Origin of the sequence: Halalkalirubrum salinum, from assembly GCF_005543295.1 — an archaeon.
GTDB lineage: Archaea > Halobacteriota > Halobacteria > Halobacteriales > Haloferacaceae > Halalkalirubrum > Halalkalirubrum salinum.
In genome coordinates this window covers 171076-228261 of the sequence record NZ_SRSG01000024.1, presented here as the reverse complement: position 1 = coordinate 228261, position 57186 = coordinate 171076, and the positions used below count along the sequence as shown (strand labels likewise).

Sequence of the window (57186 nt, the reverse complement as noted above, 5' to 3'; positions counted from 1 at the left end):
GGCATTGGGGCACTGCAGTGGTACATCGAGCAGACCCCGGCGACGTTCGTCGGCGACACCGAAGTCACGGACATCGTTACCGCCGGCGGAGAAGTCCAGGCAATCGAGACAAACAAGGGACGGATCGACTGCGATCGCTGCGTGATGGCCACGAACAACTGGGGCTACCAGACCGGCCAGCTCGCGGGCGTCGATCTGCCGATCGCTCCGGTCGAACACCAGTACGTCGTGACTGAGCCGCTCGAAGAGCTGGCCGGTGCCGGCTCCTCGATGGGAAATAATACGACTGGACTCGACGTGCCGGGCAACCGCGACATCCAGGAAGCGATGAGCGAAGGCCCACACCAGCCGGTCGGCCGCGACCAGGACCACTCGCTGTACTTCCGGACCCACGGCGATCGTCTCGGGATGGGCTCGTACAACCACGAAACGCTCTCTGTCGATCCCGACGACATGGGAACCAACAGCGACGACAGACAAGCGTCTGTCCGCGGATTTACCGAAGAACACTGGACGCAACCGACACACCGTGGCCGCGACAAGTCCGCGAAACAGGCCTTCGACGAACTCCTGCCGACGACGGCAGATGTCGACTACGAGGTTACCGAAAACGGAATCTTCGTCTTCACGCCCGACGGGATGCCGGCGATCGGCGAGACCGCACAGGTTTCGGGGCTGTGGAGTGCGCTTGCGATCTGGTGGACCCATTCGGGCGGCTACGGTCGCATCCTCGCCGAGTGGATGGAAAACGGCACGCCACGACTGCCCTCCGGACCGGTCGACACCGGCGGCGTCCACGTCCGGCGGTTCGAGCCGCACGCTGGCGAGAAAGACTACTTCGTCGATCGCGGCGCAAAGCGCTACGAACAGGTATACAGTATCGTCGAACCGCGCTGGCAGGCGACCGAGCACCGCGGCCTCCGCCGGAGTCCGTTCTATTCTCACGAGGCCGACCTCGGCGCGGAGTTCTACCAGGGCGGCGGCTGGGAGACGCCACAGTGGTACGAGTCGAATGCCGACCTCGTCGACCGCTACGCCGACGAAATCCCCGAACAGGAGGGCTGGCAGGGCGTGAACCGATCGGCGATCGAGGGTGCAGAACACCTTCACACGCGCGAGCACGTGTCGATGTTCGACATGACTTCGTTCAGTTCGATCATAATTGAGGGCCCTGACAGCGCGGCGTTCCTCCAGCGAGTCTGCAGCAACGACGTGGACATTGATATCGGACAGGTCCGCTACTCGTTGCTTCTCAACGAGGGTGGCGGCATCCTTGCGGACATCACTGTCGTCCGTCTTGAGGAGAACGAGTACATGGTGACCACCGGTGGCGGTAACTCGCCGGGCATCCACGGCGAGTGGCTGAAAGAGCACGCCCCAGAGACAGTGTCAGTGACGATCGAGGAGGGCGCAAAGAGTACGATCGGGCTGTGGGGTCCGAAGTCTCGACTTCTGTTGCAGCGCTGTACTGACGCCGATCTCTCGAACAGCGGCTTCCCGTACTTCCGCGCGAAACAAATCTACGTCGGCGAGGTGCCTGTCATTGCGCTGCGGGTCTCCTACGTCGGTGAACTCGGCTGGGAGCTGTGGGCTCCTGTCGAGTACGGCGCACAACTCTGGGAGACGCTGTGGGAGGCCGGACAGGACCTCGACGTTCGGCCGATGGGCGGCGGCGCGCTCGAATCCATGCGTCTCGAAAAGGGCTATCGCCTGTGGGGAACAGACATTGACACCGACTCGAATCCATACGAGGCAGGGCTGCCGTTCGCGGTCGATCTGGACACCGACTTCATCGGCAAGGAGGCACTCGAAGCCGCCAAGGCAGCAGGAATCGACAGCCGGATCACCCCGCTCACGCTCGACGACTCGACGGATATCCTCATGAGTGGTCGGCCGGTATTGAAAGACGGCGAAGCGATCGGCTACGTCCAGGCCGCAGACTTCGGCTACTCGATCGGCGAGTCGATCGCGTACACATACGTTCCAGCGGAGTACGCGGAGGCTGGGACCGATGTGGAAGTGTTGTGTGAAGGCGAGCGCTACGACGCGACGATCCGCGACGAACCACTCTTCGACCCTGGCCGCGATAAACTGATCAGGTGATCGAGATGGCATCTGAAGACTCATCTGGGCTGCCAGTCACGTACGTGGACATCGAGCGGGCCCGCGAACGACTCGACGACGAGAGTGTCGTCAAGGAGACGCCGATCGAGCGCAGCTCCTCGCTCGATGACTTCGTTGGCGGAGAGGTGTATCTCAAGATGGAACACCTCCAGTGGACTGGCTCGTTCAAGACGCGCGGGGCGTACAACAAGATCAGTCAGGATGTCGAAAACGGCGTCACCGAGTTCATCGCTGCCAGCGCGGGCAACCACGCGCAGGGTGTTGCACTCGCGGCCACGAAGTGCGGCGCGGACTCGACGATCTATATGCCCGAAAACGCCCCACAGGCGAAGGTTGATGCGACCCGCGGGTACGGCGCGACCGTCGAACTCGTCGGCAAGGACTTCCAGGAGACGATGGCGCACGCCAAGGAGGCCGTCGAAGAATCTGACGCTGAGTTTGTCCACGCATACGACGACACGGATATCATCGCTGGACAGGGCACGCTCGGAATCGAGATGTATCACGACTGCCCAAAGGCCGACACTATTGTCGTCCCGATCGGCGGCGGCGGGCTCATCAGCGGGATCTCGACCGCAATCAAACACCTCTCGCCGGAGACTCGCGTCGTCGGCGTGCAAGCGACCGGCGCGGAGACGATCCACAAGAGCCTCGATAAGGGAATTCCGGTGACGCTCGACGAGGTGAACACGATCGCTGATGGCATCGCAACCGGGGGTATCTCCGAGGCGACGCTCGAGATTATCCAGGCGAATGTCGACGAGATCGTCACCGTAAGCGATACCCAAATTGCCCAGGCGATCCTCTTGTTGCTCGAACGCGCCAAGCAGGTTGTCGAGGGTGCGGGCGCGGCGTCGGTCGCGGCGATTTTGAGCGACGACCTCGACGTGTCCGACGAGACCGTGATGCCGCTGCTTTGTGGCGGCAACCTCGACATGACACGCCTCCAAACAGTATTGGTTCACGCGCTCACCGAGCGCCAACAGCTGTTGCAGCTTCGGGTTCGTATCGACGATCGACCCGGCCAAATGGAGTATATCTCGGGAATTATCGCCGACGAGGGTGCGAACATTCGCGACGTTCGCCACGACCGATCGGTCGAAGATCTCGAGATAGGCGAGGCATACCTGGTGTTTACCGTTGAGTCAAGTGGGGCTGAACACGCCGCGTCAATCATCGACTCGGTGTCGGCATCCGGCTACAGCGTCGAGAATACCACGTCGCTGTAACGCGCTGAACGGTGGCAGATTTCGTCGTTATCGAGCGGACTTTTATATATTGAGCGGTCGTGCGCATCAGATGGGTTGGAGACAATGTACGATAAGCTACTGATACCATACGACGGCAGCGACGAAGCGAAGAAAGGGGCTGACCACGGAATTAAACTGGCGGCATCGCTCGATGCATCGATACATGGCCTCTACGTGATGGATCTTCCGGGCGCGCCACGGGCCGTCGCGCTTCGGGATGATGAAGAGCAACTCCGCAAAGAATACCGCGAGTATGGCGAGAAGAAGATGGCCGAACTCACAGAGACCGCCGCAGAACTTGGCGTCGACTGCGAGACGTCGATTGTGCCAGGGTCGGTGAGCGAACAGATCGTCGAGCAGGCTGACAAACACGGTGCTGATGCGATCGTCATCGCCTCGGCGTATCGTGGTCGACTGGGGAACTTGCTCGGCGGGACGACCGACAAGGTCGTCCGGACGTCGAATGTACCGGTCATCACGCAGCGGATGCAAATCGACGAGTGAACGCTCGGCAACTCAGATTTTCCCTGCCCTACTGCCCGACGAGTCGCTGCTCGCGGAAATAGATCGTCATACTTGCTGCGAGAAAGCTGAATCCTGCCACGCCGTAGTTGCTGACCGACATAAAAAACAACGCGATTGCAAAAAACGCGACTGCGACGAGTGCCGCGACGGTTGCAGGGATGTTCATACTGGATACGTGCGTCCCGGGATTAAAAAACGACCGTCAACCGGACGTGATCAAAACATGTGGTCGAACTCCCAGTGGTACGAGCAGTTTGGGCAGGTTGCCCACTCTGGAACGTCAAACTGCTGGGGATGGCGTCGACCGTGCTTCATGTGATCGCCACACGATGGACAGACGAGCGCAATCAACTCCAGATCAGAGAACTCGTTTGCGGGGCGATTAGCTGTACAGCGGGTGCAGTCGATAGAATCTCGGGAGTCTTTCTGGTAGATCTCAGCGGTACACTGTGGGCATGCCACCAGTGCTGGCGGACGGTTGGTCCAACCGACATCACCGTCGGTTGTTGTGTTGTGAACGTCTGGGATTGCGAGTGTCAGGTTCGCCATCTCGGAATCCGCCCGAAGGGGCTGGGCTGCAGCGTTTAATGCCTTCCGGCAGTTCTGAAACACGACACGTAACATATCGGTCATTACGCGTTATAGGGATTGTATAAACTTAGGTGTCCGCTTTGGTGTTGATTTGTCCATACCCTGGTTAATTTGACCATACCTCCTGTAGCTTTTGGGGGTTTGTGTTCACTGTGCCGCTGTTTTAAACATATTAAACGATTAATCGGGCACTATATGCCATAGATTTATTACGGTGTAATTACTGGTACCGGGTGAGGTTGTGTGTCACGACACACGAGAACACGGCCTACGAACGACGTATCGCCGAGATGCGATCGTCGCGTCGATACCGGGGAGCGTGACATGACCCCTTGATCGCCCCGGAAACGGGATGATCGCGATCGGAGTACCGCTAGCAAACCGCTGGAGACAACGATCATGACACAACACGACGTACGACGCGGAAGAACTGAGGTGGTATCGTATGGCAGATGGTGAAAAAGAGACGACAGGAGAGATGTCCGACGGGCTGCAGGTGGAGCTGTTCCACCCGGATTCCGATCGGGAGCCGGGTGACACGAATATCGAGAAGTTCGGGTTCGATATTCATCCGGTCGTCTTCCCGATCGCACTCGTGATTATTGCGATCTTCATTGCGGCGACAATCATCCTCGGCGAACAGGCCGCGGAGGCGTACTCGACGATCCGCACGTTCTTCGAGGGGAACTTCGGATGGTTCTACCTACTCGCGGTGAACATCTTCATCGTGACTGTACTGTTCTTTGCGTTCAGCAAGTACGGTACGATCAAGATTGGCGGCGTCGAAGCGGAAAAAGAATTTAGCGACTTTTCATGGATGGCGATGCTGTTCAGTGCCGGGATGGGAATCGGCCTGATGTTCTTTAGCGTCCTCGAACCAACGTTGTACTTTAACAGTGTTCCGGGCTTCTGGGGTGCTGAGGCCGGAACTGGCGCAGCGGCGTCCGCTGCGATGGCACAGACATTCTTCCACTGGGGACTGCACCCGTGGGCGATCTACGGGCTTGTCGGTCTCGGACTCGCGTTCTTCTCGTTCAACCGCGGGCTTCCGCTCACGTTCCGATCGATCTTCTGGCCGCTGCTTGGCGAGCGGATCTACGGCTGGCCGGGCCACCTAATTGACCTTGTGACGGTGTTCGCGACGCTGTTCGGCCTCTCGACTTCACTTGGGCTCGGTGTCGCACAGGTCAACTCCGGGCTGTCGTACGTTGCTGGTGATATTCTCGGTATCGCGAGTGTTCCGGTTGGCGTTATCCCACAGATCGTCCTCATTGCCGGAATCACTGCGATCGCGACGCTATCGGTCGCCGCCGGTCTCGATGGCGGTGTCAAGCGGCTCAGCACGCTCAACCTGTATCTGATGTTGTTGCTGCTCGGCTTCCTGCTCATCGTCGGACCGACAGCGTTCATTTTCGGCACGTGGGTCGAAGGTATCGGCGCATACCTCGGCAGTATCCTTTCGCTGTCGTTCTTCACCGGGACGCTTGGCGAAGGTGGCAGTACTGTCGGTGCGTGGACAATCTTTTACTGGGCGTGGTGGATCGCCTGGTCGCCGTTTGTCGGGATGTTCATTGCCCGGATCTCGAAGGGCCGAACGGTTCGGCAGTTCGTGTTGGGCGTGTTGTTCCTCCCGTCGCTGTTCTCGACGCTTTGGCTGTCGACCTTCGGTGCGAGCGCGCTCCACGGTGCAGTCGACGGGGCCGAGGGCACGGCCGGGCCTGCGGTCATGCAGGCATACGGTGACCTCGCGTATGCGGAGTTCGAGACGCTCGGAATGTTCATCATGCTTGATCAGTACGCGCTTGGCGCGATTTCGGCAAGCATCGCAACGCTGCTTGTCATCACGTTCTTCGTGACCTCTTCGGACTCGGGGTCGCTGGTCATCGATCACCTGACCTCAGGTGGCAAACACGACGTGCCCAAGGCCCAGCGGGTCTTCTGGGCGATCACCGAGGGTGCGGTCGCTGCCATGCTGCTGTACGGCGGCGGGCTGGCTGCACTGCAGACCGCATCGATCGCGACTGGCTTCCCGTTCGCGATCATCCTCACCCTAATGTGTTACACGGTGTATCAAGGGCTGAAAAACGAGTACCAGATCCTCGAATCCGAGCAGTTTGCCGATCGGATTCAAGATATGGCTGATACCGACGAGGTCCAGGTCACAACGGCCGGCCGCGAGGTCGTCACTGACGTGAAAGGAGGTGCCGAGCCGGACGGAGACGACTGATCCATCACCCCAACGTCGGCCGAATTGGCTCTGCAATTGACTGCGCTTTTGTTGTATTACCTCGAACAGCCAGCGGTCTCGGGTGATCGATCACCGCCCGCACAAAACGTATGATGCGATCGAATTTTGCTGTCCTGACCGCACTCAGTAATCGCCCGCAGTCGCGTTGAACCAGAGCCGTGCTGGCCCACCGACGCCGATCGCTGAAATTCCCCCCCAGACTGCGAGGCCGATCGCGAGCGGCAAGACGAGCCACGCGATCGCGCTCACAATACCGAGGCCGATGAGCCCGAGCCACGGGTCGCCGATTCCAACCGCTCTCGTTAGCCACGTCCCAGTGACGACGAACCCGGCGCCGCTGATCGACAACACAATTACTGCAAACACGCCAGTCAACAAGAGACTAACCGCCATCGAGGTGACGCCGATCCGAAGCAGTTGGCTGTACGCGTAGCCGACGACAAACACGACGATGCTGTAGCTGACGATCCCGTAGACGACAGAGAGCAGCGGCCGCTCCATCGAGGCGTCAATCCCTGCATCGAGGCGGCCGCCATAGCGATACATGATGAAACCGCCGAAAAGCACAGTTGAAACGAGTGTTGCTGCGGCAAGAACGCTCCGTGGGGTCGCTTCGATCGCCGTCGGATCGAACGCCGTTGTGGCGATCACGGTATGGAGAACCGAGCGACCGACTAGTGGATCCATGCCCGGATGTTACTCCCTGCCCGCAAAAGCGTCGGGGTCCACGCCGCGGTCGATCGCGCTACCGTGAAACCGTCCGGACAACCGTTGCGTTCCGATCGCGCTACTGTGAAACCGTCCGGACAACCGTTGCGTTCTCTTCGACGTCGTGGACCCGAACCACGGCTGCGTCTCGTTCAACGGCCATCGAGGTTACCGCGAGCGTCGGGACCAACCGATCGCCGTCTGCCGGGGCAAATGGCTCAAGCATCGACTTCCGGGAATGACCAATCAGGACCGGACAGCCGAGCGAACGGAGCTCGCCCAGTCGATCGACCAACTCGAAGGACTCTGCGGGATCTTTTCCGAACCCACAGCCGGGGTCGATGATGATGTCCTCGCGATCGATTCCGGCGCGCTCGGCGGCCAAAAGCGGCTCGACGAGTTCGTCGATCACGTCTCTGACGACGTCGCCGTAGTCGCCGCTTCGTTCGGGATCGACGGGTGCAGACAGACTGTGCATCAACACGAGCGAGGCGTCGTGTTCGGCGACAACCGGTGCCATGGCGGGATCGTCGAGTCCCGACACGTCGTTGACGATGTCTGCCCCGGCTGACAGCGCTGCGTCTGCGACCGCTGCTTTCCGCGTGTCAATAGAAATCGGCACGTCGATCTCCGAGATCGCTTTGATGACTGGAACCACCCGATCGATCTCGTCTTCGACAGAGACAGGCTCTGCCCCAGGTCGGGTGCTTTCGCCGCCGATGTCAATGATGTCTGCGCCCGCTTCGAGCATCTGTTCGACACGATCGACCGCTGCGTCGAGGCGATCGTACTCGCCGCCGTCATAGAAGCTATCGGGCGTTACGTTGAGAATTCCCATCACGGCCGTGCGATCGAGCCCGAACGGGCTGGCCACTGTGTCGTCGATCGCCTCACGGACCTGCTCACCGAACCGTGCGAGTCCACGTCTCGACTCGGCGCACCGATCAGCCAGTGCTTCGAGCTGTGCAGTTGTTCCTGCACAGACGACTTCGAGGAGCTTCTGGTCGGAGCCGAGCCCGGATGACTCAGCCACCCCACCGATCGCAGCCAACTCAGTTTCGACCCAGGCTGCTTGTGCTGGTCGAAGCTGTGTCGAAAGCAGGTGGTAATCTGTCGGAAATCCCTCGACGTTCTCGAACGTTGCGCCCGAGAACACTGGCCACGGATCGACCGAACTCTGGTCGTGTGCAATCACTCGCCTCGTCCAGCGATCGCGGGCTTCGCTGATCGCGTACAGCGAGCCGGTGACAAGGACGAAATCCTCCGGCTCGGCGGCGGCGATCGCCTGCTCTGTGGCCTCGGGGACCGAGTCAACCTTCTGAATACTGTCTGCGTATCCCTCGAAGGCGTCTGCGAGGACGGAGACGCTCTCGGCGCGATCGATGTCCGGACGGGTGACGAACGCTGTATCGACCGCTGGAAGGGCAGTGACCATCGCTTCGTGGTCTTTGTCTGACATCGCCCCGAAGACGACGTGGAGTCGATCGTACTCGTAGCGCTCCAACAGCGCCTGTACAGTCTCCATCGCGCCGGGGTTGTGCGAACCGTCGAGCGCAATCGTCGGCGCGGTTGACATGAGTTCGAACCGGCCGGGCCACTTCGCTGCCCGCAGTCCGCGTGCGATCGTCGACTCATCCATATCGGCGATCTGTCGGGCAAGTGTCGCGGCAATTCCGGCGTTGACCGCCTGGTGTTGGCCCAAAAGCGACAGATGCGTCTCGAGTGACCACTCGTCGGCGGAAATTGAGACGGTGTTTTCGCTGGCCGATCGCATGCCTGTCTCGACCGCCCGGACGTCTGTCCCCTCCGTGCCGACAGTCACGACATCCGTCTCCTCTTTTATTGCCTCCAGCGCTGCGCCGCTTGTTCCGGTGACGAGCGGCGCACCCTCGGGGGCGACCTGGGCTTTGTCGCGGGCGATTTCCTCGACAGTGTCCCCGAGCAGCTCTGTGTGTTCGAGGCTCACGCTCGTGACGGCGCTCGCGATCGGATCGACCGCACTCGTCGCATCGTAGCGACCGCCAATACCAACCTCGAGAACCGCCACGTCGACGTCTTCAGCGCCGAAGTGTGCGATCGCGATCGCGGTGAGTACCTCGAAGTGCGTCGGCTCGTCGTTCTCTTCGCGCAGGGTTTCGATGATCGGATTGATCCGCTCGACGTGTTCGATGACCTTCGATTTCGGGATTCGCCGGCCGTTTATCCGTACCTGCTCACGAAAATCGTTGAGTCCCGGCGACGTGAACAGTCCCACATCGAGTCCGGCTGCCTGTAAGGCCTCTGCGAGGAGGGTGGCCGTGCTACCCTTGCCGTTCGACCCAGCGATCTGTACGCAGTCGATCTCTTCGTGGGGATCCCCGAAGTGCGACAGCATGCGGGCCGTCGTGTCGATCCCGAGCTTCGGGCGGCGCTGCTGAAACGACAACAGGTAGTCAGCAGCCTCGTGATATTTCATATCACATATCGCCGCTGCGGAGTGCATTAAGGTGTCGACACCCCCCGTTGAAAGCCGGCTACTGAGCGGACCACAGCCGGTGACGATTGCTTGGACACGACTCCTCTGGTGGGCTGTCACGACCACGACTCGACGAAACACATCCTATACTGTGCCCGTCATATACGCCAACATTCTTACTCCGCTGCGGAGGATGTTTATCTGCTTATGAGCGAATCCGACGAGCCGTTTCCGTCCGACTACGAGATCGCACAGAACGCCGAAATAGAACCGATCTGGGACATCCTCGAGCCCTGGGGCGTTGAGACCGACGATCTTCAGCTATTTGGCGAGCATGTCGCGAAGGTAAAACACGATGCGATCAACCGCCTTCGAGACAATGCCGAAAACAAAGACGGCAACCTCGTGCTCGTCACCGGGATGACGCCGACCCCGATGGGCGAGGGCAAAACCGTCACGACAGTGGGGCTCGGACAGACGCTGAACCACCTTGGCGAGGACGCAATGATCGCGATTCGTGAACCGTCGCTCGGTCCCGTCTTTGGCGTAAAGGGCGGTGCAGCCGGCGGCGGCTACTCGCAGGTGCTGCCAATGGAAGATATCAACCTGCACTTCACCGGCGACCTGCACGCGCTCACCTCCGCACACAACCTCATTTCGGCGATGCTCGACGCGAAGATCACGAAAGGCAACGAACTCGGCGTCGACGTCAACGACGTATCGTGGCCGCGGGCGATCGACATGAACGACCGTGCGCTGCGAAACACCGTCATCGGGCTCGGCGGCGAAACTGGTGGGACACCCCGCGAAGACGGCTTCCTTCTGACCGCAGCGTCCGAACTTATGGCCGTACTCTGTCTGGCCGAGGATCTGGGCGATCTCAAAGAGCGTGTCGCCCGGATTATCGTCGCCTACACCGACGAGGGCGAGCCGATCACTGTCGACGATATCGAAGCGACCGGGCCGGTGACAATGTTGCTGCGCGATGCGGTTAAACCGAACATCGTCCAGACGATCGAGGGGACTCCGGCATTCGTTCACGGCGGTCCGTTTGCGAACATCGCCCACGGGACGAACTCACTCGTCGCCGACAAGACCGCCTTCGGGATGGGCGATTATCTCGTCACCGAGGCCGGCTTCGGCTCAGATCTCGGCGCAGAGAAGTTCATGAATATCGTCTGCCGGCTGGGCGATATGACGCCGAATGCGGTCGTCTTGGTTTCGACCGTCCGAGCGCTGCAGTACCACGGAATCGGCGAGTGGCCGATCGACTACGACATGGTCGACGAGGCTGGCATCGAGGAACTGGAGGCCGGCTTCGAGAACCTCGATCGGCACGTCTCGAACATCCAGAAGTTCGGCGTCCCGGTCGTCGTCGCGGTCAATCGCTTCCCCGAGGATACCGACGAGGAGATCCAGACGGTGCTTGAGCACTGTCGGGATGATCTCGGCGTCGAGGCCGCCGAATCGAACGTCTTCGGCGAGGGCAGCGAAGGCGGCGTCGAACTCGGTGAGCGAGTCATCGACGCGGTCGAAGCCGGCGATGAAGACGAGTTCGATCACCTCTACACTGACGAGGCGTCGATCAAAGAGAAGATCGAGACCGTCGCAACCGAGGTCTACGGTGCCGACAGCGTCAATTACGTCGGCAGCGCCGAAGATGACATCGAGCGGATGGAGGAACTCGGCTTCGACGACTTCCCGGTCTGTCTCTCGAAGACGTTCCACTCGTTCAGCGACGACGCGACGAAGAAAGGCGCACCGAGCGGGTGGGAACTTGATGTCCGCGAGATCTACCCCTCCGCAGGCGCTGGGTTCCTCGTTGCATTGACCGGCGACGTGTTGACCCTCCCAGGGCTGCCGGCCCGGCCCGCGGCCGCCGACATGGACATCGACGCCGACGGTAACATCTCGGGACTGTTCTAAAGAGTACAGCGAGAGTTCCACGGGTTTCCGAAAACGTCCGTTTTCGGCTTTCGCAAATCTTCGATTTGCTCAACACCTGACCCGTGGGTGAATCGCGTCCGCTCCTCGTCATAATCCACGGTTTTATTCCGCATCAACTCGTTGAATCTGATCGGAACTCACCGTTAACAACCGCTCAAAACCCACGCACTGAAACAAGGTAAGACGTGGTGAGACGGGTGGTGTCGAGCCATCGTAAAGTGGCTGGCCTTCACGGACACGAACGGCGTGTTCGGGTGTTACTGGTTCCACGCGACCAACCGGGAGCGCGACGGGAATTAAAGATTCGCACGCTTTACCGCCCGATTCTGGGCGTGATGTGTCTCTGCGAACGCCACGGGTCACCCGACCCGTGGTACTTTACAACCAATCTCGAGACTGTTGTAAAAAAGCGTCCGCTGCGCGCTATTCGGTCGTCGCGATCGCTTCGATCTCGACGGCTGCGCCTTTGGGAACTGATCCGACACCGACGGCACTTCTGGCGGGCGGCTCTTCGGTGAAAAAGCCGCTGTAGGCCTCGTTGAACTCGTCGAAGTCATCGATATCGTCGAGATAGACGGTCGTTTTGAGTACTGCTTCGAGTCCGAGGCCCTCCGATTCGAGGATCGCTTCGACGTTTCGCAGACACTGTTTTGTCTGTTCGGCGACCGGTTCGTCGTCGAGCAATTCTCCGTCGACGGTCAGCGGAAGCTGTCCGGCGGTGATGAGTAACTCGCCGTTCGTCGTTGCCTGACTGTACGCGCCTACTGCGGCCGGTGCGTCGTCCGTGCTGATTGTTCGTTTCACGATCGGACGTCTCTCGTCCGGTTTCTTAAAACCCGGTTCGGCCGAGTAGCCGTTGCTCAACCAGTACGAAGTCTGATGTTTTGTGCTAACTAGGTGACGGCGCCAACTGAGAGGCTCCTCCGGCAGGCTTTTTATATGCGCTCGGACAACGTGTGATAGTGGTTGACTCACCCGATAGTTCCGACCGTGCGTTTGAGGACGTGTTCTATCCAGCCGATCGCGTCTCCTTTGTCGACTGGAGAGAGATCTCTGGCGCGAAACCTGCGGTTGCGATCGTTGGAATCGTCACCATCCTCTCGTTCGTTACGGGACTTTCGAACCTGAGTCAACTGACCGTCCCGACCGATGGCCCCGTCGCAGCGATCCTCCCCGCTGCAGAGATTTTTGTCCGTTTCGGAGGCGTATTATTCGCATTCCTGTTGGGGATCATTACTGTTGGGCTCAGCCGTCGCAAGCGGCTTGCGTGGCGTGCGGCGGTTGTTACCCTCCCGTTACTCCTCTTGCTGCCGCTTGTGAGCCTGCAACCGCGGGACTTTCCGCTCTTGCTTGCCATAATCGCCTCATACCCGTTGTTGCTCGCGAATCGCGACAGTTTTGATCAGCGTATTGAACTGTCATCGCTGCAGATCGCTGCGCTGTTTTCATTCATCGGGGTTGGAGTTTACGGCACTGTCGGCTCTTACGGCTTGCGTGATCAGTTCCTCGAAATGGAGACGTGGGGGGACGCGGTCTACTATGTGATCGTCACGATCGCGACTGTTGGCTACGGCGACATCACGCCGCTCACCCCAGAAGCCCAACTGTTTTCTCTATCGATTATTCTGCTTGGGACTGGTGCGTTCACTGTCGCTGTGGGGACGCTCATCGGTCCGGCGATCGAATCTAGAATGGCTGCTGCCTTTGGAAACATGACCGCATCAGAACTGACGCTCTTGGAAGACCACGTCGTCGTGCTCGGCTACGGCGACGTGACGGAATCGTTGCTCGAGGAAGTCGCCCCGGACGCTGACGTCGTCGTCGTGACGCCTGATGCGGCCACCGCGAGCGATCTAAAGGATGAGGACGTCAATGTGCTCACCGAAGATCCGACTGATGAGTCCGTCCTCGAAGATACACGCATCAGTGCCGCCCGTGGCGTCGTCGTCAGCGGCCCTGATGACGGCCGGGATGCGCTCGCGATTATCGCGGTCCGGAACGTCGACCCCGACGTCCGTATTGTCGCAGCGGCCAACGAGGGCAAGCACACAAAGAAACTCGCCGGCGTCGGTGCCGACGCTGTCATCAATCCGCGCGCCATCGGCGGGAGATTGCTCGGTCAATCGGTTCTCGGTGACCTCAAATCGATCACCGCAGCCGATCTCGTCGTCGAATCCGACGCGGTCGTCGGCACACCAGACGGTCCAGAGGAACCACCGGAAGCAAACACGCAGACCAATTCAGACGATCGCCCATAACCTATGAGCACCCAACATACCCATTCTCTGGAAGCGACGGTCGCCAGTCTGCTCGTCCCGTTTTTCCTTCTGTCTGGCATTGCGGTGTTGTCCGCGTTTTTCTTTCCAACGTTTGTTGGGGAAGCAGTAACCGGTCGGGCGTGGCTTGCGATCGCACTCGTCTTTTTCATTTCTGGGCTTGGGTATCTCTCGCTGCTGCCGTACGCAGATGGGGACGAAAACAGCGAGAGCCCGGTGTTATTGACGATCCGCCGCGAACGCCTGCGCACTGCTACAGACAGCTTTCTCGCACACCACCGTCCGGAGGGACTGATCCTCGTCGTTGTGGTCCTTCTCGCTTACCTCCTTGCGCAGCTCATCATCCCTGCGCCGACGACACGGGCCGTTTCCGCTGCGGCAGACACCGTGCTTTCAGTTGGTGGCCCTGTTGTGGCAGGGATTATCCTGCTGGCGGTGTTGTACTGTCTGCTCTTGCTTTTGGGGCCGTGGGGTGCGGTCACACTCGGTGGTCCCGAGGACGAGCCAGCGTACACCTATCCGATATACGTCACGCTGATTTTCACCGCTGGGATCGCTGCCGGGATCGTTTTCTGGGGTCCTGCGGAGGCGCTGTTTCACTACAGTGCGCCACCGCCAGCGATCGGCGCTGCCCCCGAATCCACCGGAGCGATTGACGGAGCGTTGACGTACTCGTTGTTCCACTGGGGGATCTCCGCGTGGAGCGCCTACGCTGTTCTCGGGGTCCCGATCGCGTACTTTGTCTTCGTCCGGGATGCACCACTTCGCGTCTCTGCGATCCTTGTGCCGATCTTCGGCGCGGCCGCCGCAGACACGCTATGGGGGCGGCTCGTCGACACACTGGCCGTGTTTGCGACGATCGGCGGGATCGCGACGTCGATCGCGCTCGTGAGCGAGCAGTTCCTCGCAGGGATCAGCTTCCAGTGGGGGGTAACAACCGGTGCAATTGGCCCGGCGCTTTTCATTTTGGCCCTGACTCTGATTTACGTGCTCTCGTGTGTCACGGGTATTCACCGCGGGATCCGCCGAATCGCGGTCCTCACCGTGGTACTCTTCGTTGCCTTTGGACTGTTGATCGTTGCGGTTGGGCCGCGCCCGTTCCTGGTTAAGCGATCGGCGGGGGCGATCGGCGGCTATCTCGCAGGATTTGTGCCGCTGAGCGTGTACACAGGAGACGGCTCCGGGTGGGTGGCCGCTTGGACCTACTGGAACTGGCTATGGTGGTTCTCGTGGGCGCCATTCGCTGGCGTGTTTATTGCGGCAATATCCCGAGGGCGGACGATCCGGACAGTTGTATTCACGAGTGTGGTCGCAACTGCGGGTGCAACGATGGTCTGGTTCTTTCTCCTGGGAGGGACGTCACTGCACGCCCAGCACACTGGGCGGGTCGATATCCTCGCGGCAGTGAACGATGCGGGCGGATCGGAGGCGATCGTTGGCTTTCAGCTGCTGTCGTCGCTGCCGCTCGGAGAGCTGTTCATCTTCCTGTTTTTGGGGCTGATTATCGTGTTCATGGTAACCTCTGCAGGAGTCTCGACGCTCGTGACCTCGATCATCGCAACCCGCCCGGGCGTTGCGCCCTCGACCGTCGATATCGTCTTCTGGGGCGGCTTTCAGGGGATCGTTGCGCTCTCAGTGTTGTTCGTCGGCGGGGCCGAAACCTTACAGTCGATCGCCGTGCTCACCGGCGTGCCGTTTGCGCTGCTCGCGCTTGTCGCGATGGCCGCGTTTCTGTGGACACTCTGGAAGTCTGAGCGAGGCCACACGTCGATCGTCCGGCAGGCGTACGACGCGCTGCCGAAGATCCAACTGCACCACGACTTCGACAACGAAGAGCGGTAGAATCGATGGAGGCCTGCGAGTAAGAGAATTTGCGGTTGGTGTCGATTTGCATCAGTACTTGAAAACACGGTTCTGTTGGAATCCGCAGAGATTGAGAGGAACTGGTTGCTAAAACGACTCTCCGAGTGCCGAGGCCACCGATTTACTGGTACCAGAGCGTTGGAGATGAAAGGTAGGGCGTGGCATACGTATGCACACTGTCAAAACACTCTTTTTTACTCTCATTACACACAGAATATGGTTGATAAAAAAGTCGTGTTACAGGGATATGAGGATATTGCGGATGTCTATGCCGAGGAGAGATCACCAAGCGACGAGGAGCAGAAAGCCCTGGCGTCGTTTTTCAAGAAGCTTTCGACTGAGTCACGGGTGCTGGACGCTGGCTGTGGAGGGGGCAAGCCAGTGCTCCAGCAGCTGACCAGTCAGTCACAATGGGCAACCGGGCTTGACTTTTCTGCACAACAGCTGGAGAAGGCTCAGTCTAACGCTCCGGAAGCAAGATTACTGCGTGGCGATATGACTCGATTACCGCTATCCGGCAGCACAATTGATGCTGTGCTCGCCTACCACTCGTTGATCCACGTCCCGGCCGGAGAACACCAGGCAGTCATTGACGAGTTTGCACGAGTTCTTCGTCCAGGTGGTCATCTACTCGTGTCGGAAGGCCCCGGCGAATGGCAGGGAACGAATCAGGATTGGTTAGACGCTGATACCGAGATGCAATGGTACATTGCCGGTGCTGAGGCGACCCGAGTGCAACTGGAGAACGCAGGCTTCCAGATCGAAACCGAGTACGGCGCTCCGAATACACTTGCAGAGGACGAAGAGGCAAGCTGGATTTTCTTCGATGCAACACGTGATCGCAGATAGTGACAATACATTGTTATATTACTAGATCGCCATTGAATAACGAAATCGTATTACCAGCGACTGATATCAAATGGTGCAGTATTCCACACGGTGAACTATACGCGATCGCACCGAGATAGCATGCAACTCGACGCGCGGGGTGCAGTGTATCGTGGCGGATCGCTCGGCGAGGCGATCGGCCCGCACCGAAACGACTGTGGAGCCCCGGCGTGGATACATACACGAACTCACCATGACAACGATAATTGACGGCAATTCAGTGGCCGAAGAGATCCAAGCTGGCGTCGAAGACTGTGTCGAGACGCTCTCGGCGGCAGATGAGACACCTGGCCTCGCGACGGTACTCATGAGCGACGATGGGGCCAGCGCGACGTACGTTTCGATGAAACAGCGGACCTGTGAGGAGCTCGGAATCAACAGCTTTCACCACGAGATTGACCCCGAGGCACCGGCCGAGGAGCTATTTTCGAAGATTGACGAACTCAACGACGATCCGGACGTTCACGGGATTCTCGTCCAGATGCCGGTACCCGATCACGTGGACAAACGAACCGTCCTAAACCGGATTGACCCGATGAAAGACGTCGACGGATTCCATCCCGAAAATGTGGGCCGGCTCGTAGCAGGGAACGCGCGGTACAAACCCTGTACGCCCCACGGTGTCCAGAAAATTCTCGATGCGTACGATATCGAAACTGAGGGCGCAGACGCCGTGGTCGTCGGGCGATCGGACATCGTCGGCAAGCCGATGGCGAACCTGCTCATTCAGCGCGACGACGGCGGCAACGCGACAACGACAGTCTGTCACTCCCGAACCAAGGACCTGGCTGCAAAAACCCGAAACGCCGATCTCGTCGTGGTCGCTGCGGGCGTTCCCGAGATGGTGGACGGCGACATGATCGGCGAGGGTGCGACGGTTATCGACGTGGGTATCAACCGCGTTGACGCCGACACCGAGAAAGGCTACGAACTCATCGGCGATGTCGACTTCGAGAGCGCGAAACAGAAGGCGGGCGCGATCACGCCGGTTCCGGGTGGCGTTGGTCCGCTGACGATCGCGATGTTGATGTACAACACGGCAAAGGCAGCGAGCCTGCAGTCCGGCGTCGAGATCGATCTGCCCTAACACTGCCGCAGCGGTCCTGACCGCTAGTTTTTAAAAACAGTGATAGTTCCGCATTCACACTTAACACGCTGGTATGATATATCATGACTGGGCTCTGTGCCCAATTGAGCCCGCAGCGTATGTCCCGTAACGGCCTCGAGTGGGTGCTCGTCTGACATACTTGGTGGGCACTGCCCACCTACTGCACCCGTTTTCCAACCGCAGATTCGACAGCGCAGCGGCTACCGGTCATCGTTCTTGGAAAATAGCTGCTATTCAATCGTCAAAAAGTGCGAACGCGGATTGGACTGTTACCCGCGTTTTCGTGCTTACTCGTCTTTTCGTGCCGGCATCCGGACGACGCCGTGCAGCTTGAACTTCGAGAGGAACTGCTCAATGCGATCGAACGTCGGCAGCGCCATCGCAGGGAGGTAGAATTCGTTCGACTCTGTGTCTTTTTGGAGGCGCGGTTTTGCGTTACTCATTACATCTATACATAGAGGATGGACACGCATAGCTTCATGCACGTATATTTACAGGCATATATATGCTGAAATAATCCAACGAACAATTGTGAGCGTTTTGGGTGGTACCACGTCTCTTGGGAGTGGTTTTCATAATCCTGTGGCCAGTCCGTCTGGTTCGGTGACGAATCCGACGATAGCAAACCTTATTGACCGAATGTGTATTATCAGTAGTATCTGCTGTAAACCGCGTCCATTTCGACGCTGAGATGAGCTGATCGACGAGTCGGATCACGAACTGTTGGTTCAATCGATCCACGACTGCGATGGGTTCGAAGACTCGTCTCCCGCGTCGAAACCACACTGAACGCACGCATTCAAACAGCATACGAACACACCCACGATCGATATCACATCTATGTCGATAACGGCTAAAATACACATTGAACACGAACGCCTCGCGCTCGTTCCGACGCTGCGGAGCCTCGATGGCGTCAGTATTCGCGTCATTACACAGGGCAACACCGATCCGGGCGCGGCACTCTTCCCGTTTCTCATCGAGTACGACGATCCTGACGCCGTCGAGGCGGCGCTTGACGACGATCCAACCGTCGAAGAACACAGCCTTGTCGACTGGACCAACGACACCGGGATCTACTACATCAAACACACCCCGGAAACGAAGCTCATCAGTTCGATCGTCACTGACGTCAACGGCGTTCTCGTTCACACCGAGACAAAAAACGATGGTTGGCTTGTCCGGCTGTTGCTGCCGAACAGAAAGGCGCTCAGCACGATCTGGGAGTATACCCGCGAGAACGACATCAGGCTCGATATCCTCGAAATCTACAGCAATGACGACGCCGACGGAGCGGGATCATACGGGCTCACTGCCGAACAAGAGGTGGCCCTCCAGTTGGCCTACGAGACGGGGTATTTCAGCGAGCCACGGGAGATCTCACTCAGTGAAGTCGCCGAGCAGATGGATCTCTCCTCGACAGCCATGAGCGGACGACTGCGCCGAGGGATGCGTAACCTCATCGCAGCTACCGTCGCAGACGACGAGTCTGGCGATCGCGATCGGTGACCTGTTTGGTGGTTCTGTGTCAGTCGACAGCACTGTGAGATTCCTCACGATTAACGGCAGTATATAAACGGGGGAAACTATCAGGGAGTGATTTTATGGGCTGTGCAAGGAATCCTTTACCAGCATGTCAGGCAACGACGAGCATCCGAATTATCCAAGTGTTGACCAGTCCGATCGAGTCGTTCCACGGAACCTCCGCCAAAGCGGAGATCCAGGAATCCAGATGCTGGTCTCGACCCGCGTACGCAAATCCCCGTTCTTCCACAAGTCGTTCGGTGAGGAGGGCGCGTGGCGCTGTACCGTCTACAACCGTCTGTACCACCCACGTGGCCTTGTCGAACCTGAAGACGGCGGCGCGATGGCAGAGTACGAGGCACTAACCGAGCGCGTCACGCTCTGGGACGTCGCGGTCGAGCGACAGATTCGCGTCAAAGGCCCCGACGCCGAAGCGCTAACGAACAAGGTCATCACTCGTGACGCCCGGGAGATTGAAACAATGAACGGCAAGTACGTCATCCTCTGTAACGAGGACGGCGGTATTCTGAACGATCCTGTCTTGTTGCGTCCAGAAGAGGACGAGTTCTGGTTCTCGATTTCCGATTCGACGCTCATGCAGTGGCTCCAGGGTGTCAACGTCGGTATGGACTATGATGTCGAGATCGACGAGATCGACGTCGCCCCGATGCAGATTCAGGGGCCACTCTCCGAGGACGTCATGATCGACGTTGTCGGTGAGAGTGTCAGCGACATCCCGTACTACGGACTCATGGAGGCCGAAATCAATGGGGCGGAGGTGCTCATCAGCCAGACCGGATTCTCCGGGGAGAAAGGCTTCGAGATCTACGTCAAAGACGCGTCGAAGCACGCCGAACGCGTCTGGGATCCGGTCCTCGGTTCGGTCAAAGACCACGGCGGAATGCAGATCGCGCCGGGACACCACCGCCGGATCGCCGCCGGCATCCTCTCGTGGGGCCAGGACATGGACCACGAGACATCGCCATTCCAGGTCAACCTCGGCTACCAAGTTCCCGACGACAAGGACGTCGACTACATCGGCAAGGAAGCCCTCGAGGCACAGAAAGAACAGATCGAAAACGGCGAGTATCCGTTCAACCACAAGCTGATCGGCCTCAAGATGGCTGGGGAGCCGATCCGCGAGTACGCGCCGGACTTCTGGCTCATTTCCGACCCAGAAACGGGCGACGAGGTCGGCTACCTCACCTCGCCGTGGTACAACCCAGAACTCGAGACGAATATCGGGATGGGATTCGTCCCTGCAGAGATGCTCCAGGAGGCGACCGACGCGCCGCTCAACGACAAGATCTACGAGGAAGATCTCGACCTCGAGTTCGAGGTTCACCTCCCTGACGAGTACGCCGAAGAGCCCGGCGAGCCGGTGTTTGCGACAGTCGCGAAGGTGCCGTTCAAAGAGTCGGTTAACCCAAGCGCCCGCGAGCAGGCCAAACTCAACGCGAAGCAGGAAGCCCAACAGAACGACTGATCGATACGCGCTGAGCGCTACTCGCGACACGATCGACTTGGGCAGGATCGGCACACAAATTCGTTTCATTTTTTGTCGCCACGACGCAGAGCGTAGCCGCTGGGAACCTCTGATTGGTAGCCTCAAAACCAACACCAACGCCAAAGCCAAAGCCAAAGCCAATACCGCAACGAGGCGCCGGGGCTGTCGTTCAGTAGCCTCGAGAGATCAAGTAATCCGCGATCTCACGGAGCAGTGCTCGCGGCTCGTTGTCGGGAAGTACTTCCAGACGAGCCTTGCCACGATCGGTCAAATCCTGGGCCATCTCTCTGGCGTAGTCAATACTGCCAACCCGATCGAGTTCGGCAACGGCGGCATCAATGTCGTCCTCGGTCACCGCGTCAGGATCTGTGGCGTCGACGAGCGAGTCGACATCGAGGCCTTGTTGTCTCGCGTGGAGGGTGATGAGCGTCTCTTTGTTCTCCACGAGATCAGATCCGCGCTGCTTGCCGAGTTTCTCGCTCGGAACCGTGAGGTCCAACACGTCGTCTTGGATTTGGAATGCACGCCCCGAGTCGATGCCATAGCGGTACAGGGCTTCGACGGTCTCTTCGTCGGCGTCCATAAGGACGGCCGGGACCGCAGCCGCCGCGCCGTACAACACAGCCGTCTTGAGTTCGACCATCTCGAGGTACTCCTCGGGGAGAACCTGTTGTCTGGCCTCGAACGCGACGTCGAGGGACTGCCCTTCACAGATTTCTGTGCACGTCGACGCGAGCAGGTGGACCGCTTCTAACGCGTTCGCGGGGGCTGCGTCGGTTTCGGTCATTGTCTCAAACGCCTTCGAGTAGAGGGTGTCGCCTGCGAGGATCGCCGTGGAGGTGTCGTACTCCTTGTGGACAGCCGGGACGCCCCGGCGGAGATCGTCATCGTCCATGATGTCGTCGTGGATCAGCGTGAACGACTGGATAACCTCGATCGACACCGCCGCTTTCATGATGTCGATCGTCTCATCTGAGAGCGACGGGAACGATCGATACGACATCGAAAGCGGTTCGACGTCCGCAAGCGCCTCCGCGGCGATCAACGAAACCGTTGGGCGGAGTCGTTTCCCACCGGCCTCGAGGATGTAGCGGGTCGCCTCGTACAATCGTTCGGGGTCCTGCATTGGCAGTTCCTCGTCGATCGCCGTGTTGATCTGCTCGCGACGCTGTCCGACCGCGTCTAACACCCGCTCTTCGGCGGCGTCCGAGGACATTACTCCACCAGCTGAATGATATTGCCGTTCTGCGTCGTGTGGATGTCCCGGCCGAGCTCGTAGCCTTGGCCCCGACATAGGTCGACGTACGGTGCGAGGCCCTTGAGATTCTGGTGGGCCGGGATGATGTGCTGTGGCTGCAGCGCGTCGAGCATCGTATAGTGGCCCTCCTCACGAAGGTGCCCTGACACGTGGATGTCGTCGTAGATCCGTGCGCCCTGCATCTTCAACAGGCGCTCGGACTGGTAGCGCTGGCCCTCGTTTGTCGGCTCGGGAATGACTCGCGCTGAGAACAGCACTTTGTCGCCATCGTCCAGTTCGTATGGGGTTTCGCCGCGGCCCATCCGGGTGAGCATCGCCCGCGGCTCGCCCTGGTGGCCCGTGACGACGGGCAGGAAGTTCTCTTTGCCTTCCTTCATGATCCGCTTGAACGTCCGATCGACCGACTTTCGGTGGCCGTACATCCCAAGATAGTCGGGGAACTCGACGAAGTCGAGCCGTTCTGCGGTGCCAGAGTACTTTTCCATCGATCGGCCCAGAAGCACCGGCTCGCGGCCGATGTCTTCGGCAAATTCGACGAGCGACTTCACCCGCGCGATGTGACTCGAGAACGTCGTTGCGACGATTCCGCCGTCGTAGTCTTCGATCGACGTCATCACGTCCTTGAGATGTCGTCGTGCGACCGATTCAGACGGCGTGCGTCCCTTGCGACCGGCGTTTGTGCAGTCTTCGATGTAACAGAGGACGCCGTTGCCCTCCCGACCGATCTCGCGGAACCGCTTCATATCAATCGGGTCCCCGATGACCGGCGTGTGGTCCATCCGCTTGTCGAGTCCGTAGACGATCGCGCCCTCTGGCGTGTGCAATACGGGGTTGATCGCGTCGATAATCGAGTGAGTGACGTTGACGAACTCAAGTTCGCATTTCCCGCCGATGTCCATTGTTTCGCCGGCGGACATCTTCACGAGGTCGTTTTCGACGTTGAATTTATTTTCGTCTTGTAGCTGCTGTTTGACGAGTTCGATCGTAAACGGTGTCGCGACGACCGGCGCGTTGTACCGGTGAGCGAGCTTCGAGATCGCCCCAATGTGGTCGAGGTGACCGTGGGTCGGGACGATCGCTTTCACGTCGCCTTCGAGGTCGCTCATGACCCGATCGTCTGGGATCGCGCCCATGTCGATCAGGTCGAGGCTGTGCATCTTTTCGGTCTCTACGTTGTCGTGGATCAGCACCTGCGAGAGGTTCAGGCCCATGTCGAAGATGACGACGTCTTCGCCCGCGCGAATGGCCGTCATCTGTCGGCCTACCTCTTCGTAGCCGCCGATCGTTGCGATTTCTATTTCCATAGTTTTCTTCTCCGAGCATCGAAATGCCACGCTGTGGCGAGGGTGCTCACGTAAATCCGCGAGGAGGCCGCATCCGGTGTGGTCCGTCCGTGTTTGACCCCGCTATGTTTCGGCCGGTGCCGTCGGAAAGTCACCCGTCTCCGAAACACTTACCCGCGGGTTTCGTTGGCTCACCATTGGACGGCCGGTATTAAAACTCCGTGGGTTCGCGCGCCGAGAGCGGACCGTCCACACGGCACTCGGGTCGTCACACTGGCGGTGCTTCCGGTACGTTTAATACCGACTCGGAACGCCCTCGAAACATGACTGGACGACCGCTGGACGTACTCGAAGAAGCGCTCGCAGAGACTGTGACCGTGCAATTGAAAGACGATTCGGTCGTCTATGGGGTGCTTTCGGGCTACGATCAGCACATGAATGTCGTTCTCGATCGCGAGGGGGCCGACGAGACTACTGTGCGGGACCCCACAGCAGACCCGGTCGAAGACACAACGATTATACGCGGCGATAACGTCGTTTCGATAACTGTATGACTGGCGCTGGAACTCCCACCCAAGGTAAAAAGAACAAAACCACGCACGTGAAATGTCGACGCTGCGGCGAGAAATCCTACCACAGCCGAAAGAAGGTCTGTTCGTCCTGTGGCTTCGGGAAGTCCGCGAAACGGCGTGATTACGCCTGGCAAACGAAAGCCGGCGAGTAGCTACGGACGCTTCTTCGATCGTCGATATTTTCACCGCGAGTTGTGCGTTTGTATTGTGTTCTTTTTGTCGCGGCGATGCTCCCAGATCGATCGTCGCCACGGTGATTACAACCAATCTGCGATGTATCCATGTTCGTGGATATATCGGTGGATGATGGAGCCAGGATAACCCAAACACGTGCTTTTTTATCTGTTCGAGCACACGCTACGGATATATGCCAACCGGCCGGGATTCGAGCTACTCCGCTGACGGGCCGACTGAAAAATGTGGTGTCGTCGGGATATCGCTCGCCGATCGGGCCGCGGCGCGGCCGCTGTACTACTCGTTGTACGCGCTGCAACATCGTGGCCAGGAATCGGCGGGAATCGTCACGCATGACGGCTTCCAACAGCACAGCCACGTTGAGATGGGCCTAGTCGGTGATGCATTTACCGAATCCGACCTTGACGCGCTGAACGGCCCAACAGGGATCGGCCACGTGCGGTATCCAACCGCTGGCAGCGTCAATTCCTGTTGTGCGCAGCCGTTTTCGGTGTCGTTCAAGTCTGGCTCGCTCGGACTGTCACACAACGGTAACCTCGTCAACGCCGGGGAGTTGCGATCGGAACTCGAAAATCTCGGTCACGCGTTCACCTCCGACGGTGACACGGAAGTGATCGCCCACGATATCGCGCGAAACCTCCTTGATTCTGATCTCATTCGGGCGGTCAAGCGAACAATGGAGCGCATCCACGGCTCGTACTCGCTTGCAATCATGCACGACGATACGGTCATTGGGCTCCGCGATCCGCAAGGTAATCGTCCATTGTGTATTGGGAAACTTGATGACGGCTACGTATTGGCCTCCGAATCTGCCGTTATCGACACGCTTGATGGCGAACTCGTTCGCGACGTCCGCCCAGGTGAGTTGATCGTCTTGGAGAAAAACGGCGCAGGATTTGACTCCTATCAGCTGACGAATCGTGACAATACTGCCCACTGCTTTTTCGAACACGTCTACTTTGCCCGGCCGGATTCGATCATCGACGAGAAACTTGTCTACGAGGTCCGCCGCACACTGGGCCGAAAACTCTGGGAGGAAAGCGGCGTCGAGACCGACGTTGTGTTGCCGGTTCCGGACTCGGGGCGGGCATTCGCCTCCGGGTACGCCGACGCAGCCAACGAGACCACTGCCGAGGGCGAACCGCGCCCAGAAGACGACACCGGCGTCGAGTTCGCAGAAGGCCTGATGAAAAACCGCTACGTTGGCCGGACGTTCATCATGCCGACTCAGGACGAGCGAGAACGTGCGGTCCGGCTCAAGCTCAACCCGATCAAGAGCACGATCGACGGTAAGACCGTCACCATCATCGACGACTCGATCGTCCGCGGAACGACGTCAAATCAGCTCGTGAGCCTCCTCAAAGACGCCGGCGCCGAGGAAGTCCACATGCGCGTGGGATCGCCGCCGATCCTCGCGCCGTGTTACATGGGTATTGATATGGCGACCCGTGAAGAGCTCATTGCCGCGAACAACACCGTCGACGAGATCCGCGAGATCATTAATGCCGACAGTCTCGCGTACCTGTCGATCGACGCAATCGCCGAGGCGCTCGAAAGCGAGCGCATCGATCTCTGTTTAGGCTGTGTTACCGGTGAGTACCCCTACGACATCGACGGTGAGGCGACCGATAGAGACGTTACCCGCCCGGCGATCGACGGCGCGGATGCGGCGCTTGCAGACGACTGAGGGCGTGACTCCGGTCGGTAGTCCTGTCACAGATTGGCCCGGCCCGTATTTTCGATATAACCGAATATGTTCGGAGATGTTCTCGGGTACCGAGAGGAACCGACGATCTTAGTGGGTTATGCGTGTAGCGGTTAGATATGAACGAGACACCGACCGGATCAACCACAGAGTCGAACACAGCGGACTCTGACAGTCCACGGCTCTCGAGACGCGGCTGTCTCCGTGTGGGAGTCGCCGCAGCAGCGATCGGCACGACGGCGATCGCCCCGGTGGCCGCTCAGGATTCAGATCCCTACGACGGCTTTTTCGAGGATGTCGACAACTACGAGGGGACTGTCGACGCCCGCAGCGAGGACTCGGTGACCGTCGCAGTCGGCGCCGGTGATGGGATTCAGTTCGATCCGGCGGCCGTGCTCGTCGATCCGGGCACAACCGTGACGTGGGAGTGGACCGGCGAGGGTGGCGGCCACAACGTCGCTGAAGTCGACGGCACGTTCGAGAGCGAAGTCGTTGAGGATGCCGATCACACCTTCGAACACACGTTCGAGGATGAAGGTATCTTCCAGTATGTCTGTACGCCTCACGAGGCGCTCGGAATGAAAGGTGCGATCGCCGTCGGCGATGTCATCGACGAGGAGGAACTCATCGGTGGCGACACGGGTGACGCCGGCGGCGACGGCGGCGGTGGTGGCGACGGTGACGGCGGTGGAAGCGACGGTGACGGCGGTGGAAGCGACGGTGGCGATGGTGACCGCGCTGACAGTGGCACAGCGGGGACCGCGTTCCCGATTTCGACCGGGGCGCTCATCGGCGGTGCGGGCGTAATGGCACTGCTGTCGCCGGCGCTGTTTGCGATCGTCCTCAAATTTGTCTACCGTGAAGAACCGCCGGATCAGTAGCCACCATTTGGGTCGAAACTGTAGTCTCTCACGGCGCGGTTAGCGTACACTCATTGAAACCCTGAGAGTCATATCGATCGCGATCGTTAGATCAACCAGACGCATGTCAGACACTTCTCGCGTCGATCGTCTTCTCACGCAACTCACACGGTCCGAAAAGATCCGGTTGACTCACGGTGCTGTCGATCCGGAGGGCCGTGCAACGGGGTACATCCAGGGCGTCGATCGCCTCGATATCCCGTCGCTGTCGCTCGTCGACGGGCCATTGGGCGTTCGGATTCCAGCGGAGACCTCGACAGCCTTTCTGGCCCCGATCGCGCTTGCGGCGACGTTCGACGCCGATCTTGCGCGGCGACACGGCCAGGCACTCGGCGCTGCGACGCGATCAGCCGGCCAGGACGCGCTGTTGGCACCGGGAACGAACCTGATTCGCGTCCCACAGAACGGCCGCAACTTCGAGTACTTCTCGGAGGATCCGGTGTTGTCCGCGGCAATGAGTGCGGCGGTCGTCTCGGGAATTGAAGCCGAGGACGTCATCGCGACGCCGAAACACTACGTCGCCAACAATCAGGAAACCTACCGTGCATCGATCAGTGCCTCGATCGACGATCGAACGCTCAGAGAGCTGTACCTTCCGTCGTTTCGTGCGGCTGTAAACGCCGGCGCAGGGTCGGTCATGACCGCATACAACAGTGTGAATGGAACACGAATGAGCGATCACCACGAACTCGTGAGCGAGGTATTAAAAGACGAGTGGGGGTTCGACGGATACGTCGTCTCTGATTGGTACGGAACCGAGATGGCCGTTGCTGCGGCACGCGGCGGGTTAGACGTCGAGATGCCGGCGATTCCGATGGGTGAAACTGCTGGTATCGAGGATGAGACGGCAGATCAAGGCAACTCAGCTCCGGAGGAGTTCGAGATTCCTGAGACGGTTGCCCGTGGGATGCCCGATCCTGCAACCTGTGAGGGGTTCAATGCGGCGCTGCCCGCTGCGATTGAGGCTGGCGAGCTCTCGACCGATCGCCTCGACGACATGGTTCGGCGAGTGTTGGGCGCGATGGACTCGATCGGGCTGTTGAGCGGCGATCGAACGACAGCGAGCGTCGAGAGCGACTTCGAGGACCTTGCCTTCGAGGTCGCAACCCGCGGAACTGTCCTGCTCAAAAACGACAACACGCTGCCGCTGGCAGACGAGGCGGATATCGCCGTGATCGGGCCGAACATCGACACTGCGCTCTTGGGTGGCGGTGGCTCTTCGGAGACGACACCCGAAATGGAGAGTGCGCCGATCGACGGGATCCGCGCCCGGGCGATCGGCACGGTGACCGAGACGTACGGTCTTCCCCGGATCGCAGATCTCTCGATGTTCGAACTGCTGGCGGGCGAAAGCGCAGATGAGACCGACAGTGGTCGTGAGCCAGACATTGACGGCGCAGTCGCGGCGGCGGCCGACGCGGATGTCGCGGTCGTGTTTGTCCGCGATCGGGCGACCGAGGCGATCGACAAAGACGACCTGCGGCTCCCGGGACGACAGGATGAACTGGTCGAGCGGGTCGCTGCGGCGAACGACCGCACCGTGGTTGTCTGCAACACCGGTGGGCCGATCGAGTTGCCGTGGCGTGAGTCGGTTGCGGCGATCGTCCAGAACTGGTATCCCGGCCAAGTCCACGGCGAGGCGATCGCTGCAGTGCTGTACGGCGATGTTGATCCGGGCGGTCGACTGCCGGTCACATTCGCGCCAGAGGAAACGTATCCGATTGCCAGTGACGAGCGGCGCTATCCCGGCGTCGACAGGACGGTCAACTACGACGAAGGTGTCTTTGTCGGGTACCGCTGGTTCGATCGCGAGGAAATCGAGCCGACGTACGCCTTTGGACACGGCAAATCGTATGCGAATTTCACGCACAGTTCGGCGACTGTGGTTGATGAGAGCGTTCGGGTTGCGGTTCAAAACACGAGCGATCGGACTGGACGTGAAGTCATCGAGGCATTCATCCGGCCACCTGAGACGTCGACGATCGAGCGACCAGTCCGGGAGTTTGCTGGTGCGACAAGCGTCTCAATTGCTCCAGGGGAGGAGCGTGCGGTGACAATCGATCTCGACGAACTCGCATTCTCGCGGTACGATCTTGAGCAGAGTTGGACAGTTGATCCCGGCGAGTACGTCGTCGAAGTCGGTCGATCGTCGCGGGATATCCGTGCGACGGCGGCGATCGAACGGTAGCGATCGCCCTAGTAAATCACGTACAAGAACAGATACACGGCGATCCCGAGCGTAAACGAAATAAGCCACAGTGACGCTGCGATGCGGCCGACTGTGCGGTGGCGGCTCTCGTATATTTCGGGGATCGATCGGGTTGCCCCAAGCAACAGCGCGTAGAAAACAAACGGGACGCAAACGATTGCGAGCAGGATGTGTATCGCAAGCATTGGCAGATAGAGGTAGGTATAGACGGCTGTTGGCCCCGGGAACGGTGACGGGCCGAGCAGTGTCACGCGATAGAGGTACAACACAAGAAAGACCGCGAACAGGGCAAATGAAGCGATCATGCGCCGTCTGTGTGTCTGTACTGCGCCGCGTTTGATCGCCCGCCATCCGCCGACGATCGTTGTAATTGCGGCGAGGCTCACCACGACGTTAATGTGCGGAATCGCCGAGAGTAGTGTTTGGCTTTCAGGGATGAGCGATTGGGGAATGACACCGCCAACGGCTCCAAAGACAAGCGCGAGTGAGACGATGCTGAGCGCGGCTGTGAGTGCGGGGACGTGGTCGCGTGCACGGACAAACGCCATGTGTATCTGTTGGCTCGCATCGTCGAAAACCGTTCGCATCTGTCTGTATTTTCTGTGGCCGATCGAGTCAATGAGGCCGACGCATTCGGTCGATTGTGCAATGAGAAGTCGGCCCACGGGAGCAGAAAAAGGAAGGGCTTTTACCTTATGGCAGGATAGCACCGAGTGCAGCAATTCACTGTGCGTGGGTAGCCAAGCCAGGCCAACGGCGCAGCGTTGAGGGCGCTGTCCTGTAGAGGTCCGCCGGTTCAAATCCGGTCCCACGCATCTCTCGTCTCGAACGTAGTGAGAGACGTGTATGCGTGACGGCCGGATTTGAATCAGGGAGCGAACGAAGTGAGCGACCGTGGTTCAAATCCGGTCCCACGCGTGATGACGCGCCGTGACCGATCGCTCTCCCCATCCGGCCCAACGCCTGAAAACCCGGTGAGCGATCGCTCTCCAGCTCCGATCGCATGCATATATCGAATACCAATCGCTCTCAGGCTCCGATCGCCTCCGAGGCGCGGATTTAACAGCAAGCACGCGGTATCTCGAACCATGACGAAGTATTCGACTGGGCGCGGCGGCGGTGGCGACGATGGCGGTGCCTGCGAGTTGTGTGGTGCTGAGAGCTCGAATCTGCGGCGGGCAAACGTCGCTGGGGCCAATCTCCTCGTCTGTGGTTCCTGTGCGCCCCACGGCGACAACCAACACAAACGCGAAAAGAAGCGCGATCAAAATCGCAACCGATCCGACTCTGAGCCGAATCAAAAAAAGCGGGCCGCACAGAAGACAGCCAAAGTGTACGACGCGGCCCGTGGCGACTCAACCCACTGGGAAAAAGAGGGGACGAACTACGAGCGCGATCGACTCCCGTACCTCGTCTCTGGCTACGGTGAGCAGGTCGAAATCGCTCGCCAGGAGGCCGGCCTCACGGTCGAAGAACTGGCCGAACGGCTCGATACCGACGAGGACACGGTGCTCGCTGTCGAACAGGGCCGCGCTGCCCGTGCGGGAGTCGGTGGGTCTGTCGTCAGAGCGATCGAAGAAGCGCTGTCGATCGAGATTGTCGACGAGTGATCCGGTTGGGCTCCGTCTGTCCCTGATCGAATCGCCGTATCTTTTTATTCAGGGTACACTGATGGTGTGGTATGACAGGCCAGTTGGCGGCCCGAGAGCCGTCGGTTCGGGAGTTCGAAGCGACGATCGAACGGATTGAGGGAACGGAGGTCGTCCTCTCGGAATCGTACTTTTACGCCGAAAGCGGCGGCCAGCCAGCCGATCGCGGCACGATCAGCGGGACCGTCGTTGTCAACGTTCAAGCGGATGCTGACGGGATCGTTCACACGCTCGCCGAGCCGATCGATGCCACGGAGGGCGAGACGGTTACAGCCGTGATCGACGACGCGTTTCGGACGTACTGTATGCGCGCGCACACGGCGAGTCACGCGCTCTACGGTGCGGGTCGACGACTGCTCGATGATCTCGGCTACGGTGGGTTCGATATCGACGAACAGAAAGTCCGGGTCGACTTCACTACGACGACCGACATTGACGACGAGGTACTTGTCGATCTCGAACGACTCACGAACCGGGCAGTCTGGGAGTCTCGACCCGTCTCGTGGGAGGCTGTGCCGACAGCAGAGGCAACCGCGATGGACGAGATCGCGTTCAACACCAAAACTGAGGAGGGGGCGATGGCTGGATCGGACGAGGTTCGTGTCGTGACGATCGGCGCGGCAGCCGATGACGACGACCCATGGGACGTGGCCGCCTGTGGGGGAACACACGTCAGAAATACTGCAGAGATCGGACCCGTTTCAGTGCTCTCGCGGTCGAATCCCGGAGAGGGGATGACCCGGATAGAGTTTGCCGTCGGGCCGACAGGGATCGATCGCCTTGCTGAGGTCCACGGTGCCGTACGGTCGGCTGCAGGCGCCGCTGGAACCAACCTCGGTGACCTCCCTGAGACGGTTTCGCGGCTGCGTTCCGAACGTGAGTCGCTCCGCGAGGAGGTGAACCAACTCACCTCGGAACTTATCTCACGCGAACTTGCCGCCTTCGAGTCGATCCAACGCGATGACTCGACGTGGGCGATCGGAACGCTAGACGGATTCGAGACGAACGAAGTCGGTGACGCGGCCAGAGACGCAGCCGGTGATCTCGCCGACGTTATTGCGGCCGTCGGAGCGGGCAACGCGCCGTATGTGGTCGTCGCCTCAACGGGCGATGTCGCCGCGGGAGATGTGATCGACGATGTGACCGCTGAATTCGGCGGCGGGGGCGGTGGAAGCCCCACATTCGCACAGGGTGGTGGCCTTAGTGCTGATCCTGCGGCGGTCGTCGAGTATCTCCGCACTGGGCGATGATCGGAAAGCTCGATCCCGCCGTCCTATCGCGAATCCTCTCACGAACTGGTGCGGAGAACCCTGACGTGATCACGGGTGCGGCCTACGGCGAGGACGCGGCAGCGATCGATCTCGGCGAGGAGACGCTCGTCGTGAGTTCGGATCCGATCTCGTTGGCCGCCGAATCCGCCGGGACGCTCGGCGTCCACATCGCGGCCAACGACGTGGCCGCCTCTGGGGCGGACCCGGAGTTCCTGACGAACGTGATCTTTCTTCCTGATGACGATCAGGATATGCTTGACACGCTCACGACACAACTTGACGCGGCAGCAAAATCGATCGATGTGGCAATTGTCGGTGGGCACACCGAATACCTGTCAGAGCTGTCTCGGCCGACCCTTTCGCTGACGTGTCTGGGGCGAACCGATCAATACGTCCCAACCGGCGGCGTCTCTGTGGGCGATCGAATCCTGTTGACGAAGGGCGCAGCCATTGAGGGAACCGCAATCTTGGCAAGCGACTTCGCGTCAACGCTTCGCGATCGCGGCGTCGACGAGGACGTGATCGACATCGCAACGGGGTTCTTCGCGGAGATCAGCGTTCTTCCCGAATCCCGCATTTCTCGCGAGCACGCGAGCGCGATGCACGACCCGACCGAGGGCGGCGTTCGGGCGGGACTCGTTGAACTCGCCGAAGCTTCGGGTGTCGATCTGTCGATCGAGCGCGATCGGGTTCCGATCCGCCCCGAAACGGAGACGATCTGTGCCGCAATGGGGGTCGATCCGCTCGCGATCTTCGGATCGGGAGCATTGCTTATTGCTGTCGCTCCATCTGAGGCCGAGATGGTGGTCTCGGCGCTCGCGGATGCGTCGATTGATGCGGCGACAATTGGGCACGCAATCGACTCAGCCGACGGCGATCGCGAGGGGACGGACGCGGAAGGTACAGACGAGCCTGACGGTGCGCTCGTGCTCGATGGTGAGCGGATCGCTGATCCCGGCCGCGACGAGCTGTATCCGCTGTGGGAGTACACGTAGTCGGAAACACTCATCTTTTTTCATTCAGAATCGTACGGGTTGGTATGGAGCTGACAGACGAACAGGAGACGATTCGGTCGGTTGTTCGGGAGTTCGCGATCGAAGAACTTCGCGAAGGCGCCCAGGAGGCCGACGAGACACAGACGTTTCCCGAAGACGCCTGGGACGGACTGGCGGAGCTCGATCTTACGGGCTTGAACGTACCGCTGGAGTACGGCGGCTACGAGGCCGATCGGGTCACCTACGCGATCGCCAACGAAGCAGTGGCGTACGGTCAGCTTGCGGTCGCAACTGCGCTGTCGGTTCACTGTTTGGCAACCTCGTGTATCGCGGAGTTTGGGACTGAAGCGCAATGTGAGCGGTGGCTCCCGGAGATGGCGACCGGCCGGCCGATTGGGATGTTCTGTCTCTCGGAGCCGGATGCGGGCTCGAACCCCGCAGAGATGTCGACCACCGCGACCCGCGAGGGCGACGAGTACGTGCTCAACGGCCGCAAACAGTGGATCACGAACGGCGAGCGCGGCGACGTTGCAATCGTCTTCGCGAAAACAGATCCTGAGAACGATCGATCGATAACACAATTTCTCGTCCGGAAAGACGCTCCTGGTGTCGAGGTTGGAAAAAAAGAACAAAAACTCGGCCTCCGCGCGAGCGACACAACACAGTTGTCGTTCGATGACGTCCACATCCCAGCAGAGAACCGTCTCACTCCCGAGGGCGAGGGATTGTCGGCTGCATTTCACATCCTGACGGGTGGCCGGGTCGGCATCGCCGCGCAGGCAGTAGGGCTCGCTCAGGCAGCCTTTGATGAGGCTCGCGAGTATGCCCACGAACGCGAACAGTTCGATCGCCCGATCGCAGAGATCCAGTCGATCAGACACAAGTTTGCCGACATGGCAACCGACATCGCGGCCGCTCGGGAACTCGTTTACGAAGCCGCCAGACTGGACGACGCGGGCGAGGACAACCGCGTCGCTGCGTCGATGGCGAAATACTTCGCAAGCGAGGCGGCGGTGGACGTGACCAACGAGGCTGTCCAGATTCACGGCGGCTACGGCTACATGTCCGAGTTCGACGTCGAGCGGTTCTACCGAGACGCGAAGATCACGACGATCTACGAGGGAACCAGTGAGATTCAAAAAGAGATAATCGCCCGCGGCGTGGTAGAGTAAGTATGGACGAGAAAGCGCCGGAAACGGCGGAGATTTTCGATGAAGAGTACGAGGCGATCGTCTACGATCTTGATGGAACGCTCGTGTATCTCAACGTGGACTGGAACGCGGTCGCCTCGGATGTACTCGCGGTCTACCGCGATGAGGGGGTCGAACCACCAAGTACGGAGCTATGGACGCTGCTCGGCCGCGCTTCTGCGTACGACGTCCGTGATCGCGTCGAGGAAGCGATCGCCGCCCACGAACGCGAGGGAGCACGGACCTCCCAACGGTTGGCGTTGGCTGACGAACTCCGCTCTGTCTCTGATTCGATGCCCGTTGCTGTCTGTTCACTCAACTGTGAAGCTGCCTGTGAGATCGCCCTCGAGACGCACGCCCTCCGTGAGCACGTCGACGTCATTGTCGGCCGGGACACAGTCGATACGTACAAACCGGATCCCAAGCCGCTCTTGACGGCGATCGACCGTCTCGGCGGATCGCCCGCGACGACGCTTTTTGTCGGTGACTCAGAGCGCGATGCGACAACCGCCGATCGAGCCAGCGTATCGTTTCGGTGGGTCGATCGCTCGTAGTGCTACCTGCGCGCTCCACAGCCATCTCTACTGTTATTCCAATTGCGAAACGTTGTATATTCTCATATATAATTGACTGAATGAGCGCATATCCTCTGTCTATTCATGTGTATATTAGGAAATATCTGAATACTAGCCACTATCTACAAAACGCTTATGTGTCAGTTCACTGGATGACCACGTGCAGACATGGATGCAACACGATACAAACTGACCGAACCATTCAACGGCTTCCGTAAAGACGAACTGCTCGACGTAACCGCACGGTTTGGTGACTGGCATCTCTACGATGTCCGCCTCGAACCGGCTTCGACGTACGAAACGGAGACGATCGAGATGACCGAACGCACGCTGGAGGCGATCGCTGATCCCGTTACCGCAGGCACAACGTAGCCCAATCACTGTGGGTTGCCGCCGACGCTAGCTCGTCGACACCCACAGCTGCCCGGCGCTCGGTAACACCTTTTTATTCTCGACGCGAACAGTCACGTAGAGCTGGATGTCTGTACTCGACGAGCTCTCGGGGTTCGAGTTCGAGGACGTCATGGAAGACGTGTTCCGGAACCTCGGGTACGAAAACGTCCGCCAGGCCGCCCGGACGGCCGATGAGGGACGAGATATCGTCATGGAAGAGGTCGTCGACGGAACGCGGCAAGCGATCGTCGTGGAGTGTAAACACACAGACACCGTTGGCCGACCGGTCGTCCAGAAGCTGCATTCGGCGATCGCGACGTTCGACTTTGCGGGGCCAAAGCGAGGGATAGTCGCCACCACCGGTCGGTTCACTGGCCCGGCTGAGGAGTACGCCGATCGCCTCCGGCGGAACGACGACCCGTACCCGATCGAACTGATAGATGGCAACGCCCTCCGCTCGATCGGCGACGAAATCGGCCTTGATCTGTACAACGGCCGTATCGAGATCCTGTGTGAGGAGACGCTTCGGCCGTTCGATCCGACCACAGACATCGACGCACCCGTCCAGGGGGCGTTTCGCGACATTGAGAATATCGCTGCGGCGGATCCAATAGCACCGCACTCGCAGGTCACATTTCGACCCGTGGTCGTGATTACTGCCGACACGAACGCGGTCTTCGAGACGTCCGTCGGCGTTATTCATCGGATTAACGATCGCACACAGTTTGCCGTCCACGCAGATCGCGGCCAACCGCAGGTGGCCGACAGCGACGTCGCAACACTGGTCACCCAGAATCTTCAGACGACGATCGATCTCGACACGGATCGATTCGCAGCGCTGTTCGACGAGGTCGACGAACAGCGGTTCGGGCAGACGCAAACCGGCTACAAGGAGTGGGCAGTCGATCGAATTCAACAGCACCACACGACGACAGTGACCTACACCGGCGACAACAATGTCACGTACAACAAAACGTGCGAGCCAAATCGATCAGACATCTCGGTGCAGTCGATCGAGGCCGTCTACCTCCCTGAGGTCAGACAGACGACGGAGTTAGGTGAATATGCCTATCCGTACAAATACTACGCAGCAGGGCCTTCGCGGGTGACAATCGACGATGGGATCCACCGGTGTATTCACTGCGAAACAAGCGGTGGCGAGGAAACCTACACTTTCTGTCCGAACTGTGGAGCGATCGCCTGCGGAAGCCATAGCAAGACCGAACGGTTGGTTGGTGAACCGGTCTGTACCGGCTGTGCGGTTACAGAGCGCTTCGCCCTGAAAACCAAGTACTTCTACGACGAAGCCAACCGCGAGGCGTTCCGCGAGGAATACGCTGGGATGCCGATTCACGAGAAGGCGATGGAGAACAAGCCGCTCGTTGGGGGTGGGCTGCTCGCAGTGTTAGTGGCCTCGATCGCGATTCTCATGATGAGCGGTGTCGTTTGATTGGTCTGCGCCCCTGTCCTTCGTTAATTAGTGGTGCCCTCTCGTGGTTCGATTGATGTGCGTCCCTGTGTTTCTTTGTTGGGGCCCGTGGTAGTCGTACCTGATGACGCCGATCGAGCTTACACTCCGGCTTATCGCCGGCGTGCTCCTCATTTTGACAAACGGATTTTTTGTGGCGATCGAGTTTGCGCTCACCCGGGCCCGGCAGTTCACCGAAGACGAATTCGTTGACGGCACGGCGGCCCTCGAGCGGGCCTGGAAGATGACTAACGACCTGGAGATCTATCTGACGACGTGCCAGGTCGGTATCACGGCGTCCAGTATTGCCGTTGGGATTATCGCCGAACCAGCGCTCGCGATGCTGTTCGAGCCGTACTTCGTCGCCACGCCGCTCGCGTCGATCGGTGCCGGCGGACTCCTTGCGTTCGCCATCATCAATCTCTTGCATCTCACTCACGGCGAACAGACGCCGACCTACCTCGGTGTCGAGCGCTCCCGGATGGTGTGCCGGTATGGCGCCACACCGCTGTACTGGTTCAACCGGCTCATCTCTCCGGTGATTACGCTGGGAGATGGCGTCGCGAAGGCGACGCTCAAACTGTTCGGAATCGAGATGACGGGCGCGTGGCTCGAAACCGGCGAGGAGGCGCTCGAATCGCGCGCCCAACTGCGAAATCGAATCGATTCACTCCTCAAAGCGGGTGAAGTCTCAGAAGACCGCCGCGAAGAGGTCCTGAGCGCCCTTGATATTGGTGACCGCCCCGTCGACGAACTCATGGTACCGCCAGAGGATATCGTCGCCCTCTCGACGACGCTCTCAACCGAACAAAACCTCGATCGCATCCGTCACACGCCACACACCCGGTTCCCATTGGTGGGCGAATCACTCACCGACTTTCTCGGAATTGTCTACGCACCATCAATTATCGATCACTATGACGAACTTCTCGATGGAACCGTCTCGTTTACCGAGATTGCGGCACCACCGATGACGCTGGCATCGGGAACAACCGTCAGCGACGCGTTCGATCAGTTCCAGACAGAAGATCAAGAGCTTGCGCTTGTGTTACACGATGGCGAAGTTATTGGGCTTCTCACCGCGACAGATGCGCTGGAAGCGGTGATGGGTGAACTCGAGGACCCACTCGATCGACGGATACAGGGGTGAATAGCGTTGTTAGCGGCCCTAATCAGGCAGGAACCGACGTCTCGCCGGGAACGTCCATCGATCGAATCTCCATGACGAGCAGGTTGTCGGCAGTGTCGGTGTCGTCGACAACGCCGGAGATACGGAGGCCGGTTGAGGGAGTCGGCCCAACAGAGACGTGATCGCCCTCGCGGAACGCGCTGATCGGACCCCGTAGGACAACTCGGGCCCGGCACATGTCGGGATTGTACACCGTTGCGAGATCGATCTCCTCAACGTTGACGTCATTTATCGGCACGCCATCGCGCTCGACCGGGACGTGGGCGGGTTCGTCCATCCGTTCGATGTCAAGTGCCTCGTATGCCTTCGGCGTCGGGATGTAGCCGCCCTTCGGTCCAACAACCCCTTCGACGAGCCCGATCGCGCGAAGCGTCTGCATCTGGTTTCTGATCGTTCCTGGGTTGCGATCGATCGCCTCTCCAAGGGTTCTTCCGTTTACCGGCGAGTCTCCTTCGCGGTACTGGCTCACGAGCGCGGTGAGAATACGTTTCTGTGACGAACTCAGCTGAACAGTTGCCATGTTCGGTTCGAACAGTCTCAATTTAATAAACGTTTGGATTAATAGACCTTATACTGTTATTCGTGGTCTATTTCCCGGAATTCCTGTGTATTTCAGCGCTCATATCCCGAACATAGCGCTCATACAGCAAGAATTGTATGTACGTCCTTAAATCGTATTGACAGAGGGTATTTACGCTCGCTTCGGCCATCCGCAACTGAATGAGACATCCACCGCTATATTCGCCCTCACGTTCCGAATCCCCCGACGATCCCCCCGACGATATGGGGACGTCAGTCACCGAAGACGGCTGGGTCACCGAGGTCGATCGAATCAGTGGCTTCCTTCGCGATCGCGCTGCGGCAGCTGATGCGACCGGAATCGTCGTCACGCTTGGCGGCGGGCTCGACTCGACGGTCACCGCTGCGCTCGCGGTGGAGGCCCTCGGTGCGGACCGCGTCTATGGGCTCATTATGCCCTGTATGAAACACGAAGGCACCGCTCACGACGCCGAAGCGATCGCCGAGGCACTCGGCATCGAGTTCGACACTGTTCACCTGCACCCGCTATATACGCAGTTCGTGGGGCACACTCCCGATCGCGTCTCGTTGCACGGCGACGCAATTACAGCGAACACGCTCGCTGCACGGCTTCGTGCCACAATGGCGTGGCTTGTTGGGACCGAAACCGGTCGGCTCGTCGTCGGTACGGCCAACCGCAGCGAACGGTTATTGGGGTGTTCTCGAACTCATGACGATAGCGTGGCGGACGTGTTACCGATCGGGCACCTGTTCCGAACGCAGGTAGACGCGATCGCAGAGGCCCTCGACGTGCCAGCGTTTGTACGGACCGACGACGCCACGCCCGGCGTGCTTCCGGCGTACGTCGATAGTGACGATCTTGACGCATCCTACGAGATAATCGATCGCGTGCTGGCGCTTGCCGTCGATGACGACGTAGATGAGGCGACGATTGCTGATCAACTTGACGTTGACCCAAGCCTCGTTGCTACGGTGTGCACACGGTGTCACGAGTCTGCGTCATCGCTCGACTCGGCGGCAACGCGTCGTCGCTCGTAAACGAACAGCCCGATCGACGTACACAGCCAGATTGGCGCGCCGACTCGAATAGCGAACACGGCGCGCGTCCCCCAGTCGGGGAGGCCAACGAAGGCAGACAGGACCGCGACGATCGGTGCGCCCACGAGAATCGTGAGCACAAACGTCATCTGCATTACCCACCCGAAGTCGACGCCGTCGGGGTCGGTCCGTTCGATGAGTTCGGGCACACCCTCCCTTGTCTGCCGATCGTCAATGCAGTTGCGGTTCGAGACGGGTCCAGACAAACCGCTGTCAGTCGATCGCCACAGGAACGCGATAGGTAAGCACGCTGCCGCGGGGATCGTTTTCAGCCAACTCGACAGCCCCACCTAGCGCAGTCACAGTCCAATAAATGAGCCACAGCCCGATCCCGCTGCTGTGAACTAACGGTGTTTCTTCACCAACGGTGATGATTTCCCACTCGGCGCTTGGAATTCCTGGGCCGTTATCGGCAATCTCAATGTGTACGTCTGCGGTCTCCTCAGACTTGCAGACTCGCACTTCGATCTTTGCGACCGGCTGATCGTTGTGAACTACGGCGTTTTCGATTGCCTCGTCAATCGCAGACTGCAGTAGGCCGCCGTTTTTGATTTCCATGTCCGTGTTGGCATTGATCTGGACGTCGATCTCTGCCTCCGGATACCGCTGGCGGTTTCGTTCGACAAACTCCACAATGTTCCCCACTGGAAGCGACTTTGCGTCCTTGCGATGCTTGAACAACTCCTGTATCTCGGCGGTTCGATCGCTAATCTTTTCAAGTACGTCCGATCGTTCCCTGATAATGTGTGCAGCCGCGCGCAGTTCTGGGTCGTCGATGTTGTTGGCCAAGAGCTCAGCGTACCCGTCAATGACGTTCACTGACGTCCGGACGTTGTGTCTCAAGACGCGATTCATCACGTCCAGGACCTGCTCTGCGAACCGTGTATCTGTCACGTCGCGTTCGATCGCCGCGAAGTGAGTGATCTCGCCGCGATCGTTCGTAATCGGGACGATCTGTTGATGCACCTTGTACAGTTCGCCGGATTTTGTTCGGTTTGTGAGCTCAGCCTCCCAGATATTTCCCGCGGTGATTGTCTCCCACAGCTCTGTGTAGAAGCGATCGTCCTGTTGGTCCGATTTGATCAGCTTTGGGTTCTGCCCGATTGCCTCCTCGGCGCTGTAGCCCGTCATCCGCTCGAAGGTGGGGTTGACGTACTCTATTGTTCCCGCTCTATCGGTAATGAATATCGCCTGCTCTGCTGCCTCGGCGTGTTTTTTGAATATCGCCTGCTCTTTTTCATACAGTTTCTGCTCAGAGACGTCTTCTTGAAATCCGAGGTAGTACCTGACAGTTCCCGTTTCATCCGCGATAGGAGTGAGGGTTACTCGATTCCAGAACATGGAACCGTCTTTTCGGTAGTTACGCAACACGACAGTGACGGGTTCGCGGGCCTCGATCGCTGCACGCATTTTCGTAACTGGCTCTTCACGGGTCCGCTCGCCCTGCAAAAATCGACAGTTTGTCCCGATCACCTCTTCGCGAGGATATCCAGTTAGCTCGACAAACATGTCGTTGATGTAAATGAGTGGCTGATCGTCTCGTGTGATATCAGCAATTGAAATGCCAGTGGGGACCTCATTTAGCGCGTAATCTGGCAACCCTGACACGGATAGCCGCTCGGAGATATCAATGAATGTGGTCTGAATGTGCTTACGGTCGTCCCACGTAACGGGTGAACTCAACGCAACGACTAGCGGCCCTCGCTTACCGTTCATTTTCAGCTCGATAGTGAGTCCACGTGCCGAGGCACTCCCGTCGATGAGTCGGTCAAACTGTTCGGCTATCGGCTCACAATCAGCTTCCGAAATGAGTTCGAATATCGATCGACCGATAACCTCGTCTCGTGAGCGAATATTGTACAGCGAGAGGAAGGATTCGTTGACGTAGCTAATACGATCCACAGTGTGAACGACGAGCGGTTCGATCTGGCGATGTGGCATCATTCAGTATCTGTAGCCGGGATCACTGGCGGAATCAACGGTTTGCCCCTGTCATGGTATATCCGACACATCGCACCGACTTTAATCCCAGTGGCAACAGTGTCGGGCAAAACCGTGATGGTTTATTCGCGGGCGATCGAACGATGAGCATGGTCACGACACAGGGGCTCCGCGAACAGGCCGGTTCCGAGCCAATCACCATGCTCACCGCCTACGACGCGCCCACCGCACGGGTTATCGATGAAGCGGGAATCGATGTGATCCTCGTCGGCGACAGCATGGGCAACGCGGTGCTCGGCTACGAGTCGACGCTCCCGGTGACGATCGAAGAGGTCAAAAACCGAACTGCAGCGGTCGCCCGCGCGACCGAAAACGCGCTCGTCGTCGCCGACATGCCGTTTCTCTCTTTTGGGGTCGACGAGGCTGAAACGATTCACAACGCCGGTGGGATGCTGAAAGAAGCCGGCGCAGACGCGGTCAAGATCGAGAGCGGCCACCACACCGTCGAGCTGACAGAACGGCTGACACAGCTGGGTATTCCGGTGATGGCACACCTCGGATTAACGCCCCAAAGCGTCAATCAGCTCGGCGGGTACGGTCGGCAGGGAACGACGGTCGACGCCGCCAGAACACTGCTTGCAACTGCACGCGACCATCAAGAGGCAGGCGCGTTTTCTCTTGTATTAGAACATATTCCCGCGAACGTTGCAGCGCAGGTGACTGCTGAGCTGTCAATCCCGACGATCGGGATCGGCGCAGGTGCTGATTGTGACGGCCAGGTGCTCGTGATCACCGACGTCTTCGGACTCGCGGATCGATCGCCGCCGTTTTCTGCACAGTTCGGCGATGTGAAAGCTGAGATGGAGACGGCGGTCGATCGCTACCGCGAGGCCGTCGAAACCGGCGAGTTCCCGGCAGATGAACACAGCCGCAGCGATCCCGAACTGGACGAGCTATACTAGTCCCCAGCAGGTCCGCGATACGTGTGGAAATCAACTGCCTGTTCGAGCAGTTTGTCGGATATCCCGAACCTCGTATGTGCGTGTGTCTGTGTCGTCGCTCATACACACGAGCTGCGTGTCGGTGTGAAAATAGCCACAGCAGTTAGGTTATCGAGGTACTAATCCAAGCGGAGAGATGATCACTTCGAGGCGGGCACCTGACCGAATCGTGGATTGGTGGTCTCTTAGCTGAACAGCGCCTGTATTTTTTCAGCGGTGAACTCGGTATATAAGTCGTCGGTCGGCTTTCCTAACTCGGCTTGGGCTCGCAGGGTGGCAAAGCGTGCTTCAACGGCTGCATACTCAGGGCTTTCTCCTAGTTCGGCAATGCTCAGTTTGGATTCGATCGTCGCCATTTTTGACGTCAGTGCGACCAGTTCTTGTATCGTTTCGTCGTACCTATTACGGACGAGCATCGCCGAAACCACAGCACGGATCCGATCGCCGGATGCGGGCTTGACAACGTAGTCGTCGAATGGAAGGTCAAGCACCAATATGTCAGGTTTAATTCCCGTGATCATGACGACTCGACAGCCGAGCTCACGCTCCCGGATCGTCCGTAACACCTCGTCGCCAGACACACCCGGCATATCTCGGTCAAGCAACACAACATCGACATCTTCGTCCACGAGATCCAGTGCATCCGCTCCAGAATATGCGGTCCGAACCCTGTACTCCTCGGATAAAAAGTCAGTGTACAGCGCAGCAGTGTCTTGATCGTCGTCGACGATAAGCACGATTGGTCTCAAATCGGTACATGTTGTGTTATTCATCCGATAATTAGATCGTACCCAATAATAACACTTTGGCTCGAATCCGAGAGTGTACGTCAAAGAGCGATCGGGAATCTCGCGAGGGATGCGAGTAAGACTACAGTTGCGTAGGACTGTATGGAGTGCGCCGACCGGGATTTGACCCACGCGAAGACGTGCTCGCTTCGCTGTGCGCGTTTTCTCTACTTCAAAGCCCGTGGCGATTTTCGCCTCGCTTCGCTCGGCAGAAAATGCGCCGGCCGGGATTTGAACCCGGGCCATGAGCTTGGAAGGCTCAGGTCCTACCACTAGACCACCGGCGCGATCGAACACACATCAACACATCACGTGTCGACGTGTTCACGCAATTGTTTTCGAGGGAAGGATTTGTACCTTACCGTTTCGATCGACTACCGCATTCTCGGCGTTTCGATCGACTACCGCATGGACCGAATTCAAACCGTCACCAATCAGTCATCGCCAAACATCCGAGCCGCGTTCTGCAGGGACGGCGAAACACTCGGAACCTCAGTTTCCGCAACCGCCCCCTCGGCTTCCAGCTCCTCAATCGATCGCGGGAACTCTCGAAGCTCTTTGTGAATCGCGAGCCCCGCCTTCGCTCCTTGACCCATCGCAACAGGTATCTGATTGTGTCCGGGCGTGATATCGCCGACAGCGTACACCCCGTCAACGCTTGTCCGGCCGTGGTCGTCGACCGCAACCGTGCCGTCGTCAGTGAGATCACAGCCGAGCGACGCCGGCAACTCGTTGTTGTACTTCGAGCCGTACATCGGGAACCCACCCTTGTACTCGCGGACAGTTCCATCCTCGAACTCGAAGCTCTCCAGCCAGCCGTCGTCGCCTTTATTCATCGCGACGATATCCTCGTGAATCACGTCGACTGGGTGCCCGTCAAGCAGCCGCTGGGTATCTTCGCTCCACTCGGGCTCATCGCCGCGGGTGAGTAGATCGACCTCGTCGGTGAAGTTGAGCATGATCATCGCGACGTGGGCGGCACTTTCGCCGACGCCCATCACGTACACCGACTCGTCGATGAACATGTACGCATCACAGTGCAGGCAGTAGTGCAGTCCTCGTCCAGTTCGTGGCAAGGGCGGCTCGGGACGCTCATCAGCAAATCCGATCGCAAAGACCACCCGATCGGCCGTGAACGCCTTGTTGTTCGTAGCAAGCTCGAAACGGCCGTCCTCACGGCGAGTGACATCAGTCACGAGGTTGCGAACGACGTCCGCGCCGTACGATTGCACCTGCTCGTGAGCCGTAGCGAGGAACTCGTTGCCTGATGTCTCTTCGGTGACCCCGATTACGTTGTGGGTGTCAAGCATCATCGCTGCCCGTCCGCCGCCGCGATCGATTACGACCGTGTCGTGTCCAAGCCGGGTCGTATACAACGCCGACGTGAGCCCTGCGGGTCCGCCACCGACGACAGCTACCTCGTACGATCGATCCTCACGTCCGTCCGCATCCGTCTCACTCATGTAGTAACGGATAGTAACCCTATTGGGATAAATGGTCGGTGACATGTGCACAGAGACTGCACAACGGAGTTGTACAATCGTTACATTACCGCTATGAAATAAATTACTGTGCGGTGACTGTGGCGTAGCAGTTGCCGCTTGATATCTGGATATCGATCACCGAGAGATCACTGCAGCGGAGGTCTTCGCGGAACTCATCGGGCGAGTAGATGTGATAAAATCGTGGCACTGTTTCGCCGCCAGGCAGCGTCCACTGGACAGTTGTATCGAACCCCTCGGTCCTGTCAAATCGATCGTGTTCGGTACTCCACGCACTCACCAGTGCCCGCCCGCCTGTTGTGAGCACCCGAGCCAGTTCATTGAGGCTCTCGATGCGGACTGCCCGCGGCCGCAGGTGATGCAGCGTTGCGACGTAGATCGCGATCGAAGCGGTATTGTCGACGATCGGTAACCGGCCAGCATCTCCGCAGACCCACGCGGCACGAAATCCGCGGTCGGCCGCTCTGCGCTGGCCGGCCCGCAACAGCTCCCGACTGACGTCGATACCGACCGGATCTGCGCCGTGATCGGCAAGTAGTTGTGTATGTCTTCCGTTCGCACACCCGATGTCGATCGCCCGACTGAGCGAACCCCCACATCGAGATGCCTCCCGTTCGACGAACTGTACGACTTCCGGCCAGGGGTGCTCGCGGGTTGTCGCGAAGTGATCGGCGATCCGGTCATACGTCGCTCGGACTGACGCAGTCGTTGGATCTGCCTGCTCCTGATTGCCGCCTCCCATCGTCGTCTACGTGAGAGGACCCTCTCCGACCCGATAAGCGTTGGCGATCGGTTCGTGTAGGACCGGACGCTGTTTAGCCAAGTGCTGCTGCCAGTAGTTGTGTGTAATGACTACACTACTGCACGAGAGCACAACCTACAAACCGGGGGCTAGCGAAGGTAAATATATGACAGCAGACGCTACGGATGTCGTCGAACATCGACGGCTGATTATTGCAGGCACCGGTATTTCGGGACTCAGTGCTGCGATCTACGCGGCGCGATCGAATAACGATCCACTCATCTTTGAAGGCGACGAGCCCGGCGGGCAGCTCACTCTGACGACGGACGTGGAGAACTATCCAGGGTTCCCTGAGGGCGTTTCGGGTCCAGAACTGATCACAAACATGAAAAAGCAGGCGCAGAAGTTCGGCGCGGAGACAAAAAACGGGATCATCGAATCGGTGACTCCCGTCGGCGAAGGTGCCGATCGGACGTTTCGCGTGAAACTGAAAAACGGCGACGTGTACACGAGCGACGCGTTCATTGCTGCGTCCGGGGCATCCGCGCGCACGCTCGACATTCCCGGTCAGGAGGATCTCATGGGATACGGGCTGTCGACGTGTGCGACCTGTGACGGGGCATTCTTCCGCGACGAGAAGATCATGGTCATCGGCGGCGGCGACGCCGCGATGGAGGAAGCAAACTTCCTCACCAAGTTCGCCTCGACAGTGTATCTCGTCCACCGCCGCGAGGAGTTCCGTGCCGAAGACGTCTGGATCGATCGCACAATGGAGAAGGTCGAAGCCGGCGAGATCGAACTCATGTTGAACACCGAGGCGATCGAACTCCATGGCTCGAAAGCAGACGGCATGCAGTCAGTAACGCTTGTTCGCCATCCTGAGGGACACCCAACTGAGAAGCTGGACGACCCAGAAACCGAAGAGTTCGACTTCGACGTTGGCGCGGTCTTTTATGCGATTGGCCACACGCCGAACACGGCGTATCTCGACGATCTCGACGTCGAAACCGACGAGGAAGGCTATATCATCGCCGAAGGTGGCCGCGGCGCTGGCCAAACGAAAACCGGTGTCGACGGGCTGTTCGCCGCGGGCGATGTTGTCGACTTCCACTATCAGCAGGCCGTCACCGCTGGTGGCATGGGCTCGAAGGCGGCGATCGACGCTGACGACTATCTCGAGGAACTTGATCGCGCACGCGCGGCTGCGAGCGCGGCTGAACCAGCAGCCGCAGAGTCGGACGACTGATCATGCTGTCGGGGGTCAACGTCGCGCTCGGCGTCACAGGCAGTATCGCGGCCGTGAAAGTCGTCGAACTGGCCCACGAGCTCCGCCGACAGGGCGCGTCAGTCCGAGCAGTGATGAGCCCGAGCGCGTCGTCGATCGTTCACCCGTGGGCCGTTGAATTCGCGACCGACCACGACCCAATTACCGAGATCACCGGCCGCGTCGAACACGTCGAGTTGTGCGGTCGCGACGGCTGGGCAGACGTGTTTCTCATCGCGCCGGCGACCGCAAACACCGTCGGGAAGATCGCCGCAGCGATCGACGACACCCCGGTGACGACGACTGCGACGACCGCGCTCGGCGCTGGCGTGCCGGTGGTGATCGCCCCCGCCATGCACGAGCCGATGTACGACCATCCGGGCGTGCTCGATGCAATCGATCGGGTCGAATCGTGGGGCGTGCAGTTCGTCGATCCGCGAATCGAGGAAGGCAAAGCCAAGATTGCGACCGAGGAGGCGATCGTGACCGAGGTTGCCCGGGCGACGACGAATAATTCTCTCGCAGACAAACGGATTGTGGTCACGAGCGGGGCAACGAGCGAATCGATCGATCCGATCAGAGTGCTCACCAACCGCGCCTCTGGACAAACCGGTCGCGAGGTCGCTCGGGCCTGTTACATTCGAGGGGCGGACGTGACGCTTGTCCACGACGGCGGATCGGTCCCGTACGCGAGCGTCGAACGAGTCGAGTCAGCGGCGGAGATGACGGCGGCGACGATCGACGCGGCCGCGGACGGAGACGCGGTGGTCTCGGCCGCGGCGATCGCAGATTTCACTGTTAAGACGGCCCCTGAAAAGATCAGATCTGGTGAACCGTTGACCCTCAAATTCGAACCAACACCCAAACTGCTCGATTCTGTTCGGGAGGCGCATCCGGAGCTACCGCTTGTCGGGTTCAAAGCGGAGACGAGCGGCGATGACGAGGCGATGTGTGCGCACGCGCGATCGCTTCTCTCTCGCATCGGACTCTCGTTTGTCGTCGCCAACGACGCGTCCGTCATGGGGGCAGCAGACACCCGGGTGTTGCTCGTGACTGAGTCCACGGTGGACGAACGCGCTGGTTCAAAGCGGACAGTCGCCGGCGCGATCGCCGATCGGCTTGCGGATGCGGTGTCGTGACAGACCATCTGACGCCGATCGGTCAACAACGGGCGAGATAAGAATAGTTTTGCGTTGCCCGCTATTCGGTATGGGTGAGTAATTACCATGAGCGACGGAGGAACATACGATCGACAAACGGTGGTGAGATAGCCTGTGACAGGGAATACAACACGGTTGCTCGTTCCAGTCACCCGGTCTCGGACCCTCCGGAACACAGTCGCGTACGTGATCGACGAAGCGATTGGAGCCGGTACCGACTCGGAGCCCTCGGTCGTTCACTTTGTCGTCCTTTCCGGCTGGCGAAGCGACGATCCCGGTTCGGAGGACGAGCGCGCAGATGCGGAGGCGCTTCTCGATCGAGTGACGTTCTGGGCAGAACTAGACCTCGAAGAGGCCGATGCAGCGGACGCAACAGTCCAGATCGAAACCACGATTGTTGGGACCGAGGAGTACCTCTTTTCCCCGTCTGACTATGCCCGAGTGCTGTCGAAATATGCGAAGGAACACAAACTGGAACGAGTCATTGTTGACCCAGAGTACTCCCTCGTTGGCCACATTACCCTTCTGGGTCCACTCGAGTTTGAACTCGCTCAAGCTGATCTAACAGTCGAAGAAGCACCGGTCGAACGGCCTACACGTCGATCGCAGTTCGTTGGTCGAACAAACGCTCCACGCTTTCTCGCACTGTTTGGGGGGTCATTCATGTTCTATCAGGTTCTTGGCGGATTTTCTGACCTCCTCGGTGGGGGTGTATTCGACATTGTGACAGGAGCGATGACCGCGCTTATCGTCGCAGTTGTGCTGTCGAACGTTTCGTTTTATCGTAACCCTTCGGTGGTGGATTCACCAAAGCGAATCGTCCGTGGGCTCATATACGCACCCTACTTGCTGTACGAAATCTTCATCTCGAACATTGCGGTCGCGAGAGTCGTGCTCGATCCGAGAGCGTCGATCGATCCAAAGATGACCAAAATCAGGGTGTTTGTGGGGAGCGGACTCCCGCTCGTGACGCTCGCGAACAGCATCACCTTGACTCCAGGGACCGTGACAGTCCGCGCACGCAATCAGGAATTGTACGTCCATTCGCTGCTGCAGGCCTCACGAGACGGATTGTTCGATGGAGGACTCGAACGCTGGGTTCGATTTGTGTTCTACGGCCGATCGGCTGCACGATTTCCCTCTCCACTCGAGCGAGGAGACACCGAGGTGTTACAAGGATCGGCTGTCGATGCTGATAACAGCGGGGAGACAGACGAGGTGCCGATGAGCGACGAAACGGAGGAGAATACATGAGCATCGTCGATACCGCGATCGCCGCCGGGTACACCGTTGGAGACATCATGCTTCTCGCTGCGGCCGGGTTCGTACTTCTCGCGATCGGGATGCTCTATCGTGCGATCAAGGGCCCGACCATGCAGGATCGCGTGCTTGCGGTCAATGTCCTTGGAACGAATACGGTCGTTATCCTCGCGTTGCTCGGGGGTGCGCTCTCGGAGCCATGGTTCCTCGACATTGCGTTGGTATACGCGCTGTTGAACTTTCTGATGGCGATCGCAATCTCGAAGTTCACCGTTGAGCGGGGGGGCGTGATATGATCGCCACACTGCGGATCGGGGCAATCGCTATCTGTCTTGCGATCGGGCTGTTCTTTACGCTCGTGTCGATGGTCGGCGTGATTCGGCTGCCGGATCTGTTCGCTCGGGCACACACCGCTTCACAGGCGGATACGCTCGGTGCCGGCTTTACGCTCGCTGCGGTCGCGATCGCAATCGGACCAGATTCGACGGCCGCAAAGACGGTCCTGCTGTTGTTTTTCATCTTTGTGACGAACCCGACAGCCGCGCACGCGATTGTTCGAGCGGCATACGAGGAGGGAATCGAGCCGTGGACACAAGGAGAGGATCGACGATGATTACCCCGATCGAACTCATGTTGTTCGTGTTCGTGCTTATTTCGGCGGTGGCGACGGCGCTGTTTCGCGACGTACTCGCGTCGATCGTCGTCTTCGCCGCCTACAGTCTCGGGCTCGCGGTCGTGTACACGTTCTACCGTGCACCAGACGTCGGTCTCACCGAGGCGGCGATCGGCGCGGGCATTACGACCGTTCTTTTATTGCTGACGATCGCAAAAACCTCGCGGCCGGCCCACGAAAAAATATTCGAGCCCATCAACTGGCCTGCAGTGGCCGTCTGTGGTGGATTTGCCCTCATTGTGAGCTCGACGCTGTTTGCGTTCCCCTCGGTCGGTGATCCGAACACCGCAGCGATGACAAACCCTGACGTGACGGTATACTACCTCGAGAACGCCTACGAAGAAACAGGCGTCGAGAATACGGTTACGGCAGTGTTGGCTGCCTACCGTGGGTTCGATACTTTCGGTGAGGCAGTCGTCGTCTTCGCCGCCGGCGTCGCGAGCATGATCGTCCTCGGCCGGGAGGTGTTTGCATGAGCGACGCCGATCCAGCGGAGCCCAGCGAGACAGTCGACAACGGCGATCGTATTCCCACGGACGTCGACAACGGCGATCGCATCCCCGCGAACGTCGACAACGGCAACGATGTCGATTACGAGCGGATCGACAGCGACGGTGTGTTGCGACAGCGACCGACGTATAGTGAGAGCCAGGTGATCATGACGACGGTCAAGGTTGTATCTCCGTTCGTGTTGACGTACGGAATATACACTACGTTCCACGGGGCAGATACCCCAGGGGGTGGATTCCAGGGTGGAGCGATCATCGCCTCAGTTGTGTTGATGATCGCGTTCGCGTTCGGTATCGAATCGACCCGCGATTGGGTTTCGAACACGCTGCTCGTCCTGTTGGGAACCGCCGGCGTCGGAATCTTCGCGGCGATCGCCCTCATTCCGATCGCCCTCGGCGGACGATTCCTCGAGTATCCACGCTACATGTCATTCAACAATATTATTGAACTCAGTTCCTACGAGTGGACAAAGTGGGGCATGGAGGCAGTCGAAATTGGAGGCATCGCGTTCATCATTTCGGGAGTACTCATGGGACTATTCTTCCTGCTTGCAGCCGGATTTACCCCCGAAGAACTCTCAAAAGCAGAGGGCGAGAACGGCCAATCGTCGGAGGTGGCAACTGATGACTGACGGTTCCGTGCTCGGATTGATTACGACACGGTACGCGTACCTTGTCGTCGTCTTCGTCGCAACTGTTGGGCTGTACATGATGATCGCCAACCAGAACCTCGTCAAGAAGCTGATTGGACTCAATATGTTCCAAACGGGAATCTTTCTGTTTTTCATCACGTCTGCGTACGTCGTCGATGGGTCATCGGCGATCGTCCCAGCTGACGGCGCTGGTGGACCATTTGCGAGCCCACTGCCACAGGTCATTGTCCTGACGGCCATTGTGGTCGGCGTGAGCCTCACCGCGGTTGGGCTCGCGCTCATCATCCGGCTGTACGCCGAGTACGGGACGCTTCGGGCGGATGCACTCCGGGAGGTGATCGCCGATGAGTGATGTCTTCTTGCCGCTGTTGGTCGCGATCCCGATCGTCCTCTCTGTCGTCCCACTCATCGCCGGACTTCGCTACGAACGGGCGGGTTGGCCGATCGCGTTTGTCGGGTCGATCACAGTGACCGCGATCGCGGGATACGTCGCCGTCACGATCGCCAGTTCGGGTCGGCTGATCCACGCGCTCGGGAACTATCCGCAGCCGTACGGCATCGAGTTAGTCGGCGACGAACTGTCGGCGCTTGTCGCGCTGTTAATCGCGATCGTCTCGCTTGCGGTGCTGTTGTACGCTCGGACCGCTGGACCGCGAGGAAACGCCTTCTACAGCGGATATCTCCTCCTTACCGGCGGACTGTTCGGCGTCGCACTGACCGGCGACATGTTCAACCTCTTCGTGTTCCTCGAGATCACGAGCCTCGTGACGTACGCACTCGTCGCGAGCGATCGAACCAGCGGCAAAGCCGCCTACGCCGCGTTCAAATACGTCTTCCTCGGGACTGTCGGTGCGTCGATGTATCTGCTCGGCGTCGGGTACCTCTACGTCGCGACGGGGACGCTCAACATGCGCGACCTCCAGGAGGCGATCGCGAGTGTCGGCTACGGTGATCCGATCGTGCAGGCAGCCTTCGGGTTCATCCTCGTTGGCTTTGCAATCAAGGTCGCGCTGTTCCCGCTGCACACCTGGCAGCCCGACGCGTACACCTACGCGCCAGATTCGGTCAGTGCGTACATTTCGGCGCTCGTCTCGACGGCATCGGCGTACGCGTTGATTCGGATCACCTACGGCGTGTTCACCCAATCGTTCCTCGAAGCGAACGACCTGATCGTCACGGCGATACTCGTCGTGGCGTCGGTCAGCATCGTCGTCGGCAGCCTGCTCGCGTTGATGCAGACCGAGGTCAAACGCATGTTTGCGTATTCGTCTGTCGCACAGTTTGGGATGATCGTCGCGGCGATCGGGCTTGCCAACGAGACCGCGCTGTTCGGCGCGATCCTTCACTTGCTCGGCCACGGCCTGATCAAAGCCGGGCTGTTCATGGCTGCGGGCGTGCTCGCAACCGCCTATGGCGCGCGGACAGTCACCGACTACGCGGGGCTCTCAAGGAGATCGCCCTACGCTGTCGGCGGGATGACACTCGCGGGGATCGCACTCATCGGCCTGCCGCCCTCGATCGGCTTCCTGGGCAAGTGGTTCATGGCGCTTGGAGCGGTCGAGGCGGGCGCGTGGGGTGTCGCGGCTGTCATCTTCGCCAGCACGATGCTCACCCTGGCGTACGTTTTCAGGCTAGTCGAGATGTTGTACTTCCGATCGCCGTCTGCGGCCAGAACCGACGAATCCGCCGCGGTTGAGGTCCCAGACGCCAGCACAGACGGCGTCGCAGCCCCTGATGGTGGGTCGATCGATCGCGTGACCGTCGCACAGGTGGCGATCGTCGTCTCGATCGGCATCACCGTCATTGCGCTTGGGTTCTCGTGGGAGCTGTTTGCCGACTATCTCGACCCCGTTCTCGGGAGGTTCTTTGCATGAGTGAGATCGTTACTGATATTCGACCAGTCGCTGCGGTGGCCGTATCGCTCCTTGGAACTATCTTGATTGTCGCCTCCCATAGGCGGCCGAATCTCCGTGAGGCCTGGACGGTACTCGTGTCGGTCGGAAAGTTCGCGATCGTCGCGAGTATGTTCCCGGCTGTCCTCGCGGGGACGACGTTCAGCTACTCGCTGGGGAGCGTTCTTCCAGGAATTGAGTTCGTCCTCCGGGCCGATCCGCTCGGGCTCTTGTTTGCGACGCTCGCGAGCCTGCTTTGGATCGTCACCAGTTTCTACAGCATCGGCTACATGCGCGGGCTCGACGAAGACAACCAGACGCGGTTTTTCGCTGCCTTTGCGGCGTCGCTATCGGCGACCATGGGGATCGCCTTCGCGGGCAACCTTGTGACGATCTTCATCTTCTATGAGCTGTTGTCGCTTGCGACCTACCCGCTCGTCGCCCACGATGAGACCGATCGCGCCCGCGCGGCCGGCCGGAAGTACCTCGCGTACACGTTCTTCGGCGGCGGTGTACTTGTACTGGCCGGGACAGTCCTCGTCTACTGGATTGCCGGAACGACCGACTTCACTGCTGGCGGGATCGAAGCGCTCGCGGCGGCAGATCCGACGATCGCCCAGATCACGTTCATCGTGTTGGCGATCGGCTTCGGCGTGAAGGCGGGGTTGATGCCGCTGCACCAGTGGCTGCCAGAAGCGATGGTCGCGCCGACGCCGGTTTCGGGGCTGCTTCACGCGGTCGCGGTCGTGAAATCCGGCGCGTTCGGTGTCGCACGCGTCGTTCTCGATGTGTTTGGCCCAGAAGTCTTGTACCAGCTTGGGATGGGGCTCGTGATCTCGACGATCGCCGCGATCACGCTGACCGCGGCGAGCTTCATTGCGATCCGGAAAGACCACCTCAAACAGCGACTGGCGTACTCGACAGTCAGCCAGCTGAGCTACATCGTCCTTGGACTGGGGTTATTCGGGTGGTACGGACTCATCGGCGCATTGTTGCACATTCCAGCGCACGCGTTCATGAAGCTCACCCTGTTCTTTTGTGCGGGGGCGATCCACGTCGAGACCCACACCGACCACATCAGTAAGATGGCCGGGATCGGCAAGCGGATGCCCGTGACGCTCGGGGCGTTTACGATCGCTGCTGCCGGCATGGCCGGGACGCCGCTTCTTGCGGGGTTCGTGAGCAAGTACTACATGCTCATCGGCGGCGTCCAGATGGGCGCGACGCTGACGCCTGTCGCGTACTATCTTGTCGGTGCGCTGTTGTTGTCCGGCGTGTTGAACATCGTCTACTTCTGGCCGGTCGTCTACACGGCCTTCTTCGAGGCCGAGGACGCCCACGATGCAAAGCCGCTGGTCGACTTTCAGCTTGGTGGTGAAAAGCGATCGCTCCTGGCCAGCGCGGACGGCGGGAGTGGCCGATCGAATCGTCCACGGACGGACGGTGGTGTTCCAGACGACGATCGCCAAGACGCAGACGACCTGGAAGATGCAGACAAGACTCAGGATGTCGCTGACGACGGAGCCGACGATCCGTTCGAACCCAAAGAACTCATTGACGATGCCGAACCCGAGCGTCCACCAGTTGATTCCGAGCAGGGCGAAGACGACATCGACGAGGGACCGACTGGCGTGATTCAACCCGATTTCGCGCCGGGAGATGGTCGCTTCGAGTACGACGATTCGGAGTTCGACGACAGCGATGTCGCCGCTCGGCTCCACCCGAGCGATCACGTGGCAGAAAATGAAAATGAGACCGACGCGCAAGCGGATCGTACCGACCAGGTCTCAGACAGTTCGACGGACGACGACACCCATGATGTGTCCGCTCACGACGACGAGGGGACTCACGACCACCACCACGAGGGACCGCCACCAGGCGGGTGGCGTCACATCACTGGCCGTGAGGTACTCGTTGGCTCAGAGACCACGTGGTTCATGCTTGGACCGATTCTCGCGGCCGTGACGGGAGCGATCGCACTTGGCGTGGTGCCGTATGGTATCGGCTTCCTCGAGCTCATCGAGGTAATCGTCGAGGGCGTGGGGGTGAGCCCGCCATGACCGCGACACTCGCCGCGATCGCAGAGCCGCTGGCGACGATTCCGCCGTTCACGTGGGTCGCGCTGGCGGCGCTCTTGATGCTCATCGTCCCCCGATCGCTCGGACACGCGATCGCCGCACTGGCGACCGCACTAGTCGGCGTACAGGCGTTCATTATCCCAACCGGTTCGTACGCCGAAACGACGTTCCTCGGCTTCGAGACCGTCTTCATGTACTCTGATCCCGCCTCGCGGCTGTTTGCGATCGGCGTCGGGATCATCGCGACAGCCGCGGCGCTGTACTCGTGGGGATCAAACGCCCCGAAGGTACAAACAGCGTTCGCGCTGTCGTACATCTCCAGCACTGTCGGCGTGATCTACGCCGGCGACTGGCTCTCGATGATCTTCTTCTGGGAGCTTATGGCCGTCACGAGCACGGCGCTCGTGTGGCACTACGGTGGCGACGCCGTCCGGGCTGGCTATCGGTACGCGATCGCCCACGGGATTGGCGGCACACTACTTCTCGGCGCTGTCGTCGTCCACTTCGCGTCTGTCGACTCGTTCCTCTACGCGGCCGGCGCGAGCGATCCGACCGGAATCGCGCCCGGCGCGGCGGCGCTCCTTGCGGCGCTTGGAATTGGTGTCAACTGCGGATTCATCGTGTTGCACACGTGGCTGCCTGACACGTATCCGCGGCCACACATCGCGGCCTCGGTGTTCCTCTCGGTGTTCACCACGAAGACTGCGGTGCTCGTGATGTACCGGGCGTTCCCCGACGGCGCGATGTGGCTCGCGTACCTCGGCGGTGCGATGGCGGTCTACGGCGCGTTCTTCGCGCTACTGCAGTACGATCCACGCCGGCTGTTGTCGTACCATATCCAGGCGCAGGTCGGCTACATGCTCGCGGGTATCGGCACCGCAGCGCTGATCTCGGATGCCGGCTTTGCAACCGCGGGTGGGCTCGCACACGCGTTCAACAACATCCTCTACAAGAGCCTGCTATTCATGGCAGTCGGCGTCGTGATCTACCGGACCGGCGAAGAGGACATCAGGAACCTCGGCGGCCTCTGGAAGGTGATGCCGCTTGCGTTCGTGGCGTACCTCGTCGGTGCCCTCTCCATTACGGCCGTGCCGGGATTCAACGGCTTCATTTCGAAGGGGATGGTGATCGACGCCGCCCACGAGGTCAAACTGTTCCCGCTCTTGCTGGGCGAGGACCTGCTGTGGTGGCTATTGATCCTCGGCGGCGTCGGGACGTTCATGTCGTTCATCAAACTCGGCTACTACATGTTCTTCCACGGTTCCTCGGATATCTCCCCGAAAGACGCAACCCGCGGGCAGATCGTCGCGATGACACTCGCAAGCGGGTTCTGTCTGTACTACGGCGTCGCCTACGGCTCGCTGTTCGAACTGCTGCCCCACGCCGCCGAGTGGGTGCCAGATGCGAAACCGTACAGTACGGGCCACCTCACCGAATCGGCAATCCTCCTGACCGCCGGATTCGTCGGTTTCGCGGTCTTCAAGCGGCCACTTGGGTGGCTCGCACACGTCATGCGTGACGTTGATGTCGTCACCGTCCCAGCGGTGTTCTACACCGGTCGCGCCTTCGTCTGGGGCGTTACTGAGGGATGGGCGGCGGTCGATCGTGCGGTGATGAGCACGATCGCATCGCTCAAACGTCTCGGAAGCAACCCCGAGGGGACCGCGAGACGACTTGGCTTCGGGACTGACGAGGAGCCTATCCAGCTCCGATCGGGTATCGCTCGCAGCATGTTCGTGTTGACTGCGATGGTCGCGGGAGCGATCGCGATCCTGTTGTTCGGGTGAACCGACCACACGGCTCACGGACCGATCGAACCGCCAGCTTTTATTCGGTACCTCCTGAACGTGCGACATGGACTTGCTGCGCCAGTCGTTGTTGGACGCGCCGATAATCGAGAAAGGCGACTACGAATATTTCGTGCATCCAGTCAGCGACGGGGTTCCGATGCTCGAACCCGAACTGCTTCGGGAGATTGTCATCCGAATTATTCGAAAGGCCGAACTCGAAAATATTGACAAGATTGTCACGCCAGCCGCGATGGGGATTCACATCTCGACAGCCGTGTCGCTCATGACCGACATTCCGCTCGTCGTCATCCGAAAGCGCGAGTACGGCCTTGAGGGCGAGGTTGCGTTGAGCCAGGAGACCGGCTACTCCGAGTCGGAGATGTACATCAACGACGTCGAACCAGGCGAT

General features: G+C 59.4%; 54 protein-coding genes and 2 tRNA genes (2 of these 56 cut by a window edge). 39 read left to right on the top strand and 17 right to left on the bottom strand.

Annotated features, from left to right (window positions below; genetic code table 11):
• The 3 genes from E5K03_RS10355 to E5K03_RS10345 form a co-directional block, all read left to right on the top strand.
• Positions 1-2103 carry the 3' portion of a GcvT family protein gene (locus E5K03_RS10355; RefSeq protein ID WP_138006769.1) on the top strand. Its footprint begins 450 nt before the window's first position, so only the last 2103 of its 2553 coding nucleotides appear in the window; the start codon falls outside the window, past its left edge; it ends in the stop codon at positions 2101-2103.
• 5 nt (positions 2104-2108) lie between these two features.
• Entirely contained in the window at positions 2109-3353 is a 1245-nt protein-coding gene (ilvA, locus tag E5K03_RS10350) for a threonine ammonia-lyase (RefSeq protein ID WP_138006768.1), read from the top strand.
• Between the two features lie 84 nt (positions 3354-3437).
• Positions 3438-3878 (top strand): universal stress protein, encoded by a 441-nt coding sequence (locus tag E5K03_RS10345; protein ID WP_138006767.1) that lies wholly within the window; start codon positions 3438-3440, stop codon positions 3876-3878.
• A gap of 28 nt (positions 3879-3906) precedes the next feature.
• On the opposite strand, the gene E5K03_RS17240 is transcribed toward E5K03_RS10345, so the two are convergent.
• Together E5K03_RS17240 and E5K03_RS10340 are read right to left on the bottom strand one after the other, a co-directional pair.
• Complete coding sequence (locus tag E5K03_RS17240; protein ID WP_171006672.1) at positions 3907-4065, bottom strand: hypothetical protein; 159 nt, start codon at positions 4063-4065, stop codon at positions 3907-3909.
• A 50-nt stretch (positions 4066-4115) separates the two neighbouring features.
• Positions 4116-4532 carry a hypothetical protein gene (locus E5K03_RS10340; RefSeq protein ID WP_205742982.1) on the bottom strand — a complete coding sequence of 139 codons (417 nt, stop codon included), beginning with the start codon at positions 4530-4532 and terminating at the stop codon, positions 4116-4118.
• A 403-nt stretch (positions 4533-4935) separates the two neighbouring features.
• Here E5K03_RS10340 and E5K03_RS10335 point away from each other — a divergent pair, with 403 nt between their 5' ends.
• A complete protein-coding gene (locus tag E5K03_RS10335; RefSeq protein WP_138006766.1) occupies positions 4936-6717 on the top strand; it encodes a BCCT family transporter in 1782 nt (593 codons plus the stop codon).
• Positions 6718-6861: 144 nt separating this feature from the next.
• Here the strand turns inward: E5K03_RS10335 and E5K03_RS10330 are convergent, their stop codons facing one another.
• Positions 6862-7425: a hypothetical protein gene (locus tag E5K03_RS10330; RefSeq protein ID WP_138006765.1), complete on the bottom strand. Its 564-nt coding sequence runs from the start codon at positions 7423-7425 to the stop codon at positions 6862-6864.
• Positions 7426-7525: 100 nt separating this feature from the next.
• Positions 7526-9901 (bottom strand): dihydropteroate synthase, encoded by a 2376-nt coding sequence (folP, locus tag E5K03_RS10325; protein ID WP_138006764.1) that lies wholly within the window; start codon positions 9899-9901, stop codon positions 7526-7528.
• A gap of 207 nt (positions 9902-10108) precedes the next feature.
• On the opposite strand from folP, the gene E5K03_RS10320 reads away from it, so the two are divergent.
• Complete coding sequence (locus tag E5K03_RS10320; protein WP_138006763.1) at positions 10109-11827, top strand: formate--tetrahydrofolate ligase; 1719 nt, start codon at positions 10109-10111, stop codon at positions 11825-11827.
• A 444-nt stretch (positions 11828-12271) separates the two neighbouring features.
• On the opposite strand, the gene E5K03_RS10315 is transcribed toward E5K03_RS10320, so the two are convergent.
• Positions 12272-12652, bottom strand: a complete 381-nt coding sequence (locus E5K03_RS10315; protein ID WP_138006762.1) for a Rid family detoxifying hydrolase — start codon at positions 12650-12652, stop codon at positions 12272-12274.
• 155 nt (positions 12653-12807) lie between these two features.
• On the opposite strand from E5K03_RS10315, the gene E5K03_RS10310 reads away from it, so the two are divergent.
• The 4 genes from E5K03_RS10310 (at position 12808) to E5K03_RS10295 (ending at position 17962) form a co-directional block, all read left to right on the top strand.
• Positions 12808-14106: an NAD-binding protein gene (locus E5K03_RS10310; RefSeq protein WP_138006795.1), complete on the top strand. Its 1299-nt coding sequence runs from the start codon at positions 12808-12810 to the stop codon at positions 14104-14106.
• Between the two features lie 3 nt (positions 14107-14109).
• A complete protein-coding gene (locus tag E5K03_RS10305; RefSeq protein ID WP_138006761.1) occupies positions 14110-15966 on the top strand; it encodes a BCCT family transporter in 1857 nt (618 codons plus the stop codon).
• Positions 15967-16203: 237 nt separating this feature from the next.
• The gene (locus E5K03_RS10300; RefSeq protein WP_138006760.1) at positions 16204-16836 is read left to right on the top strand and encodes a class I SAM-dependent methyltransferase; all 633 of its coding nucleotides are present in this window, start codon (positions 16204-16206) and stop codon (positions 16834-16836) included.
• 232 nt (positions 16837-17068) lie between these two features.
• Positions 17069-17962 (top strand): bifunctional methylenetetrahydrofolate dehydrogenase/methenyltetrahydrofolate cyclohydrolase, encoded by an 894-nt coding sequence (locus tag E5K03_RS10295; protein WP_138006759.1) that lies wholly within the window; start codon positions 17069-17071, stop codon positions 17960-17962.
• Positions 17963-18270: 308 nt separating this feature from the next.
• On the opposite strand, the gene E5K03_RS17235 is transcribed toward E5K03_RS10295, so the two are convergent.
• Positions 18271-18426, bottom strand: coding sequence for a hypothetical protein (locus E5K03_RS17235; RefSeq protein ID WP_171006670.1), 156 nt, complete (start codon positions 18424-18426; stop codon positions 18271-18273).
• 397 nt (positions 18427-18823) lie between these two features.
• On the opposite strand from E5K03_RS17235, the gene E5K03_RS10290 reads away from it, so the two are divergent.
• Positions 18824-19492 (top strand): helix-turn-helix domain-containing protein, encoded by a 669-nt coding sequence (locus tag E5K03_RS10290; RefSeq protein ID WP_138006758.1) that lies wholly within the window; start codon positions 18824-18826, stop codon positions 19490-19492.
• Between the two features lie 124 nt (positions 19493-19616).
• Positions 19617-20993, top strand: coding sequence for an aminomethyl transferase family protein (locus tag E5K03_RS10285; RefSeq protein WP_138006757.1), 1377 nt, complete (start codon positions 19617-19619; stop codon positions 20991-20993).
• Between the two features lie 190 nt (positions 20994-21183).
• Here E5K03_RS10285 and idsA3 read toward each other — a convergent pair whose 3' ends face one another.
• Together idsA3 and E5K03_RS10275 are read right to left on the bottom strand one after the other, a co-directional pair.
• Positions 21184-22230, bottom strand: coding sequence for a geranylfarnesyl diphosphate synthase (gene idsA3, locus E5K03_RS10280; protein WP_138006756.1), 1047 nt, complete (start codon positions 22228-22230; stop codon positions 21184-21186).
• Positions 22230-23576 (bottom strand): ribonuclease J, encoded by a 1347-nt coding sequence (locus tag E5K03_RS10275; RefSeq protein ID WP_138006755.1) that lies wholly within the window; start codon positions 23574-23576, stop codon positions 22230-22232. The genes idsA3 and E5K03_RS10275 overlap by 1 nt, the downstream gene beginning before the upstream one ends.
• A 302-nt stretch (positions 23577-23878) precedes the next feature.
• Here E5K03_RS10275 and E5K03_RS10270 point away from each other — a divergent pair, with 302 nt between their 5' ends.
• The 5 genes from E5K03_RS10270 to E5K03_RS10250 all read left to right on the top strand — a co-directional run bounded on the left by E5K03_RS10270 (position 23879) and on the right by E5K03_RS10250 (position 29135).
• The gene (locus E5K03_RS10270) at positions 23879-24109 is read left to right on the top strand and encodes an LSM domain-containing protein (protein WP_138006754.1); all 231 of its coding nucleotides are present in this window, start codon (positions 23879-23881) and stop codon (positions 24107-24109) included.
• Positions 24106-24279, top strand: a complete 174-nt coding sequence (locus E5K03_RS10265; RefSeq protein ID WP_138006753.1) for a 50S ribosomal protein L37e — start codon at positions 24106-24108, stop codon at positions 24277-24279. Before E5K03_RS10270 ends, E5K03_RS10265 begins: the two co-directional genes overlap by 4 nt.
• A gap of 215 nt (positions 24280-24494) precedes the next feature.
• Complete coding sequence (gene purF, locus E5K03_RS10260; RefSeq protein WP_138006752.1) at positions 24495-26009, top strand: amidophosphoribosyltransferase; 1515 nt, start codon at positions 24495-24497, stop codon at positions 26007-26009.
• 137 nt (positions 26010-26146) lie between these two features.
• Positions 26147-26908, top strand: a complete 762-nt coding sequence (locus tag E5K03_RS10255; RefSeq protein WP_138006751.1) for a halocyanin domain-containing protein — start codon at positions 26147-26149, stop codon at positions 26906-26908.
• A gap of 103 nt (positions 26909-27011) precedes the next feature.
• A complete protein-coding gene (locus E5K03_RS10250) occupies positions 27012-29135 on the top strand; it encodes a beta-glucosidase (protein WP_138006750.1) in 2124 nt (707 codons plus the stop codon).
• A gap of 8 nt (positions 29136-29143) precedes the next feature.
• Here E5K03_RS10250 and E5K03_RS10245 read toward each other — a convergent pair whose 3' ends face one another.
• Positions 29144-29704 (bottom strand): DUF420 domain-containing protein, encoded by a 561-nt coding sequence (locus tag E5K03_RS10245; protein WP_138006749.1) that lies wholly within the window; start codon positions 29702-29704, stop codon positions 29144-29146.
• A 182-nt stretch (positions 29705-29886) separates the two neighbouring features.
• Between E5K03_RS10245 and E5K03_RS10240 the strand changes: the two genes are divergently transcribed.
• Positions 29887-29971, top strand: a tRNA-Leu gene (locus E5K03_RS10240).
• A gap of 53 nt (positions 29972-30024) precedes the next feature.
• Here E5K03_RS10240 and E5K03_RS17230 read toward each other — a convergent pair.
• Positions 30025-30165 (bottom strand): hypothetical protein, encoded by a 141-nt coding sequence (locus E5K03_RS17230; protein WP_171006669.1) that lies wholly within the window; start codon positions 30163-30165, stop codon positions 30025-30027.
• Positions 30166-30244: 79 nt separating this feature from the next.
• Between E5K03_RS17230 and E5K03_RS10235 the strand changes: the two genes are divergently transcribed.
• From E5K03_RS10235 to E5K03_RS10200, 8 genes are all read left to right on the top strand, one after another.
• The gene (locus E5K03_RS10235; RefSeq protein ID WP_138006748.1) at positions 30245-30766 is read left to right on the top strand and encodes a helix-turn-helix domain-containing protein; all 522 of its coding nucleotides are present in this window, start codon (positions 30245-30247) and stop codon (positions 30764-30766) included.
• Between the two features lie 71 nt (positions 30767-30837).
• Positions 30838-32055: an alanine--tRNA ligase-related protein gene (locus tag E5K03_RS10230; protein WP_138006747.1), complete on the top strand. Its 1218-nt coding sequence runs from the start codon at positions 30838-30840 to the stop codon at positions 32053-32055.
• Positions 32052-33071 carry an AIR synthase family protein gene (locus E5K03_RS10225; RefSeq protein ID WP_138006746.1) on the top strand — a complete coding sequence of 340 codons (1020 nt, stop codon included), beginning with the start codon at positions 32052-32054 and terminating at the stop codon, positions 33069-33071. The genes E5K03_RS10230 and E5K03_RS10225 overlap by 4 nt, the downstream gene beginning before the upstream one ends.
• A 44-nt stretch (positions 33072-33115) precedes the next feature.
• Positions 33116-34243: an acyl-CoA dehydrogenase family protein gene (locus E5K03_RS10220; protein ID WP_138006745.1), complete on the top strand. Its 1128-nt coding sequence runs from the start codon at positions 33116-33118 to the stop codon at positions 34241-34243.
• A 2-nt stretch (positions 34244-34245) separates the two neighbouring features.
• Positions 34246-34815, top strand: a complete 570-nt coding sequence (locus E5K03_RS10215) for an HAD family hydrolase (protein ID WP_138006744.1) — start codon at positions 34246-34248, stop codon at positions 34813-34815.
• A 189-nt stretch (positions 34816-35004) separates the two neighbouring features.
• Complete coding sequence (locus E5K03_RS10210; protein ID WP_138006743.1) at positions 35005-35208, top strand: hypothetical protein; 204 nt, start codon at positions 35005-35007, stop codon at positions 35206-35208.
• 106 nt (positions 35209-35314) lie between these two features.
• Positions 35315-36679: a restriction endonuclease gene (locus E5K03_RS10205; protein ID WP_138006742.1), complete on the top strand. Its 1365-nt coding sequence runs from the start codon at positions 35315-35317 to the stop codon at positions 36677-36679.
• Between the two features lie 103 nt (positions 36680-36782).
• A complete protein-coding gene (locus E5K03_RS10200) occupies positions 36783-37847 on the top strand; it encodes a CNNM domain-containing protein (RefSeq protein WP_138006741.1) in 1065 nt (354 codons plus the stop codon).
• Between the two features lie 22 nt (positions 37848-37869).
• On the opposite strand, the gene E5K03_RS10195 is transcribed toward E5K03_RS10200, so the two are convergent.
• The gene (locus tag E5K03_RS10195) at positions 37870-38406 is read right to left on the bottom strand and encodes an HTH domain-containing protein (protein WP_138006740.1); all 537 of its coding nucleotides are present in this window, start codon (positions 38404-38406) and stop codon (positions 37870-37872) included.
• A gap of 263 nt (positions 38407-38669) precedes the next feature.
• On the opposite strand from E5K03_RS10195, the gene nadE reads away from it, so the two are divergent.
• Complete coding sequence (nadE, locus tag E5K03_RS10190) at positions 38670-39464, top strand: NAD(+) synthase (RefSeq protein WP_171006668.1); 795 nt, start codon at positions 38670-38672, stop codon at positions 39462-39464.
• On the opposite strand, the gene E5K03_RS10185 is transcribed toward nadE, so the two are convergent.
• Positions 39413-39673: a DUF5822 domain-containing protein gene (locus E5K03_RS10185; RefSeq protein WP_138006794.1), complete on the bottom strand. Its 261-nt coding sequence runs from the start codon at positions 39671-39673 to the stop codon at positions 39413-39415. The two genes, nadE and E5K03_RS10185, sit on opposite strands and share 52 nt — an antisense overlap.
• Positions 39674-39737: 64 nt before the next feature.
• On the bottom strand, positions 39738-41468 hold the full coding sequence (locus tag E5K03_RS10180) for a PAS domain-containing protein (RefSeq protein WP_138006738.1): 1731 nt from the start codon (positions 41466-41468) through the stop codon (positions 39738-39740).
• Between the two features lie 146 nt (positions 41469-41614).
• Here E5K03_RS10180 and panB point away from each other — a divergent pair, with 146 nt between their 5' ends.
• A complete protein-coding gene (panB, locus tag E5K03_RS10175) occupies positions 41615-42427 on the top strand; it encodes a 3-methyl-2-oxobutanoate hydroxymethyltransferase (RefSeq protein WP_138006737.1) in 813 nt (270 codons plus the stop codon).
• Positions 42428-42651: 224 nt separating this feature from the next.
• On the opposite strand, the gene E5K03_RS10170 is transcribed toward panB, so the two are convergent.
• The 4 genes from E5K03_RS10170 to E5K03_RS10155 form a co-directional block, all read right to left on the bottom strand.
• The gene (locus E5K03_RS10170; RefSeq protein WP_138006736.1) at positions 42652-43239 is read right to left on the bottom strand and encodes a response regulator; all 588 of its coding nucleotides are present in this window, start codon (positions 43237-43239) and stop codon (positions 42652-42654) included.
• A gap of 231 nt (positions 43240-43470) precedes the next feature.
• A tRNA-Gly gene (locus E5K03_RS10165) sits at positions 43471-43541 on the bottom strand.
• A 147-nt stretch (positions 43542-43688) separates the two neighbouring features.
• Positions 43689-44717, bottom strand: a complete 1029-nt coding sequence (locus E5K03_RS10160; RefSeq protein ID WP_138006735.1) for an NAD(P)/FAD-dependent oxidoreductase — start codon at positions 44715-44717, stop codon at positions 43689-43691.
• A gap of 103 nt (positions 44718-44820) precedes the next feature.
• The gene (locus E5K03_RS10155) at positions 44821-45498 is read right to left on the bottom strand and encodes a class I SAM-dependent methyltransferase (RefSeq protein WP_138006734.1); all 678 of its coding nucleotides are present in this window, start codon (positions 45496-45498) and stop codon (positions 44821-44823) included.
• Positions 45499-45664: 166 nt separating this feature from the next.
• Here E5K03_RS10155 and E5K03_RS10150 point away from each other — a divergent pair, with 166 nt between their 5' ends.
• The 12 genes from E5K03_RS10150 to hpt form a co-directional block, all read left to right on the top strand.
• Positions 45665-46744, top strand: coding sequence for an NAD(P)/FAD-dependent oxidoreductase (locus E5K03_RS10150; RefSeq protein ID WP_138006733.1), 1080 nt, complete (start codon positions 45665-45667; stop codon positions 46742-46744).
• A gap of 2 nt (positions 46745-46746) precedes the next feature.
• Entirely contained in the window at positions 46747-47901 is a 1155-nt protein-coding gene (gene coaBC / locus E5K03_RS10145; RefSeq protein ID WP_138006732.1) for a bifunctional phosphopantothenoylcysteine decarboxylase/phosphopantothenate--cysteine ligase CoaBC, read from the top strand.
• A 135-nt stretch (positions 47902-48036) separates the two neighbouring features.
• Positions 48037-49176: a monovalent cation/H+ antiporter subunit E gene (locus E5K03_RS10140; RefSeq protein WP_138006731.1), complete on the top strand. Its 1140-nt coding sequence runs from the start codon at positions 48037-48039 to the stop codon at positions 49174-49176.
• Positions 49173-49478, top strand: a complete 306-nt coding sequence (locus E5K03_RS10135) for a cation:proton antiporter (RefSeq protein WP_138006730.1) — start codon at positions 49173-49175, stop codon at positions 49476-49478. The genes E5K03_RS10140 and E5K03_RS10135 overlap by 4 nt, the downstream gene beginning before the upstream one ends.
• A complete protein-coding gene (gene mnhG, locus E5K03_RS10130) occupies positions 49475-49795 on the top strand; it encodes a monovalent cation/H(+) antiporter subunit G (protein ID WP_138006729.1) in 321 nt (106 codons plus the stop codon). Before E5K03_RS10135 ends, mnhG begins: the two co-directional genes overlap by 4 nt.
• Complete coding sequence (locus E5K03_RS10125) at positions 49792-50331, top strand: DUF4040 domain-containing protein (protein WP_138006728.1); 540 nt, start codon at positions 49792-49794, stop codon at positions 50329-50331. The genes mnhG and E5K03_RS10125 overlap by 4 nt, the downstream gene beginning before the upstream one ends.
• Positions 50328-50996 carry an MnhB domain-containing protein gene (locus E5K03_RS10120; RefSeq protein WP_138006727.1) on the top strand — a complete coding sequence of 223 codons (669 nt, stop codon included), beginning with the start codon at positions 50328-50330 and terminating at the stop codon, positions 50994-50996. The genes E5K03_RS10125 and E5K03_RS10120 overlap by 4 nt, the downstream gene beginning before the upstream one ends.
• Positions 50989-51369: a cation:proton antiporter subunit C gene (locus E5K03_RS10115; protein ID WP_171006667.1), complete on the top strand. Its 381-nt coding sequence runs from the start codon at positions 50989-50991 to the stop codon at positions 51367-51369. Before E5K03_RS10120 ends, E5K03_RS10115 begins: the two co-directional genes overlap by 8 nt.
• Entirely contained in the window at positions 51362-52891 is a 1530-nt protein-coding gene (locus E5K03_RS10110; RefSeq protein ID WP_138006726.1) for a monovalent cation/H+ antiporter subunit D family protein, read from the top strand. The genes E5K03_RS10115 and E5K03_RS10110 overlap by 8 nt, the downstream gene beginning before the upstream one ends.
• Complete coding sequence (locus tag E5K03_RS10105; protein ID WP_138006725.1) at positions 52888-54969, top strand: cation:proton antiporter; 2082 nt, start codon at positions 52888-52890, stop codon at positions 54967-54969. The genes E5K03_RS10110 and E5K03_RS10105 overlap by 4 nt, the downstream gene beginning before the upstream one ends.
• Positions 54966-56774, top strand: a complete 1809-nt coding sequence (locus E5K03_RS10100; RefSeq protein ID WP_138006724.1) for a Na(+)/H(+) antiporter subunit D — start codon at positions 54966-54968, stop codon at positions 56772-56774. The genes E5K03_RS10105 and E5K03_RS10100 overlap by 4 nt, the downstream gene beginning before the upstream one ends.
• A 67-nt stretch (positions 56775-56841) precedes the next feature.
• Positions 56842-57186, top strand: the 5' portion of a protein-coding gene (gene hpt / locus E5K03_RS10095; protein WP_138006723.1) for a hypoxanthine/guanine phosphoribosyltransferase. Its footprint extends 222 nt past the window's final position; the window shows 345 of its 567 coding nt (coding positions 1-345); its start codon is at positions 56842-56844; its stop codon lies off the right edge, out of view.

What these genes read in the sequence shown, in the direction of transcription:
- ilvA (WP_138006768.1), top strand. Translation starts at nt 2,109, where the DNA reads ATGGCATCTGAAGACTCATCTGGGCTGCCAGTCACGTACGTGGACATC.
- E5K03_RS10345 (WP_138006767.1), top strand. Translation starts at nt 3,438, where the DNA reads ATGTACGATAAGCTACTGATACCATACGACGGCAGCGACGAAGCGAAG.
- E5K03_RS17240 (WP_171006672.1), bottom strand. Translation starts at nt 4,065, where the DNA reads ATGAACATCCCTGCAACCGTCGCGGCACTCGTCGCAGTCGCGTTTTTT.
- E5K03_RS10340 (WP_205742982.1), bottom strand. Translation starts at nt 4,532, where the DNA reads ATGACCGATATGTTACGTGTCGTGTTTCAGAACTGCCGGAAGGCATTA.
- E5K03_RS10335 (WP_138006766.1), top strand. Translation starts at nt 4,936, where the DNA reads ATGGCAGATGGTGAAAAAGAGACGACAGGAGAGATGTCCGACGGGCTG.
- E5K03_RS10330 (WP_138006765.1), bottom strand. Translation starts at nt 7,425, where the DNA reads ATGGATCCACTAGTCGGTCGCTCGGTTCTCCATACCGTGATCGCCACA.
- folP (WP_138006764.1), bottom strand. Translation starts at nt 9,901, where the DNA reads ATGAAATATCACGAGGCTGCTGACTACCTGTTGTCGTTTCAGCAGCGC.
- E5K03_RS10320 (WP_138006763.1), top strand. Translation starts at nt 10,109, where the DNA reads ATGAGCGAATCCGACGAGCCGTTTCCGTCCGACTACGAGATCGCACAG.
- E5K03_RS10305 (WP_138006761.1), top strand. Translation starts at nt 14,110, where the DNA reads ATGAGCACCCAACATACCCATTCTCTGGAAGCGACGGTCGCCAGTCTG.
- E5K03_RS10300 (WP_138006760.1), top strand. Translation starts at nt 16,204, where the DNA reads ATGGTTGATAAAAAAGTCGTGTTACAGGGATATGAGGATATTGCGGAT.
- E5K03_RS10295 (WP_138006759.1), top strand. Translation starts at nt 17,069, where the DNA reads ATGACAACGATAATTGACGGCAATTCAGTGGCCGAAGAGATCCAAGCT.
- E5K03_RS17235 (WP_171006670.1), bottom strand. Translation starts at nt 18,426, where the DNA reads ATGAGTAACGCAAAACCGCGCCTCCAAAAAGACACAGAGTCGAACGAA.
- E5K03_RS10290 (WP_138006758.1), top strand. Translation starts at nt 18,824, where the DNA reads ATGTCGATAACGGCTAAAATACACATTGAACACGAACGCCTCGCGCTC.
- E5K03_RS10285 (WP_138006757.1), top strand. Translation starts at nt 19,617, where the DNA reads ATGTCAGGCAACGACGAGCATCCGAATTATCCAAGTGTTGACCAGTCC.
- idsA3 (WP_138006756.1), bottom strand. Translation starts at nt 22,230, where the DNA reads ATGTCCTCGGACGCCGCCGAAGAGCGGGTGTTAGACGCGGTCGGACAG.
- E5K03_RS10275 (WP_138006755.1), bottom strand. Translation starts at nt 23,576, where the DNA reads ATGGAAATAGAAATCGCAACGATCGGCGGCTACGAAGAGGTAGGCCGA.
- E5K03_RS10270 (WP_138006754.1), top strand. Translation starts at nt 23,879, where the DNA reads ATGACTGGACGACCGCTGGACGTACTCGAAGAAGCGCTCGCAGAGACT.
- E5K03_RS10265 (WP_138006753.1), top strand. Translation starts at nt 24,106, where the DNA reads ATGACTGGCGCTGGAACTCCCACCCAAGGTAAAAAGAACAAAACCACG.
- purF (WP_138006752.1), top strand. Translation starts at nt 24,495, where the DNA reads ATGCCAACCGGCCGGGATTCGAGCTACTCCGCTGACGGGCCGACTGAA.
- E5K03_RS10255 (WP_138006751.1), top strand. Translation starts at nt 26,147, where the DNA reads ATGAACGAGACACCGACCGGATCAACCACAGAGTCGAACACAGCGGAC.
- E5K03_RS10250 (WP_138006750.1), top strand. Translation starts at nt 27,012, where the DNA reads ATGTCAGACACTTCTCGCGTCGATCGTCTTCTCACGCAACTCACACGG.
- E5K03_RS10245 (WP_138006749.1), bottom strand. Translation starts at nt 29,704, where the DNA reads ATGGCGTTTGTCCGTGCACGCGACCACGTCCCCGCACTCACAGCCGCG.
- E5K03_RS17230 (WP_171006669.1), bottom strand. Translation starts at nt 30,165, where the DNA reads ATGCATGCGATCGGAGCTGGAGAGCGATCGCTCACCGGGTTTTCAGGC.
- E5K03_RS10235 (WP_138006748.1), top strand. Translation starts at nt 30,245, where the DNA reads ATGACGAAGTATTCGACTGGGCGCGGCGGCGGTGGCGACGATGGCGGT.
- E5K03_RS10230 (WP_138006747.1), top strand. Translation starts at nt 30,838, where the DNA reads ATGACAGGCCAGTTGGCGGCCCGAGAGCCGTCGGTTCGGGAGTTCGAA.
- E5K03_RS10225 (WP_138006746.1), top strand. Translation starts at nt 32,052, where the DNA reads ATGATCGGAAAGCTCGATCCCGCCGTCCTATCGCGAATCCTCTCACGA.
- E5K03_RS10220 (WP_138006745.1), top strand. Translation starts at nt 33,116, where the DNA reads ATGGAGCTGACAGACGAACAGGAGACGATTCGGTCGGTTGTTCGGGAG.
- E5K03_RS10215 (WP_138006744.1), top strand. Translation starts at nt 34,246, where the DNA reads ATGGACGAGAAAGCGCCGGAAACGGCGGAGATTTTCGATGAAGAGTAC.
- E5K03_RS10210 (WP_138006743.1), top strand. Translation starts at nt 35,005, where the DNA reads ATGGATGCAACACGATACAAACTGACCGAACCATTCAACGGCTTCCGT.
- E5K03_RS10205 (WP_138006742.1), top strand. Translation starts at nt 35,315, where the DNA reads ATGTCTGTACTCGACGAGCTCTCGGGGTTCGAGTTCGAGGACGTCATG.
- E5K03_RS10200 (WP_138006741.1), top strand. Translation starts at nt 36,783, where the DNA reads ATGACGCCGATCGAGCTTACACTCCGGCTTATCGCCGGCGTGCTCCTC.
- E5K03_RS10195 (WP_138006740.1), bottom strand. Translation starts at nt 38,406, where the DNA reads ATGGCAACTGTTCAGCTGAGTTCGTCACAGAAACGTATTCTCACCGCG.
- nadE (WP_171006668.1), top strand. Translation starts at nt 38,670, where the DNA reads ATGGGGACGTCAGTCACCGAAGACGGCTGGGTCACCGAGGTCGATCGA.
- E5K03_RS10180 (WP_138006738.1), bottom strand. Translation starts at nt 41,468, where the DNA reads ATGATGCCACATCGCCAGATCGAACCGCTCGTCGTTCACACTGTGGAT.
- panB (WP_138006737.1), top strand. Translation starts at nt 41,615, where the DNA reads ATGGTCACGACACAGGGGCTCCGCGAACAGGCCGGTTCCGAGCCAATC.
- E5K03_RS10170 (WP_138006736.1), bottom strand. Translation starts at nt 43,239, where the DNA reads ATGAATAACACAACATGTACCGATTTGAGACCAATCGTGCTTATCGTC.
- E5K03_RS10160 (WP_138006735.1), bottom strand. Translation starts at nt 44,717, where the DNA reads ATGAGTGAGACGGATGCGGACGGACGTGAGGATCGATCGTACGAGGTA.
- E5K03_RS10155 (WP_138006734.1), bottom strand. Translation starts at nt 45,498, where the DNA reads ATGGGAGGCGGCAATCAGGAGCAGGCAGATCCAACGACTGCGTCAGTC.
- E5K03_RS10150 (WP_138006733.1), top strand. Translation starts at nt 45,665, where the DNA reads ATGACAGCAGACGCTACGGATGTCGTCGAACATCGACGGCTGATTATT.
- coaBC (WP_138006732.1), top strand. Translation starts at nt 46,747, where the DNA reads ATGCTGTCGGGGGTCAACGTCGCGCTCGGCGTCACAGGCAGTATCGCG.
- E5K03_RS10135 (WP_138006730.1), top strand. Translation starts at nt 49,173, where the DNA reads ATGAGCATCGTCGATACCGCGATCGCCGCCGGGTACACCGTTGGAGAC.
- mnhG (WP_138006729.1), top strand. Translation starts at nt 49,475, where the DNA reads ATGATCGCCACACTGCGGATCGGGGCAATCGCTATCTGTCTTGCGATC.
- E5K03_RS10125 (WP_138006728.1), top strand. Translation starts at nt 49,792, where the DNA reads ATGATTACCCCGATCGAACTCATGTTGTTCGTGTTCGTGCTTATTTCG.
- E5K03_RS10120 (WP_138006727.1), top strand. Translation starts at nt 50,328, where the DNA reads ATGAGCGACGCCGATCCAGCGGAGCCCAGCGAGACAGTCGACAACGGC.
- E5K03_RS10115 (WP_171006667.1), top strand. Translation starts at nt 50,989, where the DNA reads ATGACTGACGGTTCCGTGCTCGGATTGATTACGACACGGTACGCGTAC.
- E5K03_RS10110 (WP_138006726.1), top strand. Translation starts at nt 51,362, where the DNA reads ATGAGTGATGTCTTCTTGCCGCTGTTGGTCGCGATCCCGATCGTCCTC.
- E5K03_RS10105 (WP_138006725.1), top strand. Translation starts at nt 52,888, where the DNA reads ATGAGTGAGATCGTTACTGATATTCGACCAGTCGCTGCGGTGGCCGTA.
- E5K03_RS10100 (WP_138006724.1), top strand. Translation starts at nt 54,966, where the DNA reads ATGACCGCGACACTCGCCGCGATCGCAGAGCCGCTGGCGACGATTCCG.